This window comes from Agilicoccus flavus (genome assembly GCF_014857905.1).
Classification (GTDB): Bacteria; Actinomycetota; Actinomycetes; order Actinomycetales; family Dermatophilaceae; genus Agilicoccus; species Agilicoccus flavus.
Genome location: NZ_JACYXE010000008.1, coordinates 1 through 57,671, shown reverse-complemented (window position 1 = coordinate 57,671; position 57,671 = coordinate 1). Strand labels below are relative to the sequence as shown.

48 protein-coding genes (1 of these 48 running past the window's edge) are annotated in these 57,671 nt (G+C 74.0%); 13 read left to right on the top strand and 35 right to left on the bottom strand.

Annotated features, from left to right (window positions below; genetic code table 11):
- Positions 1-18, top strand: the end of a protein-coding gene (locus ICW24_RS12600; RefSeq protein WP_226346069.1) for a hypothetical protein. Its footprint begins 414 nt before the window's first position; 18 of the gene's 432 nt are visible here — the last part of the coding sequence; its start codon lies beyond the left edge, outside the window; its stop codon occupies positions 16-18.
- Between the two features lie 276 nt (positions 19-294).
- Here the strand turns inward: ICW24_RS12600 and ICW24_RS12595 are convergent, their stop codons facing one another.
- The gene (locus tag ICW24_RS12595; RefSeq protein WP_226346068.1) at positions 295-972 is read right to left on the bottom strand and encodes an LmeA family phospholipid-binding protein; all 678 of its coding nucleotides are present in this window, start codon (positions 970-972) and stop codon (positions 295-297) included.
- Between the two features lie 85 nt (positions 973-1,057).
- Between ICW24_RS12595 and ICW24_RS12590 the strand changes: the two genes are divergently transcribed.
- Positions 1,058-1,684: an alpha-ketoglutarate-dependent dioxygenase AlkB gene (locus tag ICW24_RS12590; protein ID WP_226346067.1), complete on the top strand. Its 627-nt coding sequence runs from the start codon at positions 1,058-1,060 to the stop codon at positions 1,682-1,684.
- 108 nt (positions 1,685-1,792) lie between these two features.
- On the opposite strand, the gene leuA is transcribed toward ICW24_RS12590, so the two are convergent.
- Entirely contained in the window at positions 1,793-3,619 is a 1,827-nt protein-coding gene (gene leuA / locus ICW24_RS12585) for a 2-isopropylmalate synthase (protein ID WP_226346066.1), read from the bottom strand.
- A 336-nt stretch (positions 3,620-3,955) separates the two neighbouring features.
- On the opposite strand from leuA, the gene ICW24_RS12580 reads away from it, so the two are divergent.
- Both ICW24_RS12580 and ICW24_RS12575 read left to right on the top strand, forming a co-directional pair.
- Complete coding sequence (locus ICW24_RS12580; RefSeq protein WP_226346065.1) at positions 3,956-4,258, top strand: hypothetical protein; 303 nt, start codon at positions 3,956-3,958, stop codon at positions 4,256-4,258.
- Between the two features lie 38 nt (positions 4,259-4,296).
- On the top strand, positions 4,297-5,577 hold the full coding sequence (locus tag ICW24_RS12575; protein ID WP_226346064.1) for a M4 family metallopeptidase: 1,281 nt from the start codon (positions 4,297-4,299) through the stop codon (positions 5,575-5,577).
- A 66-nt stretch (positions 5,578-5,643) separates the two neighbouring features.
- Here ICW24_RS12575 and era read toward each other — a convergent pair whose 3' ends face one another.
- Genes era through ICW24_RS12555 form a run of 4 tightly spaced genes read right to left on the bottom strand, consistent with a single transcriptional unit; the run spans position 5,644 to position 9,650 of the window.
- Positions 5,644-6,723, bottom strand: coding sequence for a GTPase Era (gene era, locus ICW24_RS12570; protein ID WP_226346063.1), 1,080 nt, complete (start codon positions 6,721-6,723; stop codon positions 5,644-5,646).
- Positions 6,720-8,057, bottom strand: coding sequence for a hemolysin family protein (locus ICW24_RS12565; RefSeq protein ID WP_226346062.1), 1,338 nt, complete (start codon positions 8,055-8,057; stop codon positions 6,720-6,722). The genes era and ICW24_RS12565 overlap by 4 nt, the downstream gene beginning before the upstream one ends.
- Positions 8,058-8,067: 10 nt before the next feature.
- A complete protein-coding gene (ybeY, locus tag ICW24_RS12560; protein ID WP_226346061.1) occupies positions 8,068-8,529 on the bottom strand; it encodes an rRNA maturation RNase YbeY in 462 nt (153 codons plus the stop codon).
- The gene (locus ICW24_RS12555; protein WP_226346060.1) at positions 8,526-9,650 is read right to left on the bottom strand and encodes a PhoH family protein; all 1,125 of its coding nucleotides are present in this window, start codon (positions 9,648-9,650) and stop codon (positions 8,526-8,528) included. Before ICW24_RS12555 ends, ybeY begins: the two co-directional genes overlap by 4 nt.
- Positions 9,651-9,829: 179 nt before the next feature.
- On the opposite strand from ICW24_RS12555, the gene ICW24_RS12550 reads away from it, so the two are divergent.
- Positions 9,830-11,074, top strand: a complete 1,245-nt coding sequence (locus ICW24_RS12550; RefSeq protein ID WP_307781342.1) for a protoporphyrinogen/coproporphyrinogen oxidase — start codon at positions 9,830-9,832, stop codon at positions 11,072-11,074.
- 59 nt (positions 11,075-11,133) lie between these two features.
- Here the strand turns inward: ICW24_RS12550 and ICW24_RS12545 are convergent, their stop codons facing one another.
- From ICW24_RS12545 to hrcA, 3 genes are read right to left on the bottom strand one after another with little or no spacing between them, the layout of a single operon-like run.
- Positions 11,134-11,877: a 16S rRNA (uracil(1498)-N(3))-methyltransferase gene (locus ICW24_RS12545; protein ID WP_226346058.1), complete on the bottom strand. Its 744-nt coding sequence runs from the start codon at positions 11,875-11,877 to the stop codon at positions 11,134-11,136.
- Positions 11,874-13,001, bottom strand: a complete 1,128-nt coding sequence (gene dnaJ / locus ICW24_RS12540; RefSeq protein ID WP_226346057.1) for a molecular chaperone DnaJ — start codon at positions 12,999-13,001, stop codon at positions 11,874-11,876. Before dnaJ ends, ICW24_RS12545 begins: the two co-directional genes overlap by 4 nt.
- 53 nt (positions 13,002-13,054) lie before the next feature.
- On the bottom strand, positions 13,055-14,092 hold the full coding sequence (gene hrcA, locus ICW24_RS12535) for a heat-inducible transcriptional repressor HrcA (protein WP_226346056.1): 1,038 nt from the start codon (positions 14,090-14,092) through the stop codon (positions 13,055-13,057).
- Between the two features lie 142 nt (positions 14,093-14,234).
- Between hrcA and ICW24_RS12530 the strand changes: the two genes are divergently transcribed.
- Positions 14,235-15,125 (top strand): DUF3097 family protein, encoded by an 891-nt coding sequence (locus ICW24_RS12530; protein ID WP_226346055.1) that lies wholly within the window; start codon positions 14,235-14,237, stop codon positions 15,123-15,125.
- A 17-nt stretch (positions 15,126-15,142) separates the two neighbouring features.
- Here the strand turns inward: ICW24_RS12530 and hemW are convergent, their stop codons facing one another.
- The 3 genes from hemW to lepA form a co-directional block, all read right to left on the bottom strand.
- Positions 15,143-16,438 (bottom strand): radical SAM family heme chaperone HemW, encoded by a 1,296-nt coding sequence (hemW, locus tag ICW24_RS12525; protein WP_226346054.1) that lies wholly within the window; start codon positions 16,436-16,438, stop codon positions 15,143-15,145.
- A gap of 444 nt (positions 16,439-16,882) precedes the next feature.
- Positions 16,883-17,644 (bottom strand): tRNA (guanosine(46)-N7)-methyltransferase TrmB, encoded by a 762-nt coding sequence (gene trmB, locus ICW24_RS12520; protein WP_226346053.1) that lies wholly within the window; start codon positions 17,642-17,644, stop codon positions 16,883-16,885.
- A complete protein-coding gene (gene lepA, locus ICW24_RS12515) occupies positions 17,644-19,491 on the bottom strand; it encodes a translation elongation factor 4 (RefSeq protein WP_226346228.1) in 1,848 nt (615 codons plus the stop codon). The genes trmB and lepA overlap by 1 nt, the downstream gene beginning before the upstream one ends.
- Before the next feature lie 437 nt (positions 19,492-19,928).
- Here lepA and ICW24_RS12510 point away from each other — a divergent pair, with 437 nt between their 5' ends.
- Both ICW24_RS12510 and ICW24_RS12505 read left to right on the top strand, forming a co-directional pair.
- Complete coding sequence (locus ICW24_RS12510; RefSeq protein WP_226346052.1) at positions 19,929-22,109, top strand: M14 family zinc carboxypeptidase; 2,181 nt, start codon at positions 19,929-19,931, stop codon at positions 22,107-22,109.
- Positions 22,110-22,379: 270 nt separating this feature from the next.
- Positions 22,380-22,754 (top strand): type II toxin-antitoxin system PemK/MazF family toxin, encoded by a 375-nt coding sequence (locus ICW24_RS12505; protein ID WP_307781341.1) that lies wholly within the window; start codon positions 22,380-22,382, stop codon positions 22,752-22,754.
- A 280-nt stretch (positions 22,755-23,034) separates the two neighbouring features.
- Here ICW24_RS12505 and ICW24_RS12500 read toward each other — a convergent pair whose 3' ends face one another.
- The 4 genes from ICW24_RS12500 to ICW24_RS12485 all read right to left on the bottom strand — a co-directional run bounded on the left by ICW24_RS12500 (position 23,035) and on the right by ICW24_RS12485 (position 27,747).
- Complete coding sequence (locus ICW24_RS12500; RefSeq protein WP_443588049.1) at positions 23,035-24,726, bottom strand: RNA polymerase sigma factor; 1,692 nt, start codon at positions 24,724-24,726, stop codon at positions 23,035-23,037.
- A gap of 370 nt (positions 24,727-25,096) precedes the next feature.
- Positions 25,097-25,501: a universal stress protein gene (locus ICW24_RS12495; protein ID WP_226346051.1), complete on the bottom strand. Its 405-nt coding sequence runs from the start codon at positions 25,499-25,501 to the stop codon at positions 25,097-25,099.
- Positions 25,502-25,721: 220 nt separating this feature from the next.
- Complete coding sequence (locus ICW24_RS12490) at positions 25,722-26,915, bottom strand: hypothetical protein (RefSeq protein WP_226346050.1); 1,194 nt, start codon at positions 26,913-26,915, stop codon at positions 25,722-25,724.
- 136 nt (positions 26,916-27,051) lie between these two features.
- Complete coding sequence (locus tag ICW24_RS12485; protein WP_226346049.1) at positions 27,052-27,747, bottom strand: EcsC family protein; 696 nt, start codon at positions 27,745-27,747, stop codon at positions 27,052-27,054.
- 258 nt (positions 27,748-28,005) lie between these two features.
- Between ICW24_RS12485 and ICW24_RS12480 the strand changes: the two genes are divergently transcribed.
- Positions 28,006-28,806 (top strand): DUF1206 domain-containing protein, encoded by an 801-nt coding sequence (locus tag ICW24_RS12480; RefSeq protein ID WP_226346048.1) that lies wholly within the window; start codon positions 28,006-28,008, stop codon positions 28,804-28,806.
- Between the two features lie 78 nt (positions 28,807-28,884).
- Here the strand turns inward: ICW24_RS12480 and ICW24_RS12475 are convergent, their stop codons facing one another.
- Together ICW24_RS12475 and hrpA are read right to left on the bottom strand one after the other, a co-directional pair.
- Positions 28,885-29,802 carry a PAC2 family protein gene (locus ICW24_RS12475; protein WP_264176554.1) on the bottom strand — a complete coding sequence of 306 codons (918 nt, stop codon included), beginning with the start codon at positions 29,800-29,802 and terminating at the stop codon, positions 28,885-28,887.
- Between the two features lie 209 nt (positions 29,803-30,011).
- Positions 30,012-34,070 carry an ATP-dependent RNA helicase HrpA gene (hrpA, locus tag ICW24_RS12470; RefSeq protein WP_226346047.1) on the bottom strand — a complete coding sequence of 1,353 codons (4,059 nt, stop codon included), beginning with the start codon at positions 34,068-34,070 and terminating at the stop codon, positions 30,012-30,014.
- Between the two features lie 149 nt (positions 34,071-34,219).
- Here hrpA and ICW24_RS12465 point away from each other — a divergent pair, with 149 nt between their 5' ends.
- Positions 34,220-35,431 (top strand): dicarboxylate/amino acid:cation symporter, encoded by a 1,212-nt coding sequence (locus tag ICW24_RS12465; RefSeq protein ID WP_226346046.1) that lies wholly within the window; start codon positions 34,220-34,222, stop codon positions 35,429-35,431.
- 79 nt (positions 35,432-35,510) lie between these two features.
- A complete protein-coding gene (locus tag ICW24_RS12460; RefSeq protein ID WP_226346045.1) occupies positions 35,511-35,840 on the top strand; it encodes a putative quinol monooxygenase in 330 nt (109 codons plus the stop codon).
- A gap of 52 nt (positions 35,841-35,892) precedes the next feature.
- Here ICW24_RS12460 and ICW24_RS12455 read toward each other — a convergent pair whose 3' ends face one another.
- The 16 genes from ICW24_RS12455 to ICW24_RS12380 form a co-directional block, all read right to left on the bottom strand.
- Positions 35,893-37,230 carry a bifunctional o-acetylhomoserine/o-acetylserine sulfhydrylase gene (locus ICW24_RS12455; protein ID WP_226346044.1) on the bottom strand — a complete coding sequence of 446 codons (1,338 nt, stop codon included), beginning with the start codon at positions 37,228-37,230 and terminating at the stop codon, positions 35,893-35,895.
- Entirely contained in the window at positions 37,227-37,643 is a 417-nt protein-coding gene (gene mnhG / locus ICW24_RS12450; protein WP_226346043.1) for a monovalent cation/H(+) antiporter subunit G, read from the bottom strand. Before mnhG ends, ICW24_RS12455 begins: the two co-directional genes overlap by 4 nt.
- A gap of 13 nt (positions 37,644-37,656) precedes the next feature.
- A complete protein-coding gene (locus ICW24_RS12445; protein ID WP_226346042.1) occupies positions 37,657-38,025 on the bottom strand; it encodes an MrpF/PhaF family protein in 369 nt (122 codons plus the stop codon).
- Positions 38,022-38,711, bottom strand: coding sequence for a Na+/H+ antiporter subunit E (locus ICW24_RS12440; RefSeq protein ID WP_226346041.1), 690 nt, complete (start codon positions 38,709-38,711; stop codon positions 38,022-38,024). Before ICW24_RS12440 ends, ICW24_RS12445 begins: the two co-directional genes overlap by 4 nt.
- Positions 38,708-40,390, bottom strand: coding sequence for a Na+/H+ antiporter subunit D (locus ICW24_RS12435; RefSeq protein ID WP_226346040.1), 1,683 nt, complete (start codon positions 40,388-40,390; stop codon positions 38,708-38,710). Before ICW24_RS12435 ends, ICW24_RS12440 begins: the two co-directional genes overlap by 4 nt.
- On the bottom strand, positions 40,387-40,962 hold the full coding sequence (locus ICW24_RS12430; RefSeq protein ID WP_226346039.1) for a Na(+)/H(+) antiporter subunit C: 576 nt from the start codon (positions 40,960-40,962) through the stop codon (positions 40,387-40,389). The genes ICW24_RS12435 and ICW24_RS12430 overlap by 4 nt, the downstream gene beginning before the upstream one ends.
- Positions 40,959-43,880, bottom strand: a complete 2,922-nt coding sequence (locus ICW24_RS12425) for a Na+/H+ antiporter subunit A (RefSeq protein WP_226346038.1) — start codon at positions 43,878-43,880, stop codon at positions 40,959-40,961. Before ICW24_RS12425 ends, ICW24_RS12430 begins: the two co-directional genes overlap by 4 nt.
- Before the next feature lie 101 nt (positions 43,881-43,981).
- Complete coding sequence (locus tag ICW24_RS12420) at positions 43,982-45,346, bottom strand: aspartate aminotransferase family protein (RefSeq protein WP_226346037.1); 1,365 nt, start codon at positions 45,344-45,346, stop codon at positions 43,982-43,984.
- On the bottom strand, positions 45,343-46,056 hold the full coding sequence (locus tag ICW24_RS12415) for an IMPACT family protein (protein WP_226346036.1): 714 nt from the start codon (positions 46,054-46,056) through the stop codon (positions 45,343-45,345). The genes ICW24_RS12420 and ICW24_RS12415 overlap by 4 nt, the downstream gene beginning before the upstream one ends.
- 22 nt (positions 46,057-46,078) lie before the next feature.
- Entirely contained in the window at positions 46,079-46,981 is a 903-nt protein-coding gene (locus ICW24_RS12410) for an SDR family NAD(P)-dependent oxidoreductase (RefSeq protein ID WP_226346035.1), read from the bottom strand.
- Between the two features lie 5 nt (positions 46,982-46,986).
- Positions 46,987-48,183: a P1 family peptidase gene (locus tag ICW24_RS12405; RefSeq protein WP_226346034.1), complete on the bottom strand. Its 1,197-nt coding sequence runs from the start codon at positions 48,181-48,183 to the stop codon at positions 46,987-46,989.
- Positions 48,184-48,203: 20 nt separating this feature from the next.
- Entirely contained in the window at positions 48,204-50,048 is a 1,845-nt protein-coding gene (locus ICW24_RS12400; RefSeq protein WP_226346033.1) for a dipeptide ABC transporter ATP-binding protein, read from the bottom strand.
- Positions 50,045-50,953, bottom strand: a complete 909-nt coding sequence (locus tag ICW24_RS12395) for an ABC transporter permease (RefSeq protein WP_443588048.1) — start codon at positions 50,951-50,953, stop codon at positions 50,045-50,047. Before ICW24_RS12395 ends, ICW24_RS12400 begins: the two co-directional genes overlap by 4 nt.
- Complete coding sequence (locus tag ICW24_RS12390; RefSeq protein WP_226346223.1) at positions 50,950-51,885, bottom strand: ABC transporter permease; 936 nt, start codon at positions 51,883-51,885, stop codon at positions 50,950-50,952. Before ICW24_RS12390 ends, ICW24_RS12395 begins: the two co-directional genes overlap by 4 nt.
- 62 nt (positions 51,886-51,947) lie before the next feature.
- Positions 51,948-53,489, bottom strand: a complete 1,542-nt coding sequence (locus ICW24_RS12385; RefSeq protein ID WP_226346032.1) for an ABC transporter substrate-binding protein — start codon at positions 53,487-53,489, stop codon at positions 51,948-51,950.
- 130 nt (positions 53,490-53,619) lie between these two features.
- On the bottom strand, positions 53,620-54,870 hold the full coding sequence (locus ICW24_RS12380; protein WP_226346031.1) for a DUF445 domain-containing protein: 1,251 nt from the start codon (positions 54,868-54,870) through the stop codon (positions 53,620-53,622).
- A 78-nt stretch (positions 54,871-54,948) separates the two neighbouring features.
- Between ICW24_RS12380 and ICW24_RS12375 the strand changes: the two genes are divergently transcribed.
- Positions 54,949-56,352, top strand: a complete 1,404-nt coding sequence (locus ICW24_RS12375; RefSeq protein ID WP_226346030.1) for an FUSC family protein — start codon at positions 54,949-54,951, stop codon at positions 56,350-56,352.
- 4 nt (positions 56,353-56,356) lie between these two features.
- Here the strand turns inward: ICW24_RS12375 and ICW24_RS12370 are convergent, their stop codons facing one another.
- Positions 56,357-57,064, bottom strand: coding sequence for a DUF6308 family protein (locus ICW24_RS12370; protein ID WP_226346029.1), 708 nt, complete (start codon positions 57,062-57,064; stop codon positions 56,357-56,359).
- A gap of 405 nt (positions 57,065-57,469) precedes the next feature.
- Here ICW24_RS12370 and ICW24_RS12365 point away from each other — a divergent pair.
- Positions 57,470-57,671, top strand: a 202-nt coding sequence (locus tag ICW24_RS12365) for an IS110 family transposase (RefSeq protein WP_226346028.1), incomplete at its 3' end; no start/stop codon positions are given.

The following is a 57,671-nucleotide window of genomic DNA, read 5'->3' as shown; positions in this document are numbered from 1 at the left end:
CTCACGGGCGTGGGCTGAGCGGCGAACGGAGGCGAGCGTGCGAGCCGCAGTGAGCGCGACAGAAAACTCAGAGCGGCGAACGGAGGCGAGCGTGCGAGCCGCAGTGAGCGCAACAGAAAACTCAGAGCGGCGAACGAAGGCGAGCGTGCGAGCCGCAGTGAGCGCAACAGAAAACTCAGAGCGGCGAACGAAGGCGAGCGTGCGAGCCGCAGTGAGCGCGACAGAAAACTCAGAGCGGCGAACGGAGGCGAGCGTGCGAGCCGCAGTGAGCGCGACAGATTCTGAGGCCGACCGTCAGCGGCTGAGGTCCACGTCGGCGCCGGACAGGCGGACGCGGAAGCCGTCGTCGCCCACCGCCAGGCTGGACACCGTCAGACCGGGCGGGAGCCCTGGCACCGGCTCGCGGATCGTCGCCTGCGCGAGCACGAGCCGCTCGATCGGCCCGCTGACGAGGTCCGGCAGCGGCAGTCGCACGGAGACGGGCCGGACGACGATCGCGTCGCCGGCGGCCTCGACGGTCCCGACGCCGCTGACGTCGAACGACCGCCCCAGCACGGTGTAGACCCCTTGGATGCGGACGCGCCCGGAGCCGTCGTGGCCGAGGTCGACGTCCTGCCCGACCTGCCGCTCGACGGTGTCGAAGGGCACGGTGGCGTCGACGGCCACCTGCGTCGCCGAGATCTTGCCGCCGATCTTGCGGAATCCGCGCGTGACGAGGACGACGTCGCGCAGCTCCCCGGAGGAGGTGAGGATGCGGTCGGACGCGAGCTGCGTGCCCTGCGCCCACGCGTCGTCGCCGCCGAGCGACTCGATCGCGGGGGCGGCCGGCGACCCCGGCGGGGCCGCGGAGGGGCCGGCGCCGGGGCCCTGGGAGGCCGGGCGGCTCCCGGCGAAGAGCAGGCCGGCCGTCACGACGAGCACGAGCAGCGCGACGGCGCCGACGACGGCGAGGACCCTCTCGATGTGACGCATCCCTGCCAGTGTCCCATTGCCGACGGCCGCGTCCCGGGCGCGACTCGCTTCGCACACACGTTCGATGTCGCGCTATCCTCGGGGGATGATCGCGTTCCAGGGATCTCTGCTCGACACCGACGACGAGGTGCGCCTGCACCCCCTCGGCGACACGCCCCGGCGCACGCAGCTCGACCACGGCGCCTGGGTGGACCTGCGGCCCGGCTGGGTCGGCGGCAGCGACGGGCTGTTCACGCTGCTGCGCGACCGGGTCGACTGGACGGCCGAGCGGCGGCAGATGTACGACCGCGTCGTTGACGTCCCGCGCCTGCTGCGCTTCTACGGCGCCGACGAGCCGCTCCCCCACCCGATCCTCGGCCTCGCGCGGACCGCCCTGGGTGAACGGTACGGTCCCGAGCTCGGTGAGCCCTTCGCGACCGCCGGCCTGTGCTACTACCGGGACGGCCGCGACAGCGTCGCGTGGCACGGCGACCGGATCGGCCGCTCGCGCACCCAGGACACGATGGTCGCGATCGTCTCGCTCGGCGCCCCGCGCCCTCTGCTGCTGCGACCGCGGGGCGGGGGCCGGTCCCGGCGGTTCGTCCTCGGGCACGGCGACCTGTTCGTCATGGGCGGCTCGTGCCAGCGCACGTGGGACCACGCCGTCCCCAAGCTCGACGCCGGCGTCGGGCCGCGCATCAGCGTGCAGTTCCGGCCCCGCGGCGTGCGTTAGTGCGACTCCCCCGGCCTTGCCGGCCGGTCAGAGGCGAGCCCCGCGGGCGTGGGACGGCCCCCGTCGCCCGGGGCGGGCGGCGGGGGCCGGTGTGCGGGTCGGTCTCGCTCAGGGGCCGCCGCCGGGGCGGCTGATGACCTGCCCGCCCACGACGGCCGGCTCGCCGTCGCGGACGGCGCGGTTGACCGCCGAGAGGACGGCGGACATCGACGCCCGCACGATCGAGCTGTGCACGCCGACGCCCCACAGGACGCGGTCGCCGATGGCGCACTCGACGTAGGCGGCGGCGCGGGCGTCGCCGCCGGCCGAGAGGGCGTGCTCGGCGTAGTCGAGCACCCGGACGTCCACGCCCACGTGCGAGAGGGCGTCGACGAACGCGGCGATGGGCCCGTTGCCGCGGCCCTCGACCTCGACGGGGTACCCGGGCGCGGTGTGGTCGACGAGCGTCGCCCAGATGTGGTCCTTGCCGTCGGCGTCGCTCTCGGAGCGGGTGCTCACCGGCACGAACCTCCCCCAGGCCCGGTCACCGTCCCCGGTGCCGGGCAGGTACTCGTCGCTGAACACCTCCCACAGCGCCGCCGCCGAGAGCTCGCCGCCCTCGGCGTCGGTGCGCTTCTGCACGACCCCGGACAGCTCGATCTGCAGGCGCCGGGGCAGCTCCAGCTGGTGCTCGGTCCGCATGAGGTAGGCGACGCCGCCCTTGCCCGACTGGCTGTTGACGCGGACGACCGCCTCGTACGACCGGCCGAGGTCGTGCGGGTCCACGGGCAGGTAGGGCACGCCCCAGACGAGCTCGTCGACGGACCGGCCCGTCTCCTCGCTCTGCCGGGCCATGTCGTCGAAGCCCTTCTTGATCGCGTCCTGGTGGGACCCGGAGAAGGCCGTGAAGACGAGGTCGCCGCCGTACGGGTGACGTTCGGGCACGGCGAGCTGGTTGCAGTGCTCGACGGTGCGCCGGACGTGGTCGATGTCCGAGAAGTCGATCTGCGGGTCCACGCCCTGGGAGTAGAGGTTGAGCCCCAGGGTGACGAGGCACACGTTGCCGGTGCGTTCGCCGTTGCCGAACAGGCAGCCCTCGATGCGGTCGGCCCCGGCGAGGTAACCCAGCTCGGCGGCGGCGACCCCGGTCCCGCGGTCGTTGTGCGGGTGCAGGGACACGACCATCGAGTCGCGCCGGTCGAGGTGACGGCACATCCACTCGATCGAGTCGGCGTACACGTTCGGCGTCGCCATCTCGACCGTCGCCGGCAGGTTGACGATCATCGGCCGCTCCGGCGTGGGCTCGAACACCTCGGCGACCTCGTTGACGATCCGCGCCGCGAACTCCAGCTCGGTGCCCGTGTACGACTCCGGGGAGTATTCGTAGGTGATCTGCGTCCCGGGCAGGGTCTCCTCGAGCTTGCGGCACAGCCGCGCGCCCTGGAGCGCGATGTCGACGATGCCGTCCTGGTCCTTGTCGAACACCACGCGGCGCTGCAGCACCGATGTCGAGTTGTACAGGTGGACGATGGCCTGCCGGGAGCCCGCGATCGCGTCGTACGTGCGCTCGATGAGGTGGTCGCGCGCCTGCGTGAGCACCTGGATGGTCACGTCGTCGGGGATGTGACCGTCGTCGATGAGCTCGCGGCAGAAGTCGAAGTCGGTCTGGCTGGCCGACGGGAAGCCGACCTCGATCTCCTTGTAGCCCATCTGGACGAGCAGCTGAAACATCCGCAGCTTGCGCTCGCGGTTCATCGGGTCGATGAGGGCCTGGTTGCCGTCGCGCAGGTCGACGGCGCACCAGCGCGGGGCCGCGGTGATGGTCCGGTCCGGCCACGTGCGGTCGGGCAGGTGGACCGCGATCTGCTCCGAGTAGGGGAGGTACTTGCCGGTGGGCATGCCCGAGGGCTGCTGCCGGTTCGTCGTGTAGCGGTAGGGCGTGGTGGTGTCCGTCATGTCGATGCTCTGCTCTCGCGTTCGCGGGGAGGGATCAGACCGGGCGAAGCTGACTCCGCGGCGAGGGTGGCCTGACTAGCGGGCCCCGCCGCGGCGGAGGAGCAGGAGGCGCAGGAGACCGGCGCGCGTTGCGGACACCCCTGCACCGTAGCCGTCCGGGCGAAGCCGCGTCCATCCGGCCCCCGGCGGGTCGCCCGCTCGAGGTCGAACTGAACGGTCGTCTCAGGAGTGCCCGCCGGCGGCCGATGGGCAGGGCACACGCCCACACATGCCGGCACACGGGTCGGTGTGGGCGCGTCGCCCCGGTCCACGTTCGTCCAGAAAGAGGCGGATCCCATGACGATCAGAACCCACTCGCGAGCCCACCCCACGACCGACTGCGTCGGCATCGCCGGCCTGGTGATGGGCCTCCTGGCGGTGGCCGCCTGCGTGTTCCCGGCCGTCGGGATGCGCGGCATGCCCCTGGCCCTGCTCGCCATGGGCCTGTCCATCGCCGGGGTCGTCCGGGCCTTCCGCGGCACACCGGACGGGTCCGACGATCCGCGCTCCGCTCTCGCGGGCCTCATCCTGTCGTTCGTCGCGATCGGGGCGGCGGGCGTGTGGTTCACGCTGACCACGTCGGGGGTCGTCGGCGGCTGAACGCGCACCGTGTCGGTGGTCGGTGCTTGAGTGTTCCCATGACACGTCGCGCGGCCGGCGGACCGGCCACCCCATCCGGCAACTCCCCCGATCTCCTTGCCCCGCAACGCGACCGACGGCCCGATCCGGGTCGCCACGTGTGCGGCGTCGTCCCCCCGTTCCTCCTCGCCCGCCTCGCCGACCGCGCAGACGGCCGGGTGGCGCAGAGCGCCCGGCACACGCTGGCCGTGCAGCGCACGCTGCGGGTCCAGCGCGAGACGCGGGCCGGGCTCGGCCCCGCGGGACGCCGGGCCGGCGTCCCGGCGGCGGGTCCCGGCGACCGCGCGGGCTTCGTCCCCGAGCGCCTCCGGCGCCGCCCCGACGTGCGGCCGCTGCGCCGCCCGCCGGCCGATCTCGAGCCCGGTGAGCGCGCCGAGCGCGAAGGGGCGCGGGCGGCGGCGTCCCCGCACCGATCCGTCCACGACGCGGAGCACGGCAACGCCCTACCGGGGGTGCTGCGGCGCGCCGAGGGCGACCCGGTCCACGCCGACGAGTCCGTCAACGAGGCCTACGACGGGCTCGGGGCCACGTGGTCGCTGTTCCACGAGGTGTACGGGCGCGACTCCCTCGACGACGCCGGCCTGCCCCTCGTGGCCAGCGTCCACTTCGAGCGCGAGTACGAGAACGCCTTCTGGGACGGCGAGCAGATGGTGTTCGGTGACGGCGACGGCGAGATCTTCGGTTCCTTCACCGACTGCGTCGACGTCATCGGGCACGAGCTCGCGCACGGCTTCACCCAGTACACGACCGGCTTCGTCTACGTCGGCCAGTCGGGGGCGCTCAACGAGCACGTCTCCGACGTCTTCGGCGTCCTCACCCTGCAGCGCGCCCTCGGCCACGAGGCGCGGGAGGCCGACTGGCTCGTGGGCAAGGGCCTGTTCACCGACTCCGTGCGCGGCGACGCGCTGCGCTCGATGAAGGCCCCCGGGACCGCGTACGACGACCCGCGGCTCGGCAAGGACCCGCAGCCGGCGACGATGGCCGACTACGCCGACCTCCCCCACGACGAGGAGCACGACAACGGCGGGGTGCACATCAACTCCGGCATCCCCAACCACGCGTTCTATCTCGCCGCGGTCGAGCTGGGCGGGTCGGCGTGGGAGGGCGTCGGGCGGGTCTGGTACGACGTCATGACGGCCGGTCGCCTGCCGAAGGACGCCGACTTCCCCGGCTTCGCCCGCGCCACCCTCACGGCCGCCGACGCCCGCTTCGGTGCCGGCTCGGCGCAGGTCGAGGCCGTCGCCGGGGCGTGGGAGGAGGTCGGCGTGGCACCGGCCTGAGGCTGACCCGCCGGGGGTGCCGGGGATCGGGCCGGTCGCACGCCCGGACCCTTGGAGCTCGGGCCCTCAGAAGCCCAACCGGCGGAGCTGCTTGGGGTCGCGCTGCCAGTCCTTGGCCACCTTGACGTGCAGGTCGAGGTACACCCGGGAGCCGAGGATCTTCTCGATGCCGGCCCGGGCCTGCGTACCGACCTCCCGCAGGCGGGCGCCGCGGCGGCCGATGATGATCGCCTTCTGGCTGTCGCGCTCGACGAACACGTTGACCCGCACGTCGACGAGCGGGTCGCCCTCGGGGCGGTCCTCGCGGGGCACGACCTCCTCGACGACGACGGCGAGGCTGTGGGGCAGCTCGTCGCGCACGCCCTCGAGCGCGGCCTCCCGGACGAGCTCGGCGATCATGACGAGCTCCGGTTCGTCGGTGAGCACGTCGTCGGGGTAGAGCTGCGGCGAGGGCGGGAGGAACGAGACGAGGACGCGCCGCACGTCGTCGACCTGGGAACCCGACGCGGCCGAGCACGGCACGATCGCGTCCCAGTCGCCGAGCTGGTCGACGGCGATGAGGTGCTCCGCGAGCCTCGCCTTGTCGACGAGGTCGCTCTTGGTCGCGATCGCGACCACCGGGCGCCGCCGGGCCCGGCGCAGCTCGGCCAGCTCGTTCGCGATGTACGTGTCGCCCGGCCCCACGCGCTGGTCGGCGGGCAGGCAGAACCCGATGACGTCGACGTCGAGGAGCGTCTCGCGTACGAGGTCGTTGAGCCGCTGCCCGAGCAGCGTGCGCGGCCGGTGCAGGCCGGGGGTGTCCACGAGGATGAGTTGGCTGTCGTCGGCGGTGACGATGCCGCGGATGGTGTGCCGCGTCGTCTGCGGCTTGCTGGAGGTGATGGCGACCTTGTCCCCGACGAGGGCGTTGGTCAGTGTCGACTTTCCGGCGTTGGGCCGCCCGATGAGGCAGGCGAAGCCCGCGCGGTAGGTGGCCTGCGGCGCCGAGTCGTCGTCGGCGGCCGTCGAGTCCGTGGCGGCCGTCGAGTCCGTCGGGTCGAGGGAGTCCACGGAGGCGGCGGCGGAGGCCGGGCCGCCGGGTCCGACCTCGTCGTCCCGGTCCTCGTCGGGGCGCTCGGGGCGCTCGGGGGGTGCGGGGTGCGTCATCGGCGTCGCCTCTCGTCGTCGTGCCGGTCGTCGTTCGGGTCGGGCCGCTCGTCACGGGAACCGACGTCGGCGTCCGGCGCCGGCTCGTCGCGCTCGACGACCACGCTCGCGATGCGCCGCCGGCGTCCCGCCATCCGGTCGGCCGTGAGCACGAGGTGACCGATCCGGGCGGAGGAGCCGAGGATCGGGACCCGGCCGAGCTCCTTGCCGAGCAACCCTCCCACGGTGTCGACGTCGTCCTCGCTCAGGCCCAGCCCGAAGTGCTCGGCGAAGTCGTCGACGTGCATGGACGCGGGCACCCGTGTGCGGCGCTCGTCGAGGACCTCGACCCCGGGCGACTCCCGGTCGTGCTCGTCGGCGATCTCGCCGACGATCTCCTCGATGAGGTCCTCGATCGTCACGAGGCCGGCGGTCCCGCCGTACTCGTCGACGACGACCGCCATGTGGATCTGGTCGCGCTGCATCTCCCGCAGGAGGGCGTCGACCGGCTTGGACTCGGGCACGAAGGGGACCGGCCGCATTACCTCCTGCAGCGGGGCGGGGGCCGCCGCCGGGTCGGAGTGCAGCCGCTCGGCGACGTCCTTGAAGTAGACGAGGCCCACGGGGTCGTCGGCGTCCTCGCCGACCACGGGGACCCGCGAGAAGCCGCTGCGCACGAACAGCGACATCGCCTGGCGCAGCGTCTTGTCGTGGTCGATGGCGATCATGTCGGTGCGGGGCACCATGACCTCGCGGGTGACGGTGTCGCCGAGCTCGAAGACCGAGTGGATCATCGCCCGCTCCCCCGCCTCGATGACGAGGGAGTCGCTGGCGAGGTCGACGAGTTCGCGCAGGTCGGCCTCGGTCTCGAAGGGCCCGTCGCGGTACCCGCGCCCGGGCGTCACCGCGTTGCCCACGGCGACGAGCAGCCGGGCGAACGGCCCGAGCAGCCGCCGCAGCCACACGACGGGCCCGGCGCTCGCGAGGGCGATGTCCACGCTGTGCTGCCTCCCGAGGGTGCGGGGGCTGACCCCCACGATGACGAACGAGACGACGGCCATGACGCCGATCGCGACGAGGAGGACCTCCCACGTCCGGTCCACCAGCTCGGCGACGGTGATCGTCACGAGGACGGCGGCGCTCGTCTCGAGGACGATGCGCACGAACGTCGTCACCGACAGGTAGCCGGCGCTGTCGGAGAGGACGAGCTCGAGCGTGGTCGCGCCGCGCCGTCCCTGGGCGGCCAGCTCGGCGGCCGTGGAGCGACTCACCCGGGACAGGGCGGCCTCGGCCGCGGCGAGACCGAACGCGAGGACGAGGCAGGCGAGGACGCCGACGACGAAGCCGGGGGTCATCGGGGTGGGGTCACCCGCGGGGGCGTCCGGCGAGGAAGGTGAGGAGCAGCGTGCGTTGCAGCTCGAACATCTCCTTCTCCTCGTCGGGCTCGGCGTGGTCGTAGCCGAGCAGGTGCAGGATGCCGTGGGTCGTCAGGAGCAGGAGCTCCTCGGCGAGCGTGTGCCCGGCCTCCCGCGCCTGGCGCTGGGCGACGCTCGGGCACAGGACGACGTCGCCGAGCACGCCCTCGGTGGGGGTCTGCCCGTCGCGGCCCGGCCGCAGCTCGTCCATGGGGAAGCTCATGACGTCGGTCGGCCCGGGCAGGTCCATCCACTGCACGTGGAGGACCTCCATGGCCCCCTCGTCGACGAGCTTGAGGCACAGCTCCGCCCGCGGATGCACCTTCATCTCGTCCATGACGTAGCGGGCGCAGTCGACGAGCTCACGCTCGTCGACGGACGTCTCGGACTCGTTGAGGACCTCGATGCTCACGAGCCGCTCCCCGATCGCTTCCGCTCGTCCCAGCGGCCGTAGGCGTCGACGATCGCGCCGACGAGGCGGTGCCGCACGACGTCGTCGCTGCTCAGGTGCGCGAAGTGGACGTCGTCGAGGCCGTCGAGGATGCGGGAGACGACCCGCAGACCCGACTCGGTGCCGCCGGGCAGATCGACCTGGGTGACGTCGCCGGTGACGACGATCTTGCTGCCGAAGCCGAGGCGGGTGAGGAACATCTTCATCTGCTCGGGCGAGGTGTTCTGCGCCTCGTCGAGGATGATGAACGCGTCGTTGAGGGTGCGCCCGCGCATGTACGCGAGGGGGGCGACCTCGATGGTCCCGGCCGCCATGAGCCGCGGGATCGAGTCGGGGTCGATCATGTCGTGGAGCGCGTCGTAGAGCGGGCGCAGGTACGGGTCGATCTTGTCGTTGAGGGTGCCCGGCAGGAACCCGAGCCGTTCCCCGGCCTCGACCGCGGGCCGGGTGAGGATGATTCGGTTGACCTCCTTGGCCTGCAGCGCGGCGACCGCCTTGGCCATGGCGAGGTACGTCTTGCCGGTGCCGGCGGGGCCGATGCCGAAGACGATGGTGTTCTCGTCGATCGCGTCGACGTAGCGCTTCTGCCCCAGCGTCTTGGCCCGGATGGTGCGCCCGCGGTTGCTGATGATGTTCGTCGTCAGGACGTCGGCGGGGCGCTCGCGCGTCCGGTCGCGCAGCATCGCGACGCTGCGTTCGACGGCGTCCCGGTTGAGGGGCTGACCGGCCCCGATGATGGCGATGAGCTCGTCGAGGAGCCGCTCGGCGAGGCCGAGGTCGGCCGCCGACCCCGTCATCGTCACCTCGTTGCCGCGCACGTGGATGTCGAGGGCCGGCAGGGCCCGTTCGATCGTGCGCAGGACCTCGTCGTGGGCGCCGAGCAACGCCACCATCGACACCTCGGGCGGGACGACGAGCGTGTGCTGCTCCGCCGGGCCGGAGGAGTCGGCCGCGGCCGCCGGGGCGCCGCCCGACACGCCGTCCAGGGCCGCCTCGACGGCGGCCGGCGTCGACGGGCCGGATCGGGAGGAACTGCGGCTGGTGGTGCCGCCCTGACGGCGACGCGAGGAAGGCTGAGTCATATCGCTGCCAGTCTACGGGTGGCCGCCCCGGCACACCGGGCGCCCGGGCGGGCCGCGCCGTCGAGATCCCTCCCCCGGCGCCGCTCGGCCGGGCGTGGCGGGCGACGCGTGCGGCTCGCGCCGCGATGAGGCAGGCTGTCCGCCACCGAACGGAGGAGACCGAACGGAAGGGGAGGCTCGTGGACGCCGACGTCGTCGTGGTGGGGGCCGGACCGGCCGGGCTCTCCTGCGCGCTGCGACTGCAGCGGCGGGGGCGGGACGTCGTCGTCCTCGAGGCGGACGATCGGGTGGGCGGCAGCTCCCGCACCGACGTCGTGGACGGGTTCCGCGTCGACCGTGGGTTCGGGGTCGTCGCGACCGGTGACCCGCGGGTCCGGGAGGTGCTCGACCTGCGCGCCCTGCACCTGCGCCCGTTCGGCCGCGGGCTCGCGGTGCGCCGCGGCGACGGGCTGACCGTCGTCGCCGACCCCCTGCGCCATCCGCGGCACGCCTGGTCGACGGCCACCGGTCCGTACCGGGACCGGGGCGTGTTCGCGGCGCTCGTCTCGTGGCTGGCCCCGTCCCCGCGCCGACACCGCTCCCCCGACCCGGAGAGCCTGGCCCGCTCGCTCGACGCGGCCGGCGTCCGCGGCCTCCTGCGGACCGAGGTGCTCGAGCCCCTCGCGGCCGCGCTGCTGGTGCAGGGCCCCGACGAGACGTCCGCCGCCGCCGCACGCCTCCTGGCGCGGTCGCTCGCCCTCGGCACGCCCGGGCTGCCCACCCAGGGCCGGGCCGCGGTGCCGGAGCAACTCGCGGCCGCTCTCACCGCCCCTCCGGGGACCTCGACGCGCGTGCGGGCCGTGCGGCGGGCCGGATCGACGTGGCTCGTCGAGCACGAGGCCGGCTCGATCCGCGCCGACCGCGTCGTCGTCGCGACCGATCCCGCCGAGGCCGCCCGCCTCCTCGGCCGTGCGGCGCCGCCGACGCGCGGCCTGGTCACGTGGTGGTTCGCGGCCGACGAGCGCCCGAGCGACCTGCCGTTCCTCGTCCTCGACCCGCGGCAGGGGTCCGGCCCGGTCGTCCACACTGCGGTCGTGAGCAACGTCGCGCCCTCCTACGCCCCCGCCGGCCGGCACCTGCTCCAGGCGACCGCGATCGTGCCCGCCGGCGCCGACCCGGCCCCGGAGGGCGAGGTACGGGCCGAGCTCGCCGAGATCTTCCGGGTCCCGACGTCGCGGTGGGACCTCGTGGCGCGGCACCTGCGCCCCCACGCCGTGCCCGACGCCCCGCCGCATCGGCGCCCCCACCCCGACGCCCGGGTCGACGAGGGCCTCTACGTCTGTTCCGACGACCGCGACACCGCGACCGTCAACGGCGCGCTCGACTCCGGCCGGCGCGCCGCCCGCACGCTGCTGCACCGCGACGCCCACCCCGAGCTCCCCTGACCCGGGGCCGCGGTCGGCGAACATCGCGACAGCGCCCGCACGCTCGAGGGCGGGACCGCTCAGCGCCAGCGCGTGGCCGCGCACAGCACGGCGAGGGCGGTGGGGCCGGCGCTCGAGCTGCGCAGGACGGTGGCCCCGAGCCGGACCGGGACGGCGCCCGCCGCCTCGAACGCGGCGAGCTCGGCCGGGTCGATGCCGCCCTCCGGGCCGACGACGATCACCACGTCGCCCAGCTCCGGCAGGTCGAGCCCGGCGAGTGGGGTGGTGGCGTCCTCGTGCAGGACGAGCGCGAGGTCGGCGCGGGCCATCTCGGCGGCGAGGCCGGCCGTGCTCACGGGGCCACGGACCTCGGGCACGGTGGCACGCCGCGACTGCTTGCTCGCCGCCTCGGCGAGCGTGACCCACTTGCGCAGGGACTTCTCGGCGCGCTCGGGCCGCCACACGACCACGCTGCGGCCGGCCTGCCAGGCGAGGACGGCGTCGACGCCGAGCTCGGTCGCGGCCTCGACCGCCTGCTCGTCGCGCCCGCCCTTGGCGAGGGCCTGGGCCAACACGAAGCGGGGTCCGTCGGGCGCGCCCGGCCGGAGCAGCGCGAGCTCGACGCGGACGAGGCCGTCGGCGACCTCGACGACGCTCCCCTGCCCGAGCAGGCCGGAGCCGTCCGCGACGAGCAGTTCCTCCCCCACCCGCGCGCGCTTGACGGTGGCCGCGTGGTGCCCCTCGGCGCCGTCGAGGGTGACGACGTCGCCGGGCCCGCGGCCGGCGAGGGCGCCGGGCGCGAGCCGGAAGAGGGCTGCGGTCACTTGCCGCGGAACGCGTCGCGCAGCTTGCCGAACAGGCCCGAGCCCTCGACGGACGTGAGGTTGCCGGACGGGCTCTCCTCGCCGCGCAGCGCGGCGAGGCGGCGCACGAGCTCCTCCTGCTCGCCCGAGAGCCGCGTGGGGGTGACGACCTTGAGCTGGGCGACGAGGTCCCCGCGCCCGCTGCCGCGCAGGTGCGTGACCCCCTTGCCCCGCAGCGTGTGGACCTCGCCCGTCTGCGAGCCGGCGCGGACCGTGATCTCCTCGATCCCGTCGAGCGTCTCCATCGGCAGGATCGTGCCCAGCGCGGCGGCCGTCATGGGCAGTTCGAGGACGCAGTGCAGGTCGTCGCCGCGGCGGTGGAAGACCTCGTGCGGCCGGACGACGATCTCGACGTAGAGGTCGCCGGCGGGCCCGGCCCCGGGGCCGACCTCGCCCTCGCCGCCGAGCTGGATCCGCGTGCCGGTGTCGACGCCGGCGGGCACCTTGAGGGTGAGCGTGCGGCGGGTGCGGACGCGGCCGTGCCCGGAGCACTCGAAGCAGGGGTCCGTGATGACCGACCCGAACCCCTGGCACGCGGTGCACGGGCGCGACGTCATGACCTGCCCGAGGAAGCTGCGCTGCACCTGCTGGACCTCGCCGCGGCCCGCACACACGTCGCACGTGCGGGTGCCCGTCCCGGGCTGCGCGCCCTCCCCGTGGCACGTCGTGCACGCCACGGCCGTGTCGACGCTCACCTCCTCCTCGGCGCCGAACACGGCGCCGCGCAGGTCGATGTCGAGGCGGATGAGGGCGTCCTGGCCGCGCTGGCGGCGCGAGCGCGGGCCGCGCTGGGCGCCCCCGGCCGCGCCGCCGAAGAAGGCGTCCATGATGTCGCTGAACGAGAAGCCCTGGCCGAAGCCGTCCGCGGCGCCGCCGTAGGGGTCCGCCCCCGCGTCGTAGGACCGCTTCTTGGCGGGGTCGGAGAGCACGTCGTAGGCCTGCGAGATCTTCTTGAACTCGGCCTCGGCCTCGGGCCCCGGGTTGACGTCGGGGTGGAGCTTGCGGGCCTGGCGGCGGTAGGCGCGCTTGATCTCCTCGACGGAGGCGTCACGCGACACGCCGAGGTCGGCGTAGTAGTCGTTCACAGGGAGGTCTTCTTCCGCGGGTCGGGTCGGGTCTGAGGTCGGGGGGGCGGCGCTCACGTGTCGAGCAGCCGGGAGACGTAGCGGGCGACGGCCCGCACGGACGTCATGGTGCTCGGGTAGTCCATGCGCGTCGGGCCGAGGACGGCGATCCCGGCCAGGACGTCGTCGCCGGCGCCGTACCCGGTGCTGACGACGGAGGTCGCGGCGAGGCCGTCGTGGGCGTTCTCGTGGCCGATGCTGACGGCCACCCCGTTCGCCGATCCCTCCTGGCCCAGGGACGTGAACAACCGGAGGAGGACGACGTGTTCCTCGAGGGCGTCGAGGACCGGTTCGATGGTGAGGGGGAAGTCGGGGCCGAGCCTGGCCAGGTGCGAGGTGCCCGCGAGGACGACCCGCTCCTCCCGCTGCTCGACGAGCGCCCCCTCGAGCACGGCGACGATGCAGCGGGCGAGGTCGCGATCGGCGGGGTCGAGCGCGTCGGGGGCCGACGCGAGCTCCGCGGACGCGTCCGCGAGCAGCCGCCCCACCGCGAGCTCGTTGACGAGGTCGCGCACGCGGACGAGCCGCTCCTGGCCGGCCGGCGTCGACGGATCGGGCTCGACCTCGACGATGCGCTGCTCGACCCGCCCGGTGTCGAGGATGAGGACGACCATGATCCGCCCGGGGCCGACGGCGAGCACCTCGACGTGCCGCACCCGGGAGCGGCTCAGGGACGGGTACTGCATGACGGCGACCTTGCGGGTCAGGCTCGCGAGGAGCCGCACGGTGCGGTCGACGACGTCGTCGAGGTCGACCGCACCCTCGAGGAAGCGCGCGACGGCGGTGCGCTGCGCGCTGCTCAGGGGTCGCAGCATCTCGATCTGGTCGACGAAGGCGCGGTAGCCGGCGTCGGTCGGCACCCGGCCGGCGCTCGTGTGCGGGGCGGTGATGAGGCCCTCGTCCTCGAGGATCGCCATGTCGTTGCGGACGGTGGCCGCCGACACTCCGAGCGCGTGCCGCTCCAGCAGGGACTTGGACCCCACCGGCTCGGACGTGTCGACGTAGTCCTGCACGATCGCCCGCAGGATCGCCCGTCGTCGTTCGTCGCTCATCGTCGCCTCCTGCCGTTCGGATCTGTCCTGCTGCTCGGATCGGTCGTGCCGCTCGGATCTGCGGTGCTCGTCGACACTGCCGTGCCGCGCGCCCGGCGAGCCTGGCACTCAGCGCCCGCGAGTGCCAGTTTACGATCCCCGGATGGACTTCTCATCCGACCGGTACGGCAGCGACCCCCTCGCGGGCGGGTCGCGCACCCATCGCCGCCGGGCCGCGGAGCCCGTCGCCGCCGAGCGGGGCCTCGTCGTCGAGGACGTCCAGACCGGGTGGTGCGGGGCGGTCGTCGCCGTCGAGAAGGCGGGCGGCCTGCACGTCGTGCACCTGCAGGACCGGCGGGGCCGGACGAAGGCGTTCTCGCTCGGGCCGGGTTTCCTGCTCGACGGCGCCCCGGTCGTCCTCACCCCGCCGACCGCCCGGACGGACGCCGCCCGGGCCGCGGCCGGAGCAGCCTCGGGCCGCACGGCCAGCGGGTCTCGGGCCGTGGCGGGCAGCCGGGCCCGGGTCGCGGCCGGCTCGCGCATCTTCGTCGAGGGTCGCCACGACGCCGAGCTCGTCGAGAAGGTGTGGGGTGACGACCTAAGGGTCGAGGGCGTCGTCGTCGAGATGCTCGACGGGGTGGACGACCTGCGCGCCGTCATCGAGGACTTCGCTCCGACCGCGCAGGCCCGGATGGGGGTGCTCGTCGACCATCTCGTGCCGGGGTCGAAGGAGACCCGGGTCGTCGACGCCGTGCACGGCCTGCGACCGTGGGCCGAGCACGTCCACATCGTGGGACACCCGTACGTCGACGTGTGGCAGTCGGTCCGCCCGGAGCGGTTGGGGTGGGAGTCGTGGCCGACGATCCCCCGGGGCACCTCGTGGAAGCACGGCATCCTCGCGCACCTCGGCCGCCCGCACGACACCCAGGCCGACGTGGCCCGCGGCTGGAAGTACATCCTCGGCACCGTGCGCACGTACGCCGACCTCGAACCCGCGTTCCTCGGCCGGGTGGAGGAGCTCATCGACTTCGTCACGGTGGGCACCCGGGGCTGAGCTCCCCGAGGAACGGATCAGAACCCGAGGAGCGCGCGGACGACGGTGTCGGCGAGCAGGCGCCCCCGCAGGGTGAGGACGGCGCGCCGCTGCGCCTCCCCGCCCTCGCGTGCGGGCCGACCGCCGAGGGCGGCTCCCGGGTCGAGCAGGCCGTCGGCGACGAGCCCGGCGACGGCGGCCCGGCCCCGCGCGTCGAGGTCGGACAGCGGGAGCCCGTCGGCGAGGCGCACCCCGAGCAGGACCCGTTCGTCGTGGCGCTGCTCCGGGGTGAGGGCCTCCCGTCCCGCGGCCGGCGAGTCCCCCGCCGCGAGCATCGAGGCGTACCGGGCCGGGTGCTTGACGTTCCACCACCGGACGCCGCCGACGTGGCCGTGGGCGCCGGGGCCGATGCCCCACCAGTTCCCGCCGGCCCAGTAGCCCTCGTTGTGGCGACAGCGACCCCGCGACGTACGGGTGAAGTTGCTCACCTCGTACCAGTCGTAGCCGGCGGCGCCGAGCAGCTCGTCGGCGAGTTCGTACTTGTCGGCCTCGTCGTCGTCGCTCGGCGCGGGGACGGCGCCGCGGCGGACCCGGGCGGCCAGGGCGGTGCCCTCCTCGACGACGAGGGCGTAGGCCGAGACGTGGTCCGGCTCGAGCGCGAGCACCGCCTCGAGCGAGGCGCGCCAGTCCTGCAGGGACTCCCCCGGCGTGCCGTAGATGAGGTCGAGGCTGACCGCGAGGCCGGCCGCGCGGGCGCCCCGCACTGCGCGGGCGACGTTCGCGGGGTCGTGCGTGCGGTCGAGCACCCCGAGCACGTGCGGGACCGCCGATTGCATGCCGAGGCTGACGCGGGTGATACCGCCCTCGGCGAGGGCCGCGAGGCTCGCCTCGTCGACCGAGTCGGGGTTGGCCTCCGTCGTCACCTCCGCATCGGGCCGGAGGCCGAACGTGTCCCGGACGGCGCCCACGAGGCCGGTCAGCTCCGCGGTCGGCAGGAGGGTCGGGGTGCCGCCGCCGACGAAGATCGTGTCGACGACGGGCGCGTCGGCGCCCAGGACCCGCGCCGCCAGGTCGATCTCGGCGCGGGCCGCGTCGGTGTAGGAAGCCACGAGCGAGGGCAGTCCAGCGCGGGGGTCGGTGGCCCCGGGGGTCGCCCGGGTCGGAGCGAGGAGCTCGCGCGGGGTGTAGGTGTTGAAGTCGCAGTACCCGCAGCGCGTGGCGCAGAACGGGACGTGCAGGTACATCCCGAACGGCACGCCGGCGAGGCCCGCGAGGGCCTGCGCGTCGAGCGCTCCGTCGGCCGGGGCGGGGTCACCGTCGGGCAGCCGCGGCACGGGCGCACCTCCCGTGCTGCGTCGGCGTCACGCCGGTCGGCATCGTCGGCGCTGCTTGCGTCGGACAGGACGACCGTCCGATACTGGGAGTGGACACGTGTCGCGTCCACGCAGGCGCCGCAACGACATCGACCCGATCCACCCGATCGGGGCCGCGCGGTGGGCGGCGGGGACGGCGGCCGGGGGGACCGTCCAGGTGGTGGCCCTCCCGACGCGGCGACGCGGCCACCGGGGAGAAGGGGTGGACGTACGCAGGGCCGGACGGGCGGGGGCACTCCCCCGCCGACGCGCCGGCACCGCACCCCGATCCCGAGAACACCCGCGGCGGGCGGCTCGCCCGGCGTTGAGCGTCGCCCTCCCGGCGCTCAACGTCGGGCAGGTCGCCCGCCCGCGTCCGGCGGCAGGTCGTGCGGACGGTCCGGCGGCAGGTCTTGCGGCAGGGGGTCATCGGCGCACCACGTCGAGGTCGACGACGGTCCGCCCGGCCTCGAGGGCCTTGCGCTCGTAGCGCGTCAGGGGCCGGTCGGAGAACCGCGGCGCGTCGGCGTCGCCCCGCCCGCCCGAGGCCGGCCCGAGCAGGGGGCACGAGGCGATCGCGGCGCGCATGTGCTCGGCGTAGTCGGCCCAGTCGGTGGCCAGGCGCAGGTGGCCGCCCCGGCGCAGGGCCCGCGCGCAGTCGGCCACCGTGTCGGCCTGCACGAGACGCCGTTTGTGGTGCCGGGCCTTGGGCCACGGGTCGGGGAAGAAGATGCGGATCTCGTCGACCGAGCCGGAGGGCAGGGCGGCGGCGAGCAACGCCCGCGCGTCCGCCTCGAGCACGCGCACGTTGCCCACACCGAGCCGGTGTGCCCCGAGCACGGTGCGGGCTGCACCGGGCCGGTAGACCTCGACGGCCAGGTGGTCGACGTCGGGGTGCGCCGCGGCGCACGCGAGCACCGACTCGCCGGTGCCCGACCCGATCTCGATCACCAGGGGCGCGGACCGGCCGAACTCCGCGGCGGCGTCGAGGCGCCAGTCGGGGTGCAGGCTCGTGGAGCGCTCCGCGCGCGCCGGCGCGACGACGAGCCGTGCGTAGGGGGGCTCGAAGGCGCGGGTGACCTGGCGCGAGGCCCGGCCGTCGCGCCGGGCGAACGAGACGACCTCGCGGCGCAGGAGCCCGCCGGCGGGGGCGTCCTGCGTCGGGGCGGAGCAGGACCGGGCCGGCACTACTTCCCGGCCTTCTCCGGCACGACCGCGTCGTTGGACAGCGCCGCGATGAAGGCCTCCTGCGGCACCTCGACGCGGCCGACCATCTTCATGCGCTTCTTGCCCTCCTTCTGCTTCTCGAGCAGCTTGCGCTTCCGGGAGATGTCGCCGCCGTAGCACTTCGCGAGCACGTCCTTGCGGATGGCGCGGATCGTCTCGCGGGCGATGATCCGGCTGCCGATGGCGGCCTGGATCGGGACCTCGAACTGCTGCCGGGGGATGAGCTTGCGCAGCTTCTCGGCCATGAGGACGCCGTACGCGTACGCCTTGTCGCGGTGCACGATCGAGCTGAACGCGTCGACCTGGTCGCCCTGGAGCAGGATGTCGACCTTGACGAGGTCGGCCACCTGGTCGCCGTCGGGCTCGTAGTCGAGGGAGGCGTAGCCGCGCGTCTTGCTCTTGAGCTGGTCGAAGAAGTCGAAGACGATCTCGGCGAGCGGGAGCGTGTAGCGCATCTCGACCCGCTCCGGCGAGAGGTAGTCCATGCCGCGCAGGGTGCCGCGGCGCTGCTGGCACAGCTCCATGATCGCGCCGATGAAATCGCTCGGCGCGAGGACGGTGGCGCGGACGACGGGTTCGCGCACCTCGCGGATCTTGCCCTCGGGGAACTCGCTGGGGTTGGTCACCTCGACGTGGCTGCCGTCCTCCAACGTGACGTCGTACTCGACGTTCGGCAGGGTCGAGATGAGGTCGAGGTTGAACTCCCGCTCGAGGCGCTCCCGGACGATCTCGAGGTGGAGCATCCCGAGGAAGCCGACACGGAAACCGAAGCCGAGCGCGGCCGAGGTCTCGGGCTCGTAGACGAGCGCCGCGTCGTTGAGCTTCAGCTTGTCGAGGGCGTCGCGCAGGATCGGGTAGTCCGAGCCGTCGATCGGGTACAGGCCGGAGAACACCATGGGGCGCGGGTCGCGGTACCCGCCGAGCGCCTGAGTCGCCGGCTTGGCCTGGTTGGTCACCGTGTCGCCGACGCGTGACTGCCGCACGTCCTTCACGCCCGTGATGAGGTAGCCGACCTCGCCGACGCCGAGGCCGTCGCACTTGACGGGCTCGGGTGAGATGACCCCGATCTCGAGCAGCTCGTGGGTGGCCTTCGTGCTCATCATCGCGATGCGCTCGCGCGGGTTGAGGTTGCCGTCGACGACCCGGACGTAGGTGACGACGCCGCGGTAACTGTCGTAGACCGAGTCGAAGATCATGGCGCGGGACGGCGCGTCGGGATCGCCCACCGGGGGTGGGATCTGGCGCACGATCTCCTCGAGCAGGTCCTCCACGCCCTCGCCGGTCTTGCCCGACACCCGCAGGCAGTCCTCCGGCTCGCAGCCGATGAGCCCGGCGAGTTCCTCGGCGAACTTGTCGGGCTGCGCCGCCGGCAGGTCGATCTTGTTGAGCACCGGGATGATCGTCAGGTCGTTCTCCATGGCCAGGTACAGGTTGGCCAGCGTCTGCGCCTCGATCCCCTGCGCGGCGTCGACGAGCAGCACGGCCCCCTCGCACGCGGCCAGGCTGCGCGAGACCTCGTACGTGAAGTCGACGTGCCCGGGGGTGTCGATCATGTTGAGCACGTACGGCTCGCCGCCGCTCTCGAACGGCATGCGCACGGCCTGGCTCTTGATGGTGATGCCGCGCTCGCGCTCGATGTCCATGCGGTCGAGGTACTGGGCGCGCATCGCGCGCTCCTCGACGACGCCCGTCTTCTGCAGCATCCGGTCGGCGAGCGTGGACTTGCCGTGATCGATGTGCGCGATGATGCAGAAGTTGCGGATGCGCTGCGGCGGGGTCGCGTGCGGAGCCAGCGGCGTGCGGGCCAGGGTGGACAAGGGCGGGTACCTCGCAGGTCGACGTCGGCGGGCGCCTGCCGCTCGGTCCGTGCGGTGAGGCACGTTCCGACGCACCGCGCCGGGCGCGACGCCGGCCGAGCGGAGGCCGACGACCATCATCCCACGCTCCGGCGGCGCCGGGGCGACCGCACGTGGCTCGTGGGGCGCGACCCGGGACGCGACGGGGTCGACTCGGACCGCGCCCGGCGGGTATCGGGGCGCCCGTCCCTACCTCCTGCGCCCTGCCGCGCGCGCCTGATATCCCGGTATCCCGATATCCCGGCATCCCGTATTGCGACATCCACGACGCCCGGTATCTCCCGGTATCGCCCGCCGTGACCGGATCGTGACCCCATCCTCGCTCGCGGGGCACCCGCGTGGGGATAGATAGAGCGGCATCCCGCACGGATCCCCCTCCAGGAGTTCAAATGCCCTCTCGGACAATGAAGTTCGGACATGCACGGGCCGCCAGGGCGGCCGCCCTCGTCGCGGCGGCAGCCACCGCCCTCGCCGCCGGAGCCCTCGCCGACCCTGCGGCCGCGTCGCCCGCCGACGCGGCCGACCGAGCCGCGGCGGACGCGCGCCCCGCCACCGCGGCGGCCGCGCCCGGGGAGGACGCCGCCAGCCTCGTCACCGTGACCGCCCCCACGAAGGCGGCCCGCGACCGACTGGCGCGCCTCGGCTTCGACGTCACCGAGCACGCGACGACGCGCACCCGCGACGTCGTCCTGCACGGGCGGGCCGACGCCACCCGCCTGCGCGCCGCCGGCTTCCGCTGGCAGGTCAAGGTCGCCGATCTCGCGGCGCAGCAGCGCCGGTTCGCCGCCGCGGACCGGGCCTACGCGAAGGCCACGTCCCGCTCCCCGCTGCCCAGCGGCCGCACCGCCTACCGCACCTACGACGACTACGTCGCCGACATGAAGAAGCTCGCGACGACGTACCCGACACTCGTGCGCCTGATCACGCTGCCCAACCGGACGACCCTGGGGCGCCCGGTCCACGGCCTCGAGATCACCACCGACGTCCACCGGCTCGACGACGGCAAGCCCGTCTACCTCGTCATGGGCGCCCACCACGCGCGAGAGTGGCCGTCGTCGGAGGCGAGCATGGAGTACGCCTTCGACCTCCTCGCCAACCGCGCGAACCGGGCCGGCGACGCCCGCGCGAGGCGCATCGTGGCGCAGTCGCGGACGATCATCGTGCCCGTCGTCAACGTCGACGGCTTCATCGTCTCGCGCAGCGCCGCACCCAAGGGCGACTTCTCGCCCACCGACCACGAGAACCGCCGCAAGACGTGCTCGATCAGCGCGCACACGCCGGCCGACCAGCGCGGCGGCACCTGCGCCGACAACCCCGCCGGCCGCCTGCGGGGCACCGACGCCAACCGCAACTACCCGGGATTCTGGGGCGGCCCCGGCGCGTCCGCGGACTGGCGCAGCGACACCTACCGCGGGGACGCCCCGGGATCCGAGCCCGAGGTCGACAACATCCGCCGACTGGTCTCGCAGCGGCAGGTCGTCACCCTCGTCTCCAACCACACCTACAGCAACCTCGTCCTGCGCCCCCCGAGCATCCTCGATTCCGGCCTCACCCCCGACGAGCCGCTCTACCGCACCCTCGGCGGGGCCATGGCCGAGGCCATGGGCTACGTCAACCAGCGCTCGTTCGAGCTCTACGACACCTCCGGCAGCGTCGAGGACTGGAGCTACTGGAACACCGGCGGCCTCGGTTTCACCTTCGAGATCGGCAAGGAGGGCTTCCACCCGCCGTTCGCCTCGGGCGTCGTCGCCGAGTACGTCGGGGCCGCGCCCGCGCCGGGCGCCGACAAGGGGGGCATCCGGGAGGCGTTGTACCGCGGCTCGATGTCGACCCTCGACGCCCGCCGGCACGCGCGGATCGTCGGCACCGCCCCGCGCGGACACACGCTGTCAATCCGCAAGCAGTTCATCAGCGCGACGTCGCCGGTCATCGGGACCGACGGCGGCGTGGGCGCGCCGCGCTACTACTCCGACACCTTGACGAGCTCGCTGCGGTCGTCCGGCGGACGGTTCGACTGGGCCGTCAACCCCTCGACGCGGCCCCTCGTGGCCGGCCGCTACGGACGCGACCCGGTGGCCCCTCCCTCGGCGCCGATCACCCTCGTCAACCCGGCGGGCGTGCCGGCGCTCGGCAAGAGCGAACAGGCCACGTTCACCGTGGCCGGCCCGCCGGCCGCCGACAACGGCAAGGTGGTCGTCGAGGTGGGGTGGACCGGCGATACCGGCAACCCGGCCGTCGACTGGGACGTCGAGATCCTCGGTCCCGACGGCAAGCCCGTCGCCTCGGCCGGCACGCTCGCCCAGCCGGAGAAGGCGACGCTGCTCGACCCGGTGCCCGGCACGTACACCGTCCGCGTGACGAACTTCGCCGGCGGCGCCAGCGCCGACTGGCGCGGCAAGGTCACGTTCGCCTCCCCCGCGCCCGCGACGTACTCGGGCCTGAAGGAGGCGTGGACGCTGACGTGCACCCGCGACGCGCGGCGCAAGGTCGTCAACACGATGGAGGTCGTCGTCGACCGCGGCGGGGTCGCGGACGTCGGCCGCCGGGCCTGCCGCCCCGGCGGCCGCTGACCCGACGATCGCGCCGGGGTCGCCACCCCACGGACGGCGACCCCGGCGCGCTACCGTCCCGGTATGAGTTCCGGACGTTGGATGCGCCTCGCCCGCTCGCTGACCACCGACCTCGCCCGCGCCGTGCTCGACGGGGCGCTCGGGCGATCGACGCGGACGGGGCGGCCGGGGCAGACAGGGCGGCGCGATCCAACGAGGCCCCGACCCGCCGCTCCCCCGCCGGGGCGGCGGACCGCCGCGGGCGGGTACCCCGGCGACTACACCGGGCCCGTGCCCACCTCATACGCGCCGCGCGCCGACGGGAACGCCGACCCCGGCGAGATCGTGTGGGCGTGGGTCCCCTACGAGGAGGACCACTCCCGGGGCAAGGACCGGCCCGCCCTCGTCATCGGACGCGACGACGCCTGGCTGCTCGCCCTGCCCGTGACGAGCCAGGACCACGACCGCGACGCCGCCCAGGAGGCCCGCGCCGGGCGCCGCTGGATGGACATCGGTACCGGCCCCTGGGACCCCCGGGGCCGCGCCAGCGAGGTGCGCGTCAACCGGATCGTCCGGCTCGACGCCGGCTCCGTGCGCCGGGAGGGCGCCGCCCTCCCCCGCGACCTCTTCGACGAGGTGGTGGCCGAGGTCCGCCGACACGCCTGACCGGCGCAGGCCGACCCTGGCCGGGCCCGGGACGGACGACGGCCCGGTGCCCACGGGCACCGGGCCGTCCTCACGTCACGCTCGCGCGCACCCTCCGCTGCGTGTTCGTCAGTCCATACCTCAGCTCGGACTTCCTCCACTCCGCTACGGGCGCACACTCGCTACGCTCGCGCGCACCCTCCGCTGCGTGTTCGTCAGTCCATACCTCAGCTCGGACTTCCTCCACTCCGCTACGGGCGCACACTCGCTACGCTCGGGCGCACCCTCCGCTGCGTGTTCGTCAGTCCAAGTAGTCGCGCAGCACCTGGCTCCGCGACGGGTGGCGCAGCTTGCTCATCGTCTTGCTCTCGATCTGGCGGATGCGCTCGCGCGTCACGCCGTAGACCTTGCCGATCTCGTCGAGCGTCTTCGGCTGACCGTCCGTGAGACCGAACCGCATGGAGACGACGCCCGCCTCGCGCTCGGAGAGCGTGTCGAGCACCGAGTGCAACTGCTCCTGCAGGAGCGTGAAGCTCACCGCGTCGGCCGGGACGACCGCCTCGGAGTCCTCGATGAGGTCGCCGAACTCGGAGTCGCCGTCCTCACCCAGCGGCGTGTGCAACGAGATCGGCTCGCGGCCGTACTTCTGAACCTCGACGACCTTCTCGGGTGTCATGTCGAGCTCCTTGGCGAGCTCCTCCGGGGTCGGCTCCCGACCGAGATCCTGGAGCATCTGCCGCTGCACGCGGGCGAGCTTGTTGATGACCTCGACCATGTGCACCGGGATACGAATTGTGCGGGCCTGGTCGGCCATGGCGCGGGTGATGGCCTGACGGATCCACCACGTCGCGTACGTGGAGAACTTGAAGCCCTTGGTGTAGTCGAACTTCTCGACGGCCCGGATGAGGCCGAGGTTGCCCTCCTGGATGAGGTCGAGGAAGAGCATCCCGCGCCCCGTGTACCGCTTGGCGAGGGAGACGACGAGCCGCAGGTTGGCCTCGAGGAGGTGGTTCTTCGCGTTCTTGCCGTCCTGCGAGATCCACCACAGCTCGCGCTTGAGCTTGGTGTCCATCCCGTCGGCGGCCTTGAGCTTCTCCTCCGCGAACAGCCCGGCCTCGATGCGCTTCGCGAGCTCGACCTCCTGCTCGGCGTTGAGGAGCGCGACCTTGCCGATCTGCTTGAGGTAGTCCTTGACCGGGTCGGCCGTCGCGCCCGCGGTGATCACCTGCTGAGCGGGCGCGTCCTCCTCGTCGTCCTCGCGCAGGACGAACCCGGACTCGCCGGCGCCCTCCTCGGGCGCCTTATCGCCGGGCTTGCCCTTCGCGGCGACCGCCTTCGCGTCGTCGCCCTTGGGGTCGACCTCCTCGGCGACGGCCTCGAGCTCCACCTCGAGGTCCTCGACCACGACGTCGACGGGCTCCTCGGGCGCTCCCGGCTCGTCGGCACCCCCCGCCTTGGCCGCGGCCTTGACCGCGCTCTGGGCGGACGACGTCGCCGCCTTCTTGGCGGCCGCCTTCGTCGCGGTCTTCGCGGCCGGCTTCGCGGCGGTCTTGGCGGCCGTCTTCCGGGCCGGGGCCGCGGGGGTCTCGTCCGCCGGCTCGGCACTCGCCGGCGCCCCCGCCGGGGTTCCGCTCGCCGCCGCCGTCTTCGCGGACGCGGACTTCGTGGCGGGCTTGGCCGGGGCGGGCTTCGCCGTCTTCTTCGCGGCGGCACGCTTGCGGCCGGTCGTCACGGCCTGGGCGGCGTGCTCGGTGTCGAGGGTGATGTGCACGCCCTGACCCTCGAGGGCGCGGAGCACGGCCTTCTGACGCGCGGGCGTCAACGCGGCGGATTCGAGGGCGTTCTTCACCTCGGTGCTGTCGACGCTCCCGCGACCGGTCCCGACCTTCAGCAGCTCCTGGAGGGCGGGGTGCGAGAACTCGGCGGGCAGCGGCTTGGTCGCCGCTCCGGAGTTCGCGGGGGCAGATGTGGGGCTGGTCGCCACGAGCAGCACGTCACCTTTCGTGTATGGACGTCGACAAGGTGCGAACAGGCGTCTGACGACGGGCGATCGCGTGCCTTTCGGGGATGGTGGTACGGCGTGGGCAACGTCGGCGCGCCGCACGATGTTCCGGCCGACCGGGACGGTTCGACGCTCGTCGGGAGTACGTCTCGGTGGTGTCGTCACGGCGGATCGCGTCGCGCTGTCGGCGTGGTCCGCTTTCCATTATAAAACGCTCGTCCGTGTTCGCGCCGCCGGGCCCGTCCGGCGGGACGGGGCGGGGGGCGCGGGATCGACCGTCGTGCCAGGTCAGCGGGCCCGACTCGGATTCTTCCGGAAGCGGGGACGCCCGGTGCGTGTCGCCGCGCCGAGGGGCGGACGCTCAGTCGTCCTCGGCCTTGACGGCGAGGACCGCGCAGGACGCCTCGAGGAGGATGCGCTGCGCGTTCGAGCCGAGCAGCAGCTTGCCCACCGGGGTGCGCTTGCGCAGCCCGATGACGATCATGTCGGCGCCGACCTCGTCGGCGACCGCGATGAGGTCCTCCGCCGGCTCGTTGCCCCGCACGAACTGGCGCTCCTCGTGCTCCACCGACGACTCGGCCAGCATGCCGCGCACCTCGTCGAGCAGTGAGTCGAACTGGGCGACGTCCTTGGAGTCGAGGTTCCTCCCGCCGCGGGCAGAACTGACGACGACGAGCTTCGTCGACCGCAGGCGGCACTCCTCCGCGGCCCGGCGCAGCGCGGCGCGCCCTTCCTTCGTCGGCACATAACCCACCACGACCGCCACGTTCGTCCTCCTGCGCCAGTGCCCCCGCCGACCGGGAACGCTCCCCAGAACCGTACCGAACCCCGGCGCCGTCGGCAGCGACTCGCGCTGAGGCGCGGTCGAAGGCCCGAGCACGGTCGACGGCCCCGAGCACGGTCGAAGGCCCCGAGCGCGGTCGACGGCCTGGAGCGCGGTCGACCGCCTGAGGCGTGGTCGAAGGCCCCGGGCAGGGCCGACGACCTCAGGCGGGTCGGAGCCGCATCCCGCGCCCCGCCGCCGAGGGGCCGGGACCGCGGGGATGCACCCCCGCGGCGATCAGGCCGCTCACGAGCGTCGCGAGCCGATGCCGTCGATCGAGCTCCAGGGCGCGCGCGGCGGCCCGGCCCGCCGGACCGGTGTCGCCGTCCCACCACAGGACGGCGGCCCGGGTGGCGTGCACCGACGCGGCGCGCTGCGTCGGGCAGAGCCGCGCGAGCACCTCGAGCCGGCGCCGGGCCGGTCCGACGTCCACGCATCCGGAGGCGCCCGCCCCGGTTCCCGCGGCCACGAGGGCGCCCGGGGTGTCGCCCGGCGCGGCCGAGGCGGCCGGAGAGGAGGAGGGCCGGCGCTGCGGGCCGGGCGACGGCGGCGGCAGCGCCGCGCGGGCCGCGGGATCGAGCTCGTCCTCGCGGATGACGCCCGGCGCGAGCCGCGCCACGACGACGTCGCGCAGCGGCACGTCCTCAAGGGCCGCCACCGCGTCGACGACGAGTGCGACCAGGGTGTCGCCCACGCGTGCGACACCCTCGGGGCGAGGCGGTCCCGGGCGGGCGACGGAGACGGACCACGGGTCGACGTACGCGTCGAGGGCGCACGGCCCCGGGTCGAGGAGGGCCCGCCAGGCCCGTGCCCCGCGCCTGCGTCGCGCGGCCGGGTCCGCCGGGGACCGCACGACGAAGGCGGCGGGGTCGACCCGCTCGATCCCGGGCAGGAGGTGCCCGTCGGAGAGGGGATCGGTCGGCCACGCGGCCGACCACCACCGGTCGTCGCGGACGGTGACGACGTCGAGGACGTCCGCGCCGGCGCGGAGCAGCCGCTCGACCAACCGGGTCAGCGCCGGGTCGACGGGACCGAGCTCGAGCCCGAGGACGAGCACCCCGGCCCCCGGCGGGACCCCGGTCCACAGGCGGACGGCCTCGTCGAGGACGTCGTCGCCGGGGTGGGTGTTCGCGTCGACGCGGGCGAGGGCCGCGGGGCCGCTCGCACCGGCCCCGACGGTGGCCCAGACCAGCGCCCGGGAACCGGGAACGCTCTCGGGCCGACCCGCCGGGCCGCGCAGCGTGTGGTTCGCGGGGCCACGCAGGGCGGCGAGCACCTGCGCCAGGAACCGGCCCGTGCTCGGGGAGGTGGTCTGCGGGGGACGCGGGCGTGCCCCCGGGGAGGGTGAGGTCGTCATGGCCTCACGGTGACCGTGGCACCCGGGCAGCCGGGCGCCCCCGCACCGGACCTGGGGAGTCCGGACGGGGGCGACCGGGTGGCGATGTGCTGTGGAGGGCCGGGTCCGCCGTCACCTCAGCGGTGGTGGGGTCCGGTCACCTCGCGTCGAGGGCGAGGGTGTCGCGGCGCGGGAACTCGGAGCGCACGTGGTCGGCGATCTTGCGCATCGCCCACGTGTCGAGACCGGCCCCGAGGGCGCCGCCGAGGAACGGCACTCCCCGGCCGAAACGGCTGAAGACGCGCTTGCCGGTCTGCGTGACGAGCCGGAACCCGACGCCCTTGTTGACGGCCATGAGGACCGGCCCCGGCAGGCGCTCGGCGGCGAGGTTGGCGAGGCGGCCGGTGGACGCCTTGCCGGCCTTGCGCAGCAGGTCCTCCGCGTCGGCCCCCACGAGGGACAACAGGATCGCCGACCGGGTGGCGGGGTCCGTGACGTCGTAGCCGCGTACGGCGGCGATGGCCGCCGCCATGCGGGTCGCGACGATGTAGAAGCCCGCGACGTTGGCGGGCAGCGCCACGGGGAGCGTCACGAAGCCGCCCAGTCCGGTGACGAAACCGCCCGCGGCGGCGAGCTTGAGGTGCTCGGCGACGATGTCGTCGATGGCCCGCTCGGGGTCGCTCCGGCGGCGCATCGCCTGCGCGGCGACGTCGGCCGCGGAGTCGAACCGGCCGCGTCCGTCGATGCCGACGTCGAGCAGACGCTCCACGAGTCGGGTGCCGGCGGCCCCGAAGGCCGAGTCGTCGGAGGCCGTGGCCTCGTCGTGCGCGGATCGGCGGTCGAAGATTCCCACGTTGACTCCTTCTTGGCGCCCGGTCTCCCGGACGACGATCGGATGACGGTCGTCGGCGAGCTCACACACGTCCTCTGCCGGTCCCCACAGGCCCGTCAAGGTTCCGCGTGGTTCCGCGTGGCCCCTGCGAGGCCCGGTGGGGCGTTTGACGTGCGCGGTCGCCGCAGCTTCACTGAAGATCTCTGCCCAGGTGATGGGCGGTTCACACCGACTGCGCGCCGCGATCTCGGGCGCCGTCGGGTCAGGAGTGGGGGCACGGTGGACGGACACGACGTCGTCGAGGCGGCGCGCGACACCAACGATCATCCGGCGATCCGGGCCGCGGCCCGGACGGGCTACGTCGCCAGCGGCATCATCCACCTGCTCATCGCCTACCTCGCCGCGCGGGTCGCCTTCACCCCCGCGCGGGCGGACGCCGACCAGTCGACGGCCATGTCGACCCTCGCCGACCTGCCCGCCGGGCCCGTCCTCCTCGTCGTCGTCGCGATCGGGTTCGCCGGCCTCGCGCTGTGGCAGCTCACGGAGGCCATCGGCGGCCTGCACGCGCGCGGCGTCGACGGTGTCGGCTCGCGCGTCAAGGCCGTGGCCAAGGCGGTCGTGTACGTGGTCCTCGCCTGGGGGTCCGCCTCGTTCGCGCGGGGCCTCGGCGAGCGCGGCAGCACGCAGTCCACCGAGATGACCGCGCAGGTCATGCGGTGGCCGGGCGGGTGGATCCTCATCGTCCTCGCCGGGATCGTCGTCGTCGGTGTGGGCGTATACCACGTGTACAAGGGGGCGACGACCCGGTTCATGGCGGACCTCGTCCGGGACCCCGGCCCGCTCGCCGTGGTCGCGGGGCGCATCGGGTACGTGGCCAAGGGCATCGCCCTCGTCATCGTCGGGGTGCTCATGGCGCTGGCCGGGATCGACGGCCGGGCGGCGTCGTCGCGCGGACTCTCGGGCGCCCTGGCCTGGCTCGAGGCGCAGCCCTTCGGCCCCTACCTGCTCACGGCCGTCGCGCTCGGCATCGGCGCCTACGGCGTCTACTCGTTCTTCCGCGCCCGCTTCACCCGGGTCTGAGTCCGGCGTCGTCCGGCCAACGACCACCGCCCGGCCACCGACCACCGCCCGGCGGCGGTCCGCCGCCGGGCGCGCGTTTCACGACTGGTCGGAGCCGAACTGACCGCGCAGGAAGGCCTCGAACTCGGCGCCCAGCTCGTCGGCGGTCGGCATCTGCCCGTCCTGTTCGTCGAGGAGACCCGACGACCGGCGCTGCACGAACGCGTCGTACTGGGTCTCGAGCGCGGTGACCACCTGCTCGGCCTCGGGCGAGTTGGCGAGCTCCCCCGCGACGGCGTCGAGGGTCTGCGCCGCGCCGAGCGCGAGGGCGGAGTCCGGCAGGTGCAGACCCGTTCCCCCCGCGATCATCTGCAGCGCCGCCAGCGCCGCGGGCGTGAAGTCCGACTGGGCCAGGTAGTGCGGCACGTGGACGGACAGGCCGCCGGCATCGATCCCGTGCTCACCGAGGCGGTACTCGAGGAGCGTGGCCAGGCTTCCGGGCACCTGGATCGTCCCGAACGGGGAAGGGTGCGCGGACCGCCGCTCCTCGCTGCTCCCGTGGTAGGTCGCCCCGATCGGACGCGTGTGCGGCACCGCCATGGGCACCCCGTGCATCGACAGCACCGTGCGGACCCCGAGGAGGCCGACGAGGCCACGAACGGCCTCGACGACCCGCTCCCACTGGAAGTCCGGCTCGAGCCCGCTGAGCAGAAGGAACGGGGCACCCTTGTCGTCGACGAACCGGTACAGCGCGAGGGTCGGGTCCTCGTAATGGGTCCAGTGGTCGCTCTCGAGCGTCATCGCCGGGCGACGACCGCGGTAGTCGAGGAGCTGGTCGGCGTCGAACGTCGCGACGACCCGGTGGTCGAGCGTCGCGAGCAGGTGGTCGACGAGCAGGCGTTGGGTGTGCCCGGCGTCCATGAAGCCGGACAGCGCGACGAGCAGCGTCGGCGCCTGCGCCGAGCGCACGTCGACGTCCGTCTCGAACCGGTAGAGCTGGGCCGGATCCTGCACCATTCCTCCATCGTGCCGTAGGGGCGAGCCGCTCGCCGAGATCCGGTCCGACGGGCGCGGCGGCTGCGAACAGCTGCGCGGGGCGGCGGACGGCCCGATGGGCTCAGAGGCGGCAACGCCGACCGGGCCGCGTCGATTCCCGCTCCCGGGTCGATCTTGCGTCACGTGGACTCAACTCCGCCGCGATCCCCGCCGGCGGGTCGCCGACGCGGTCAGCGGGTCCGAGCGTGCGCTGCCCGGGCCGCCGCGAGCTCGGCGCGGATGCGCTTCTCGGACACCGGCGCCGCGGTGCCGAGGCGCTGCGCGAAGAGGGAGACGCGCAACTCCTCGAGCCGCCAGCGCAGGGCGACGACGTCGGGCGCGGTGCGATCGGCCGCGGGCAGCGACGCGACGAGCTCGGTCCGGGCGGCGTCGAGGTCGGCGACGAGCCGGGTGTGGGCCGCGTCGCGCGCGATGTCCGCCGGGCCCTTCTCGAGACGCTCGAGCATGCCGGCGAGGTAGCGCGGCAGGTGGCGGAGCCGCTCGAGGCCGGTGTCGGCGACGAAGCCCGGGTACACGAGGCCGGCCAGCTGCGACTCGAGGTCGCGCCGCAGGGCGGCCGTGGACGACGTCCCCGCCCGATCGAGCTCGAGGCGGACCGCGAGCGCCCGGTCGAGGACGGGGTGGACGAGTTCGACGATCTCGATGACGGTCGGGACGACCTCGCGCCGCACCGCGGCCAGCCGGTCCTCGAACGCCTCGCGGTCGTGCACTCCCCCGGGCGCCCGGGCAGCGATGGCGTCGACCGCGGCCGCGAGGCAGTCGTCGAGGAGTTCCTGCATCCCGCCGTGCGGGTTGTTGCCGAGGGCGAGGCGCTGGGCGTTCGTCAGCAGGCCGAGGATCCGCTTCCAGGGGACAGTCGTGTTGAGCAGGAGCAGCCGGCGCACGCCGAGGCGGGTCGCGTCCCGCTGCTCCTGGGCGCTGGGCAGGACGCGGACGTCCACGGCGTCGCCGGTGTCGACGAGGGCGGGGAACCCGCGGACGCTGCGCTCGCCGCGGCGCTGCTCGAACGTGTCCGGCAGGGCCTCGAAGTCCCAGGCCCGCAGCCCGCTGCGCTCCAGCCCCGCCCGGGCTGCCGCCTGCGACACCGTCGTGGCCACCTGCGGGGCCAGGCGCTCCTGCAGGTCGGCCAGGTCCTTGCCCTCCCCGAGGACGCGGCGCGCCGGCCCCTCGACGCGGAAGGTGATGCGCAGGTGGTCGGGCAGCCGGGACGGGTCCCAGGCGTCGGGCGGCACCCGGTGTCCGGTCGCGATGTACAGGCCGCGCGCGAGCTCGTCGACGAGGGACCCGTTCGCCGGATCGGCCTGGACCAGCGCGGCGCCCGCTCGGTCGGGGGCCGGGACGAAGTTCTTGCGGACCGTCTTCGGCAGCGATCGCACGAGCGCCGTCGCGAGCTCGGCGCGCAGGCCGGGGACCAGCCAGTCGAACCCGACGTCCCGCACCTGGTTGAGGTGTTCGATCGGGATGTGGACCGTGACGCCGTCGGCGTCCGCGCCCGGCTCGAACTGGTAGGTCAGGCGCAGCCGCAGCTCGTCCTGGGTCCACACGTGGGGGTAGTCGCCCTCGAGACCGGACACGGCCTCGTCGCCGGCCTCGGAGAGGACGAGGTCCTCGGTGAACGTGAGCAGGTCCGGGTGCTCGCGCCGCGCCGCCTTCCACCACGTGTCGAAGTGCGCCCCGGAGACGACCTCGGCGGGCAGTCGTTCGTCGTAGAACTCCACGAGCGTCTCGTCGTCAACGAGGATGTCGCGGCGGCGGGCCCGGGACTCGAGGTCGGCGAGCCGGTCGATCAACGCCCGGTTGTCGTGGAAGAAGCGGTGGGTCGTGTCCCAGTCCCCGTCGACGAGGGCGTGCCGGATGAACAGGTCCCGGCTCGCGGCGGGGTCGATCGAGCCGAAGGCGACGGGGCGGTCGGCCGCCAGGGGCACGCCGTACAGCGTGACCCGTTCCTTGGCCACCGCGCCGGCGCGCTTCCGGCTCCACGTGGGCTCGCTGTACTGGCGCTTGACCAGGTGCCCGGCCGCGGCCTCGACCCAGGCGGGGTCGGTGACGGCGTTGACGCGTGCCCACAACCGGCTCGTCTCGACGAGCTCGGCGCTCATGACCCAGTCCGGCGGCTTGCGGAACAGCGCCGACCCGGGCTGGATCGCGAACCGGGCGCCCCGGGCCCCGAGATAGTCGCGGCGTTCGTGGTCGCGCAGGCCGACCTGGGAGAGCAGGCCCGTGAGGAGCGCGCGGTGCACGGCGTCGGGGCTCGCGGGGCCGCTGTTGCGTCGGAGACCCAGCTCGCCGGCCACCGACCGGAACTGGGAGACGAGGTCCTGCCACTCGCGCACGCGCAGGTAGTGCAGGTACTCGGCCTTGCACCGGCGCCGGAACGCGCTGCCCGACACCTCGCGCTGCAGATCGCGCAGGTACTGCCACAGGTTGAGCACGCCGACGAAGTCGGAGCGGTCGTCGCGGAAGCGGGCGTGGGCCTGGTCGGCCTGCGTCTGCGCGTCGGCGGGGCGTTCCCGCACGTCCTGCAGCGACAGTGCCGCGGCGATGACGATCACCTCGTCGAGGGCCCCCTCGCCGTCGGCCGCGAGCAGCATCCGGGCCAGCCGGGGGTCGGCGGGGATGCGCGCGATCTTGCGCCCGAGGCCGGTGAGGCGGCGCCGGGGATCGGTCTCCTGCGGGTCGATGGCGCCCAGCTCGTGCAGGAGCCGCACACCGTCGGTGACCATCCGGGGGTCGGGCTTCTCGACGAAGGGGAACGAGGCCACCTCGCCGAGGCCGAGGCTGCTCATCTGCAGGATGACCGATGCCAGGTTGGTCCGCAGGATCTCGGGGTCGGTGAACCGCGGGCGCGCCTCGAGGTCCTCCTGCGAGTAGAGGCGGACCGCGATGCCGTCGGCGACGCGGCCGCAGCGCCCGGAGCGCTGGTCGGCGCTGGCCCGGCTGATGGGCTCGATCGGCAACCGTTGCACCTTGGTCCGCTGGCTGTAGCGCGAGATGCGGGCCGTGCCGGTGTCGACGACGTAGCGGATGCCCGGCACGGTCAGCGACGTCTCGGCGACGTTCGTCGAGACGACGATGCGGCGCGTCCCGGCGGCCCGGCGCTCGAAGACGCGATGCTGCTCGGCGGCGGACAACCGCCCGAACAGGGGCAGGATCTCGGTCGCCGGGAGATTCAGGCCGGTCAGCGCCTCGGCGGCGTCACGGATCTCGCGCTCACCGGAGCAGAAGACGAGGATGTCGGTCCCGGCGCCGTCGCGGTCGTGGCCCGGGGCCGCCTCGGTCCACAGCTCCTCGACGGCCTCGCAGATGCCGGTGACCTGGTCGATCTCGACGTCCTCCGGCGCGCCCCCCGGCTTCCGGCTCGGGCGGGAGCGGACGAGCGGCCGGTACCGGATCTCGACGGGGTAGGTGCGCCCCGACACCTCGACGACCGGGGCCGGTGACCCACCGACGTCGAAGTGCCGGGCGAACCGGTGGGGATCGATCGTCGCCGAGGTGATGACGACCTTGAGGTCGGGGCGCCGCGGCAGCAGGCGGCGCAGGTAGCCGAGGAGGAAGTCGATGTTGAGGCTGCGCTCGTGGGCCTCGTCGATGATGATCGTGTCGTATCGGCGCAGGTCGCGGTCCCGCTGGAGCTCGTTGAGCAGGACGCCGTCGGTCATCACCTTGACGAGGGTGCCGGCGCTGCTGACGTCGGTGAACCGGACCTGGTACCCGACCGCGCCGCCCAGCTCGACGTCGAGCTCCTCCGCGACGCGCTCCGCCACGGCCCGGGCGGCGATGCGCCGAGGCTGCGTGTGACCGATGAGCCCGTCGACCCCCCGGCCGAGCTCGAGACAGATCTTCGGGAGCTGGGTCGTCTTGCCCGACCCGGTCTCCCCCGCGACGACGACGACCTGGTGATCGCGGATCGCGGCCGCGATCTCCTCGCGCCGGGCGCTGACCGGCAGGTCCTCCGGGAACGTCAGGGTGAGGGCGTCGAGCCCGGCCCGCCTGGCCTGCTGCGCCTGTTCCCGTCGCCGGGCGCGGGCCTCCCGCTGCGCGGGCGTGTCACGCTCCGGCGATCGGGGACCGCGCCGTCCGGCGCGCTCCGGCCCCCCGGAGCGTTCCGGCCCGCCGGCGCGCTCGGCCCGGCCCGTCCCCCCGCCGCGGCGCCGACCACGCCCGCGCGCGCCCGACCGGCCCTGCGCGGCGGGGCGAGGGGCGTCGGGAGTCGGGGGGTTCTCGGGCACGCCCTCCAGGATAGGGAGCGCCCGCGAGTCGACCGCGCAGCGACCGCCCGCCGCAGCGCCGTCGGCGGGCGGCGGATGACCGGACCCCGGTGCGACCGAAGGGGTTCGGGCGGACGGGTTCGGCGAACCCCTGCCGTTAGGCTGCGCGGATGAGCGCGCCCCGCCGTCGGATCGGCCTCCTGCCCCGCATCGTCGTCGCCATCGTCCTCGGGGTGATCTGCGGGCTCTTCTTCCCCGAGTGGCTCACGCGGGTCTTCGTGACGTTCAACGGGATCTTCGGCAACTTCCTCGCCTTCGTCATCCCGCTGATCATCGTGGGCCTCATCACGCCCGCGATCGCCGAGCTCGGGCGCGGCGCCGGGACATGGCTGGCGGCGACGGCGGCGATCGCCTACGGCTCCACGGTCTTCGCGGGCCTGCTCGGCTTCGGCGTGAGCAGCCTCGTGCTGCCGGGACTGCTCGCGGGACGCTCGGCCCAGTCGGTCACCAACCCCGAGGACGCGCTGCTCGCGCCGTTCTTCGAGATCGAGATGCCGCCGGTCATGGGCGTCATGACGGCCCTCGTCCTCGCGTTCGTCGTCGGGGTCACCCTGACGGTCGTGCGGGGGGACGTCGTGGCGCGCGCGTTCTCCGAGCTCCGCGACATCGTCAACACGGTCATCGCCGCGGTCATCATCCCCCTGCTGCCGGTCTACGTCTTCGGCATCTTCCTCAACATGACCACGGCCGGCCAGGTCTGGGCGGTCGTCACGACGTTCCTCGGCGTCGTCCTCATGGTCTTCGCCCTCACGGTCGTCCTGCTCCTGATCCAGTTCTCGGTGGCCGGCGCGCTGACGCGGCGCAACCCGCTGCGCATGCTGCGGACGATGCTCCCCGCGTACGCCACGGCACTGGGCACCTCGTCCTCGGCGGCGACGATCCCCGTCACGCTGCGGCAGACGGTCTCGCTCGGCGTGCGCGAGTCGGTCGCCTCGTTCGTCGTCCCGCTGTGCGCGACCATCCACCTCGCCGGCTCGACGTTGAAGATCACGTGCTTCTCCCTGGCCGTCATGTACCTCTACGGGCTGCCGGTCCAGACGGGGGTGTTCATCGGCTTCATCCTCATGCTCGGCGTCACGATGATCGCCGCGCCGGGGGTCCCCGGCGGCGCCATCATGACGGCGGCCGGCCTGCTCAGCTCGATGCTCGGGTTCACCGAGCCGCAGGTGGGCCTCATGATCGCGACCTACATCGCCATCGACTCCTTCGGGACCGCGACGAACGTCACCGGGGACGCCGCGATCGCCGCGACCGTCGACCGGTTCATGAAGCGCGACCGGGCGGACGACCCCGAACCCACCCGATCCCCCGCCACCACCTGAGGGGGCGGGCCCGCTTCCGCACCGGCCGGGCCCGGTGAGAGGCTGGCAGCCCGAACCCCGACGCGCCCAGGAGAGCACCGTGATCATCATCAACGTGAAGTTCCCCGTGAAGCCCGAGCACGCCGACGCGTGGCCGCAGATCAGCCGCCCGTTCACCGAGGCGACGCGGGCCGAGCCCGGCAACCTGTGGTTCGACTGGTCCCGCAGCGTCGACGACCCGAACCTGTACGTCCTCATCGAGGCGTTCACCGACGACGGCGCCGAGCCGCACGTGACCTCCGCCCACTTCCGGGCGATGCAGGACGAGTTCCCGGCCTACCTGTCGGCCACGCCGCAGATCATCAACGCGCAGATCGACTCCCCCGGATGGGGCCCGATGGGCGAGCTGTCGGTGGACCGACCCGGCTGACCGACCCGACCGTCGGAGGCCACGGTGGCGGCGGCCGGCGTTCGGGACGCCGTCAGTCGGTGCCCGTCGTCGACGCGGCGGCCGCGAAGCCCCGGTCGAGGTCGGCGAGGATGTCGTCCACGTGCTCGATGCCGACGGCGAGCCGCACGAGGCCGGGGGTGACGCCGGCGCCGCGGCGGTCCTCGTCGGAGCCCTGGCTGTGCGTCGTCGACGCCGGGTGGATGACGAGCGAACGGACGTCACCGATGTTGGCGACGTGGCTGTGCAGCTCGCACCCGTCGACGAACGCCCGCCCGGCGTCGAGACCGCCGGCGATCTCGAACGACAGCACCGCTCCGGCGCCCCGGGGCAGGTAGCGCTGCGCGAGCGCGTGGTAGGGGCTGTCGGGCAGGGACGCGTAGAAGACGCGCTCGACCTGCGGGTGTGCGACGAGGTACTTCGCCACCGCCGCGGTGTTCTCGACGTGGCGGTCCATGCGCAGCGCCAGGGTCTCGATGCCCTGGGCGATGAGGAACGCGTTGAACGGCGAAATCGCCGAACCGAGGTCGCGCAGCAGCTCGACCCGGGCCTTGAGCACGAACGCGAGATTCGCCCCGAGCGGCGACCCCACGCCGAGGTCGCGGGCGAACACGAGCCCGTGATAGCTCGCCGACGGCTCGTTGAACCCGGGGAAGCGGGCCGGGTCCGCCGCGAAGTCGAAGCTGCCGCCGTCGACGATGACGCCGCCGATCGACGTGCCGTGGCCACCCAGGTACTTCGTCGCCGAGTGCAGCACGACGTCGGCGCCGTGCTCCAGCGGCCGCAGGAGATACGAGGTCGCGACGGTGTTGTCGACGAACAGGGGCACGCCCGCCTCGTGGGCGACGTCCGCGACCCCGGCCACGTCGAGGATCTTGCTGTCGGGATTGCTCACGGTCTCGCCGAAGAGGACCTTCGTCTCGGGGCGCACGGCGGCGCGCCACTGCCCGAGATCGGTGATGTCGTCGACGAACGTCGTACTCACCCCGAGCCGCGCCAGCGTGTACTTGAGCAGGTTGTACGTCCCGCCGTAGAGCGCCGAGCTCGCGACGACATGGTCGCCGGCCGAGGCCACGTTGAGGATCGCGAGGGTCGTCGCGGCCTGCCCGGACGCGAGCAGCAGGGCCCCGACCCCGCCCTCGAGGGAGGCGATGCGCTCCTCGACCGCCTGCTGGGTGGGGTTGCCGAGCCTCGTGTAGATCGGGCCCAGGTCGGCCAGGGCGAACCGGTCCGCGGCCGTCTGCGCGTCGGGGAAGACGAACGACGTCGTCTGGTAGATCGGCAGGGCGCGCGCCCCGGTCTGGGCGTCGGGGGTCTGACCCGCGTGCAGGGCCCTCGTCTCGAACGCCCACTCGCCGTGCTGCGCACTCATCTGCGGTCCTCTCCGTCGGGGGTTCCGGTGGCCGTCGCACCGGGGGCCTGCCATCCGGTGCCCTGCTCCTGGGCACCGATCACCTCCCGGTACTTGGCCCGGGCCAGCAGGTGCGCCGACACCGGGATGGTGAGGAGCTGGAAGACGGCGATGAGCGCCATCATGCCGACGTCGAGCTCCTGGCGCATCGTCAGACCGAGTCCGACGAGCATGACGAGCATGCCCAGCGCCTGCGGCTTGCTCGCCGCGTGCATGCGCGAGTAGAGGTCCGGCAGGCGCAGCAGCCCCACCGCCGACGTCAGGCACAGGGCCGCGGCGAGCAGGAGGAAGACCCCGCCGAGCGCGTCGGCGACGCCGATCCACGAGATCGACGGGGTCGCGCTCGCCAGGGTGGTCGAGGTGGTGGGGGTCACGGCCGTCCTCTCATCAGGGCACCTGGGGCGACGCGTCGTCGCCGCCGGAGCCGGAGGGGTCGCCGCGGTCGACGGTGACGAGCCCCGTCTGCGGGTCGACCCGTGTCGTCCCGGCCCGTGGGTCGGCGTCCCGCGCGGCGAACCGCGCCACGGCGACCGACCCGACGAAACCGACGAGCGAGAGCGAGACGAGGATCGGCAGCGTCGTCGAGTGCCGGTTCACCGCCGCCTCCACGCCGAGCGAGATGACGAGGATCGACACGAGGACGTCGGCCCCCACCGCGCGGTCGAGGACGCTGGGTCCGCGGACGATGCGGATGGTGGCGAGGACGGCGGCGGTCCCGAGGACGGCGGTGACGACCGCGACGAAGAGGGGGTTCATCGGGCTCGTCCCGTCGTGTCGGGGTCGGCGCCCGGGGCCGCGTCCGCATCCGCGTCCGACCGTCGGTCCGGGTCGGGGTCCGTCGCCGTGTTCGCCGGCGGGTCGGCGCCCGCGTCCGTGGGCCGGGCGGCGGACTCGGCGTCGGGTGTGACGAAGGCCCGCAGGACCCGGTCCTCCTGCCCCTGCACGGTCGCCATCACCCGGTCGAACGCCTCCTGGTCGGGCACGTCGAAGGCGTGGATGAGCATCTCCCGGCGGTCGACGTCCAGGTCGACGATGATCGACCCGGGGATGAGGCCGGTCATCTCGGCTGTGAGCGTGGCGAGGACCTCGTCGTGGGTGCGCAGGGGCACGGTCATCAGCCGGCCCTGCGGACGCACCCACGGCGCCGCGGCCTGGTAGGCCATGACGAGGCTGGCGGTCACGAGGTCGAACAGGAACCGTCCGAGGAGCACGAGCAGGGCGATTGGCCGGACGCGGGTCCGGAACTCGGCGTACGGGAGCGGGAAGAGGACAAGGACGACGAGGCCCACGAGCAGCCCGGCCACGACGTTCCCGACGGACAGGTTGCCCCACAGCAGGACCCACACGGCGGTGAGCAGCAGGAGCGGAAGCGGACGGACGCGGCCGCTCGCTGGGCGGGCGCGGCGTCGCGGCGTGCCGCGCGAGGTGTCGGCCGAGCTCACGGGGCCACCACCCCCGCACGTTCGAGCTGCAGCACGGTGTCGACGTAGGGCGTCCGTTCCCACAGCGACGCGGCCGCGGCGTCGGTCACCTCGTACAGGGGTCCGGCGACGAGGGTGAGAGCGACGCTGACGACGACGAGCAGCGCCGCGGGCGCGATCATGCCGCGCGGCACGGTGCGCAGGCTCAGGTCGTCCACGCCGGTGTCGATGGCGCCGGTCGGTTGGTCGTCCTCCCCGGTCACCCGGGGCGTCGGGGCGGCACCGATGCCGGGCGCGTCGCCCACGCCGCCGCCGGCCGACGCGCCGGAGCCCAGCACCCGTTCCAGGGCCCCCGGGGCCGAGACGGGACGGCGCCAGAACGCCCGCCCCCACACGCGGGAGATCGCGTACAGCGTGAGCAGGCTCGTCAGGGCCGAGACACCGACGAGCGTGTACGCCACGGGCGAGCCCACCTCGACGCCGGCCTGCATGAGCCCGACCTTGCCGAGGAAGCCCGAGAACGGCGGGATGCCCGCGAGGTTCATCGCGGGGACGAAGAAGAGGACGGCGATGACCGGGGCCGTCCGCGCGAGCCCGCCCAGCTCGGACAGGCTCGTGCTGCCGCCGCGCCACTCCACCAGCCCCGTGACGAGGAAGAGGGTGGTCTGCACGACGATATGATGGATCGTGTAGAACAGCGCCGCCGAGAGCCCGATCTGCGTGTGCGTCGCCACGCCGAAGAGCATGTACCCGATGTGGCTGACGAGCGTGAACGACAGCATCCGCTTGATGTCGTCCTGGGCGATGGCGCCGAGGATGCCGACGACCATGGTCGCCGCCGCGGCGATCATGAGCAGCGTGTCGAGGCGGTCCCCCGGGAAGAGCAGCGTCTGCGTGCGGATGATCGCGTACACGCCGACCTTGGTGAGCAGGCCGGCGAAGACGGCGGTGACCGGTGCCGGTGCGGTCGGGTACGAGTCGGGCAGCCACCCCGACATCGGGAAGACGGCGGCCTTGATGGCGAACCCGAGCAGCAGGAGCAGGTGGAGCGTCGTGCGGGTTCCCTCGGGCAGTGCGTCGAGGCGGCCGGCCAGGTGCGCGAGCGTCACCGTGCCCGTCGCCGCGTAGACGAGCGCGATGGCGAGGAGGAAGACGAGCGAGGACAGCAGGCTGACGAAGACGTAGTTGACGCCGGCCCGCACCCGGTCGACGGACCCGCCGAGCGTGAGCAGGACGAAGCTCGCGACGAGCAGCATCTCGAAGCCGACGTAGACGTGGAACAGGTCGCCCGAGACGAACGTCGTCGACACACCCGCGATGAGGACCATGAGCGTGGGGTGGAAGATCGGGAGCGGGGACCCGGCGTCGGTCTCGTCGTCGCTCGAGCGGCCCTGGCCGATCGCGTAGAGGACGACGCCGGCGGTGACGAGCGTCGACGTGACGAGCATGAGCGCGCTGAGGCGGTCGACGACGAGCGCGATACCCATGGGGGGCGGCCACCCCCCGACGGCCACGGCGAGGGTGCCCCGCGTGTGCGACAGGACGAGCATCGCCGCCGACGCCGCGAGGACGAGCCCGAGGACGGTGAGGCTGACGACGCGCTGGAAACGGTCGTCGCGGCTCCCGATGAGGGTCAGGCCCGCCCCGATGAGCGGCAGCACCACGGGCAGGGGCACGAGCCAGGCGAACGAGTCGATCACGAGCGCCTCCCGGTCAGGTCGGCGGTCGGGGTGGACGTTTCGGGGTCGGAGCCGTCCGACGCGGCGTCGCCGACCCCGTCACCGGTCTCGTCGTCGTCCCAGAAGACGTCGCCGGGGGCGCACGTGTGGTGACCGCCGGGGTCGGGGTCCTCGCCCGGGGCGAGCGGCTCGGTGTCGATGCCGCCGTGGAAGTCGCTGTCGGACAGGTCGTTCTCCACGGCCTTGAGGTGGATGCGAGCGTCCTCGTCGTCGTCCTCGACGCGGTCGCTGTTCGAGAGCTGCCACGACCGGTGCGCGAGCGCGAGGACGAAGCCGGTGAGCGCGAGGGTGATGACGATGGCGGTGAGCACCATGGCCTGCGGCAACGGGTCGCTCATCTCCTCCACGGCGCTCTGCCCGACGATCGGCGCCCGCCCGGGGCGGCCCGACGCGACGAGGAAGAGCAGGTTGATGCCGTTGCCGACGAGCAGGACACCGCACAGGGCGCGGACGATCCCGCGCGCCATGATGAGCGTGACGCCGCAGCCGATGAGCACCCCGACGAGCAGGGCGAGGGTGAGGTTGACGGTCACGGTCGGCCTCCCACCGGCTGCGGTGCGGAGGGGGCCCGACGGTGCTCCTCGTCCTCGATCTGGCGATCGAGGGAGGACCCGAGGCTGCGCAGGACGTCGAGCATGAGCCCGATGACGACGAGGTACACGCCGACGTCGAAGGCGAGGGAGGTGACGACGTGCACCTTGCCGATCAGGGGCACGGGGACGTCGAAGATCCAGGTCTGCAGCGGGTCGCCGGAGGCGATCATCGAGGCCAGCGCGTTGCCCGCCGAGAGGAACAGGCCCAGGCCGAGCAGGGTACGGGGGGCGACGGGCATCGCGCTGCGCAGCTCCACGCGACCCCCCGCGAGGTAGCGCACGACGAGCGCGAGACCGGCGACCAGCCCGGCGGCGAACCCGCCGCCGGGGTTGTTGTGCCCGGCGAAGAGCAGGAACAGCGACCAGGTCATGACCACGTGGAAGATCATGCGGGTGACGACCTCGAACATCGTCGAGTGCCGCCCGCTCCCGTGGACCTCGTGTCCGACGAGCCACGTGCGGCCGCCGGTGCCGTCGGTGCCGTCGGCGGGGCGATGCCCCCGCCCGAGGGCCCGCCGACGCCGGGCCCGCATCTCGCGCACGCGACGGTCGGCGCGGGCGACGTTGTCGCGGTGAAGGAACACGAGGCTGGCCACGCCGGTCGCGGCGGCGAGCACGACGGACAGCTCGCCCATCGTGTCCCAGGCCCGGATGTCGACGAGGATGACGTTGACGATGTTCTCGCCGCCCCCGTAGTCGACGGCCAGCTCGGCCATCCCGTCCGACGCCGGGGCGGCCGTGCGGGCCTGCGGCACGACGACGGCGAGGGCCGCGGCGACCGCGCCGACGGCGACGCCGAACCCGACGCGCATGGCCCGGGCGCCCCGCGATCCCTCGTCGTCGAACCGGCCCGGCAGCCGGCGCAGGACGAGGATGAACAGGACGACCGACACCGTCTCGACGAGCACCTGCGTGAGGGCGAGGTCGGGCGCCCCGAAGAGGAGGAAGATCATCGCGGACGCGTAGCCGGTCACGCCGACGAGGTAGATGGCGCGGAACCGCCGGCGCGCGCGGACGGCGGCGACGGCGGCGATGACGGTGACGATCGCCACCCCGACCTGGGCGGCGGAGTCGGCCCAGCGCAGGGACAACTCACCCCAGGGAGCGGTGGCGACGAGGACCCCGCCGGGGAGGGCGACGAAGACGACGAGGATCGCCCCGAGGGTGAGCGGCAGCGAGCCCCGCTGCGAGGCTCCGGTCACCTCGAGGGAGACGCGGTCGAGCCCGCGCATGATCCGCCGGTAGACGTCCTCCGCGGCCGGGACCTCGGGCACGCGGTCCTGGGCCCGCTCCAGCCCGGCGCGCCCCGCGAACAGCGCCGAACCGACGAGCCACGTGAGCACCGACAGCCCGAGCGCGGGGGTGAGCCCGTGCCAGAGGGCGAGATGCTCGTGCGGCTCGCCGAACACGCCGGCGTAGCCGAGCAGGGCGGTGTCGATGGGGCCGGCCGCCAGCGGCGCGAGGAGCGAGGCGGCGGCGAGTACGGCGGGCACGCCGACGAGTACCGCTCCGGGGGCGTGCACGTGGGTGGGTTCGGCGTTGCGCGCCGGGCCGTCCCAGAACGCGCCCCAGACGAACCGGGCGCTGTAGGCGAACGTGAGCATCGACCCGACGACGAGGACCGCGAGGGTGGCCAGGTCGGCGGCGTCGGCGCGGGCGTACGCCGCGAGGGCCGCCTCCTTGGCGACGAACCCGAGCGTGGGCGGCAGACCGGCCATCGAGGCGGCCGCCACCGCGGCGGTCACCGCGAGCACCGGCATCGAGGCCCGCAGGCCGTTCAGCTCGCGCAGGTCCCGCGTGCTGGTGGCGTGGTCCATGACCCCGACGACGAGGAACAGGCAGGCCTTGAACATCGCGTGCGCGAGGAGCAGCGCCACCCCCGCGAGCGCGGCGTCGGGCGTGCCGGTCCCGGTGAGGACGACGAGGAACCCGAGCTGGCTCACCGTGCCGTAGGCCAGCAGGAGCTTGAGGTCGTGCTGGCGCAGCGACCGGTACGCGCCGAGGAGCATCGTCGCGCCGCCGAGGACGAGCACGCACCAGCGCCAGGCGGGGACGTCGGCGAAGGCCGGGGCGAGCCGGGCGACGAGGTAGATGCCCGCCTTGACCATCGCGGCCGCGTGCAGGTAGGCCGAGACGGGGGTCGGGGCCGCCATGGCCGCGGGCAGCCAGAAGTGGAACGGCACGAGCGCCGACTTCGACACCGCGCCGAGCAGCACGAGCACGACGGCCGTGACGAGCAGCGTGTCGCCCGGCGCGATCGGCGCGGCGGCGAAGGTGGCGACGACCTCCGAGAGGCGGTAGGTGCCGACCCGCTGCCCGACGACGATGAGCCCGCCGAGCATCGCGAGCCCGCCGAACGTCGTCACGACGAGGGCCTGGGTGGCGGCCGACCGGCTCGACCGGCTCTGCGGGCGGTGCCCGATGAGCAGGTACGACAGGACCGTCGTCGCCTCCCAGAAGAGGTACAGGACGAGGAGGTCGTCGCTGGTGACGAGGCCGAGCATGGCCCCGGCGAAGCCGACGAGGCAGGCCGCGAACCGCCCGAGACCCGGCTCGTCCTCCTCGAAGTAGGCCGCGCAGTAGACGAGCACGAGAGCGCCGATCGCGCCCGCGACGAGCGTGAGCAGCCACGAGAGGACGTCGAGGCGGAACGCCAGCTCGAGACCGATCGACGGCACCCACGTGAGGAGTTCGGTGGGCGCGGCCCCCGCGAGGACCTCGGGCGTGCGGATCGCGGCCCAGCCCGCCGCCGCCGCGGGCGCGAGCGCGAGCCAGGCGAAGGCGACCCGGCCCAGCCGGGCGACGAGGACGGGCGCGATCAGCGCGGCCACGAGGTGGGCGACGAGCAGGACGATCACGCCGGCACAGCCTCTCTCCTTCGCGGACGAACCCTCAGCCTAACGGGCGCGACCGCCTCGGCCCGCGCCCGGCCCGGGTGCGGTACGCAGCGGGGGCGCGCTCACGAGGCGTAGCGGTCGACGCTGCCCAGCGCGGCGTCGAGACGCTCCAGGCCCTCGCGGGCGTCCTCGTCGGTGATGGTGGCCGGCGGCACGACGTGCGTGCGGTTCCCGCCGATGAACGGCCACAGGCCCGCCTTCTTGCAGGCGGCCGTGAACTCGGCCATCGGCGCGTTGTCGGCGCCCGTGGCGCCCGGCGGCACGAGCGGTTCGCGCGTCGCGCGGTCCTTCACGAGCTCGAGCGCCCAGAACACCCCGAGACCGCGCACGTCCCCGACGACGGGGTGGGCCGCGGCGAGCTCGCGCAGGCCCGGACCGAACACGTCCTGTCCGAGGTGGCGGGCGTGCTCGACGATCCCCTCCTCGTGCATGATCCGGATGCTCGCCACGGCCGAGGCGCACGCCAGCGGGTGCCCGGAGTAGGTGAGGCCGCCCGGGTAGGGGCGCTCGCGGAAGGAGTCGACGACCGGCCCCGACATGAGCACGCCGCCGATCGGCACGTACCCCGAGTTGACGCCCTTGGCGAAGGTGATGAGGTCCGGCACGACGCCCCAGTGGTCGACGGCGAACCACTCACCGCAGCGCGCGAACCCGGCCATGACCTCGTCGGCGATGTAGAGGATGCCGTGCTCGTCGCAGAGCCGGCGGACGCCCTCGAGGTAGCCGGGCGGCGGCACGAGGATGCCGTTGGTGCCCACGACGGTCTCGAGGACGATCGCGGCGATCGTGTGCGGCCCCTCGGCCGCGATCGTGGCCGCGAGGTGCGCCAGCGCACGCTCGGTCTCCTCCTGCGGCGACGTGGAGTGGAACGCCGAGCGGTAGGGGTAGGGGCCCCAGAAGTGGACCACGCCGGGGTAACCCGGCTCGGAGGCCCAGCGGCGGGGCTCACCGGTCACGGTGATCGCGCCGGCCGTCGCGCCGTGATAGCTGCGGTAGGCGGCGAGGACCTTCTGTCGACCGGTGTGCAGGCGGGCCATGCGGGTCGCGTTCTCGATCGCCTCGGCCCCGCCGTTGGTGAAGAAGACGTGGTCCATGCCGTCGGGCCCCACCTCCGCCACGAGCCGGGCCGCCTCACTGCGGGCGGCGTGCGCCATCGCCGGCGAGACCGTCATGACGTCGTCGCAGGCGGCCTTGATCGCCTCGACGAGGCGCGGGTGCTGGTAGCCGATGTTGACGTTGACGAGCTGGCTCGAGAAGTCGAGGTACTCGGTCCCGTCCGCCGTGAACCGGGACCCGCTCGCGTCGGTGACGAGGGCCGGCGAGATCTGGTCCTGGGCCGACCACGAATGGAAGACGTGGTCGTGATCGTCGGCGAGAGCGTCTCGGGTGGGGTCGACGATGTTCGCGGTCGCAGTCGTGGTGGTCATCTGGGGCTCCTGCTCGCTCGGTCTCGGGCTCGATCCTGACCCCACCGTACGTCCGCCCACCGCCGCGTCCCCACGGCGAGGCGCGCCGTGCCGGACGTCGCGGCCGCGACGTGGGCCTCGGCGGCCGACAGGTCCCTCGACGTCACGTGCAGGTGCAGGGTGGCGATCGCGGCGTAGTCGGTGCCGACGACGTCGAGACCGGCGGTGCGCAGCTCGTGCTCGACCCGGCCCACGTCCGCGATCGGCACCTCGACCTCGACCTCGGCCACGAGGCGACGGGTGCGTCGCCGCGCCCCCGCGGCCGCCGCGGCGACGGCGTCGCCGTAGGCGCGCGCGAGGCCGCCGGTGCCCAGCAGGGTGCCCCCGAACCACCGCGTGACGACGGCGACGACGTCGCACAGCCCCGCCGCGTCGAGCGCGTCCAGCATGGGCGCCCCCGCCGTGCCCGACGGCTCGCCGTCGTCGTGGGCACGTCGGACGCCGGGCAGCAGCACCCCGTCCCCCACCTCGCCCGCGAGGACGAGGGCCGAGCAGTGGTGGCGCGCGTCGTGGTGGGTCCGTCGCGCCCGCTCGACGACGTCTCGCGCCTCCGCCTCGCTCCCGACGCGCTCGAGGTGGGCCAGGAAGCGCGACCGCTTGACCTCGATCTCGGCGTGCGCGACCGACGCGAGCGTGACGTACTCCGAGGACGGCCGGCCCGGGCCGCTCACGGCGCCCGTCGGGTCGGCGAGCTCATCGCGGCGGCTCGAAGCGCCCGTCGACCGCGGTCCACCCACCGTCGACCATGAGCTGGCTGCCCGTGACGAAGCTCGAGGCGTCGGAGGCGAGGAACACCGCGGCCCCGGCGAGCTCGCTGGGGTGCGCCCACCGGCCCAGCGCGGAGGCCTGCGCGTAGGCGTCCGCCCACGCCGGGTCCGCCTTGATCTGGGTCGTCAGCGGCGTGTCCGTCACGCCGGGGGCGATGGCGTTGAAGCGCACACCCTGCGGGCCCAGCTCGGCGGCCGCCGTCCGCAGGAGCTGCACGAGCCCGGCCTTGGTCGCCGCGTAGACGCCCTGGCCCGGCTCGACGACGACCGCGCGCATCGAGCTGAACGCGATGACGCTGCCGCGGCCCCGCTGTGCCATCGGACCGGCGAACGCGCGGATGAGGTCGAAGTGGGCCCGCAGGTTGAGGCCGACGACCCGGTCGAACTCCTCGCCGGAGTAGTCGAGGATCCGCTTCCGGACGTTGACCCCAGCGGTGACGACGAGGACGTCGACGTCGCCGAGCTCCCCGGGTGCGGCGGCCACGGCGTCGGCGTCGAGGATGTCGAGCTCGAACGGGGTCAACCCCTCGCCCAGCTTGCACGTCCCGCGCGCGGCGGCGAGGTCCCGGTCGGCCACCACGACGCGGGCTCCCTGGGCGGCGAGGGCGAGGGCGCTCTCCCGGCCGATGCCGCTGCCGCCGCCGACGACGAGCGCCGTGCGGCCGTCGAGGCGGAAGAGTCGTGCGTAGTCCGGCCGCTCGGTCGGGGCGCCGGGGGCCGGAGAGGGGCGCGAGTTCCGCGGATCCTGCGGGGTCTGCGGGGGCTCGGGGGTCTCAGGGGACTGCGGGGTCTGCGGGGGCTCGGCGGTGTCGGTCATCTCGGTCCTCACGGTCGTCACGGTCGTCTCTGCGGGGGCGGGTCGTCCGTCGGCCGGCGGCGCGGGTGGAGCCCCGAGACGGCGCTCGGGAACGCGTCGGCGTAGCTGCGGCGCGCGAACCTCGCCGCGCCCGGGTCGTCGCCTCTCGGGCCCGGCCCGGTGGGCCCGACGCCGGTCGCCGCGACCACGGCGTGCGCCACGGCCCGGGTGGCCGTGTCGCCGGCCGCCGTGAGGATCGCGTGGAAACCGGCGAGGTCGGGAGGCGGGCGCCGGGTCGTCGACAGACCGAAGAACGTGTCGCCGTCGAACATCGTGTGCACGGGGTTGACGCCGCGGGCCAGCCCGTCGTGGGCGAGGCCCGCCAGCTTGGCGCACTGCGCTTTCGTCAGCGTCGCGTCCGTGGCGACGACCCCGATCGTCGTGGCGGTGCCGGGCCGGCCGAGCACGAGCGGCGGGGCGGCCGCGGCGCGTCGTGCCGCCTCCGCGAGGTCGGCGGCGTCGGGGCGGACCAGGTCGAGCTCGCCGGGCAGCAGGTGGCGGGCGGCCCAGAGCGTGCCGTCCCGCGCGTCGACCGCCTCCCCGAGGGCGTTGAGCACGAGGAGCACCGCGACACGCGTCCCGTCGGGCAGCACCGTGCTCGCCGTGCCGATCCCGCCCTTGAGCCCGCCGACGGTCGCCCCCGTCCCGGCCCCGACGCAGCCCTGAGCGACGCCGGTGGGCCCGCCGGACGCCGCCGTCCGGGCGGCGCTCGCCGCCGCGGCGTAGGCCGCGGCCCCGCTCGACGCGTCCGGGGCGGCCGCGAAGTCTCCCCCGCGCCCCAGGTCGAAGACCACGGCGCCGGGCACGATCGGCACGACCTCGCCGGGCCCACCCATCGGCAGTCCGATCCCGTCGGCGAAGAGCGCCCGCGCGACCCCGTCGGCGGCCGCGAGCCCGAACGCGCTGCCACCCGAGAGGCAGATCGCGTGGACACGCTCGACGACGTTGCGGGGGTCGAGCAGGTCGGTCTCCCGGGTCCCGGGGCCGCCGCCGCGCACGTCGACGCCGCCGATCGCCCCGCGGGAACCCGGGTCGGCCGCGCGGGTGGGGTCGTCGAGCCCCTCCCCCGCCGCGAGGACGACCGTAGTGCCGGACAGGCGCCCCGGTCCGCGCAGCGTCTCGTGTCCGACGGCGAGCCCCGGGACGTCGGCCAACGAGTTCGTGGGTCCCGGCACGAGGGGGCCGATCCCGGTCCTCACGGGCGCGCCGGGGAGGGGTCGGTGGTGACGTCGGAGTCGGCGTCGGAACCTGCACCGGCCGCGAGGTCGGCCGGGCGGTCGCCGCGCAGGGCGCCGGCGATGGTCGGGATGCTGCCGACGAGGCGGCGCGTGTACGGGTGGTCGGGGGCCTCGAACAGCGCCGCCGTCGGCCCCTCCTCGACGATCCGGCCGGCCTCCATGACGAGGACGCGCTCGCACAGGTGACGGACGACCGCGAGGTCGTGCGAGACGAACACCAGCGTGAGGCCGAGGTCGTCGACGAGGTCGGCGAGCAGGTCGAGCACCTGCGCGCGCACCGACACGTCGAGGGCGCTCACGGCCTCGTCGGCGACGAGGATCGACGGCGACGGCGCGAGGGCCCGCGCGATGGAGATCCGTTGCCGCTGCCCCCCGGAGAACTGGTGCGAGTAGCGCCGGGCCGCGTCGGGGTCGAGCCCGACCGCCGTCAGGAGTTCGCGGACGCGCTCGCGACCGCCGGGCAGTCCCTGCGCGACGAGGGGCTCGGCGACGATGTCGGCCACCCGCATCCGGGGGTCGAGGGAGCCCATCGGGTCTTGGAACACGAGCTGCAGGCGCCGGCGCACGAGGGGCACCAGTTCCCGCTCCGAGCGGCCGGACACCTGCGCCCCCTCGATGCGGACCGTGCCCGAGGTCGGGGTGTCGAGGCCCGCCAGGAGGCGCAGGAGGGTCGACTTGCCGCAGCCGGACTCCCCGACGATGCCGAGGCGTTCACCGCGGGCGACCGTGAAGCTCACGTCGCGCAGGGCGTGCACGGGCTCGGGCCGCGCGCGCCACGACGTGCGCCGCCCCGCGTACGTCCGGGACAGCCCGCTGACCTCGATGATCGGGGCCCCGAGCCAGTCGGCGGATCCGTCGCCGGGCCGATCGTGCTCGGGCGGAGCGGCCGCGGATCCGCCCGAGGACGCGCGGGCCGGCGGCGCGGACGGCCGGCGCGTTCCGGCCCCGCCGGTGAGGCGGCCGCGGTCGTCCACGACGGACAGGTCGGCGGCCGCGACGAGGCGCCGGGTGTAGGGGTGGTCCGGCGCGGTGAGCACCTGCGCGACGTCGCCGGTCTCGACGATCCGGCCGTCGGTCATGACGGCCACCCGGTCGCAGACGGTGGCGACGACGGCGAGGTCGTGGCTGATGAACAGCAGCCCGGCGTCGCGGGCCGCGACGCCGGCGACGATGAGGTCGAGCACCCCCGCCTGCACGGTGACGTCGAGGGCGGTCGTCGGTTCGTCGGCCACGAGGAGCCCGGGGTCGTTGGCGAGCGCCATCGCGAGGACGACGCGCTGGCGCTGCCCTCCCGAGAGCTGGTGAGGGTAGGCGCGGGCCGCGGCCGCGGGGTCGGGCAGGCGCACGTCGGCGAGGAGCTCGACCGCGCGCGCCCCGGCGGCCCGCGCGTCCACGCCGTGGAGTCGCATCGCCTCGGCGACCTGCCGGCCGACCCGCATCGTCGGGTTGAGGGCGGTCATCGGCTCCTGGAAGACCATGGCGACGTCGCGGCCGCGCACGGCCGACATCGCGCGCTCGGAGGAACCGACGACGTCGTGGGGCCCCTGCGCCGTCGCGACCCGCACCCGCCCGCTCGCCCGCAGACCGGTCGGCAGCAGGCCGAGGACCGACAGGGCGGTCAGGGACTTGCCCGATCCCGACTCGCCGATGAGCCCCACCCGCTCGCCCCGTCGGACGGACAGGGCCACGTCCTGCACGAGCGGCAGGTCCCCCGCGTGCACGCTCAGGCCGGCGACGTCGAGGACGAGGTCGTCCCGATCGCGGTCGTCCCGGCCCGGCACCGTGCGGACGGCCGGGCTCATCGGATCTCCCGCGTGCGCGGGTCGAGCACGTCGCGCAGCCCGTCGCCGAGCAGGTTGAACCCGAGGACCGCCAGCGCGACCGCCACCCCGGGCACGACGGCGATCCGGGGAGCCAGGAAGAGCAGCGGCTGCGCCTCCTGGAGCATCCGGCCCCAGCTCGGGGTGGGCGGCGGCGTCCCGAACCCGAGGAAGCTCAGCGCGGCCTCCGCGAGGACGGCGATGGCGAACGAGACCGACGCCTGCACGATGACGACCCCGGAGACGTTCGGCAGGACGTGCCGCCAGGCGATCGCGGGGCGCATCCGCCCGGCGGCCCGGGCGGCGAGCACGTACTCCGTACTCATCACCTGCAGCGTCCCGGCGCGCACGACCCGGACGAACGACGGGATCGTCGCGATGCCGATGGCGACCATGGCCGTGAGGGTGCTGCCGCCGAACACGGCGCCGAACATGATGGCGAGCAGCAGCGCGGGGAACGCCAGCAGCAGGTCGCACGCGCGCATGATGAGCGTCGGCAGGATCCCGCGGGTCATCCCCGCGAGGATCCCGAGCGGGACCCCGACGGCGGCGGCGAGGCCCACCGAGACGACGCCGACCAACAGCGTGGTCCGCGCGCCGACGAGGACGCGGGAGAACACGTCCCGCCCGAACCGGTCCGTGCCGAACCAGTGCTCGGCCGAGAACGGCAGCAGGCGCGCGGTCGCGTCGACCCGGACGGGATCGTACGGGGTCCAGACGTAGGAGACCGCGGCCCCGACCACGACGAGGCCGACGAGGACCGCGCCGACGAGCAGCGTCGGCGAGAGGCGGCGGTCGCGGATCGCCCCGGGCGGGCGCGACGCAGGGTCCACGCCCTCCGGGCCCGGCCCGCCGAGGTCGACGCCGGCTCCCGGCCCCGCGCTCACCGCACCCCTCGCGTCCGGGGGTCGAGCAGGCCGTAGGCGAGGTCCGCGAGGGTGTTGACGACGAGCACGCAGACGACGAGGACCATGACGATGTCGGCGACGACGACCAGGTCGCGTTGGGCCACCGCGTCGAGCAGGAAGCTGCCGAGGCCGGGGACGACGAAGACCCGTTCGACGACGACGGCGCCGATGAGCAGGGTCGCGAGCTGGAGCGCCAGCACGGTGACGACCGGGATGGCGGCGTTGCGCAGCCCGTGCCGCCACAACGCCCTCAAGGGGGTGAGCCCCTTGGACCGGGCGGTGCGCACGTAGTCCTCGGACATGACGTCGAGGATCGCGGTGCGCACGTACCGGGCGAGCACCGCGCCCTGGACGAGACCGAGCGAGAGCGCCGGGAGCGCGAGGCGCGCGAGGAACGCCGCCGGGTCGACGGCGGGCGGGGTCCAGCCGCCCGCCGGCAGCCAGCGCAGCCCCACCGCGAACACGGCGATGAGCAGGATGCCCGCGAGGAACGACGGGATCGCCACCCCGATCTGCGAGACGGCCGAGGTGACCAGGCCCACCGCGTCGCGGTGGCGCACCGCCATGAGCACGCCCAGAGGCAGGGCGATGAGCAGCGCGATGACCATGCCCGCGAGGACGAGCCAGGCGGTCACGGCGAAGCGGTCGGCGAGCTGCGGCCCGATCTGGGCGCGCGAGATGTAGCTCTCCCCCGGGTTCCCGCTCACCAGCCCGCCCACCCAGTCGAGGTAACGCACGAGCAGCGGCCGGTCGAGCCCGAAGTGGCTGCGCATCGCCGCGACCGCCTCCTCGGAGGCGTTGAGCCCGAGCGCGACCCGCGCCGGATCGCCCGGCAGCACCTGCATGAACGCGAAGACGACGACCGAGCTCACCGCGAGCGAGCCGAGCAGGGTCGCGAGGCGCGCGAGCATCCGCCGGGCGGGCGGCGCGAAAGAGGGGACCGAGGTCACGGGAGGGGACGGGTCGTCGCGGCTCAGCCGCGCGCGAGTCCCGTGACGTCGAAGGACTCCGTGATCGCGTTCTTCGGCAACCCCGTGATCCCCTTCTTCGCGACCATGAGGTTCGGCAGCAGGAACAGCCAGTCGGAGGCCGAGTCCTCCGCCAGCAGGCGCGCGGCCTTCTTCATCTGCGCCGCCTGCGTCGCTTCGTCGCCGGCGTCGGCCGCGGCGAGAGCGGCCGTGAGCTGCGGGTTCTTGTAGTGGATGTAGTAGTCGGGGTTGCCGAAGACCGTCGGCAGGTCACGCGGCTCCACGTGGGCGATGATCGACGCGTCGTAGTCGCCGCCCTTGAAGACGGTCGTCAGCCACGCGGCCGGGAACTCCAGCTGGTCGAGGGTGACGCGGAACCCGGCCTGTTCGAGCTGGCTCTTGACGACCTGCCCGCACTCGGCGGCGTAGGGCAGCGTGGGCAGCCGCAGCCGGATCGCCGGGTTCGGGGTGCCCGCCTTCGCGAGGAGCGCCTTGGACGCGGCGAGGTCGAAGGGGACGACCCCGGTGAGGTCCTCGTACCACGGGTCGGTCGGGGGGACCATGCTGCCGATGAGCGTCCCCCGGCCCGCCCAGCACAGGTCGAGCAGGGCCCGGTGGTCGATGGCCTGGCGCGCGGCGCGGCGCACCCGGGCGTCGGCGAACGGGCCCTTCGCGTTGTTCATCGACAGGACGACCTCGCCGTTCGTCGTCCCCTCGACGACCTCGAAGCGGTCGTCGGAGGTGAACTGCTCGACGGTGTCGGGCGCCTGGACGGTGGAGATGACGTCGATGGTGCCCGTGAGCAGCGCGTTGTTCAGCGCCGTCGGCTCCTTGAAATACGCGAGCCGGACCGAGTCGAAGAACGGCTTCTGCCCGCCGTAGGACGGGTTGCGGTTCAGGGTGATCGAATCGCCCCGCTTCCACTCCCCCAGCGTGTACGGGCCGGTGCCCACCGGCTTCGTCGCGAGGGCGTCGACGCCGGTCCGGCTGAACATCGCCCCGACGCGGGTCGTCATCCGGAACAGCCAGTCGTTGCTCGGCTCGGTCAACGTGACGACGAGGCGGTGGTCGCCCTGCGCCTTCGCCGAGGCGACGACGTCCATCGCCGACTTCAGCGAGACGGTCCAGTCCTTCTTCACCCGCTCGATCGAGAAGACGGCGTCGGCGGCCGTGAACGGCGCCCCCGAGCTGAACCGCGCCTTCGGGTCGAGCTCGAAGGTGTAGGTCTTGCGGTCGGGCGAGACCTGCCAGCTCGTGGCCAGGGCGGGGACGATCTTGCCCTCGCCGTCGAGCTCGACGAGGCCCTCGTAGACGTTGGTCAGGAGGGCCTGCGGGATCGCGGCACCGTCGGTGGTCGTGAAGTCGAGGCTGGCCGGCTCGGCGACCATGCCCACGGCGAGCGCGTTCGCACCGGACCCGCCGCCCGCGCCACCCGTCCCGGCCGTCCCCCCGCCCCCGGGCGTGGAGGTCGACCCGGCCGAGCACGCGCCCAGCGCGAGCGTTCCCGCAAGGACCGCGGCGAGGGCGGTGACTGCTCGTGTGCGCATGCGAACTCCGTCGTCGAGGGGGTACGGGCCGATCCGACCCACCGGGCGCGGGCTGCGGTCATCCCACCCGTCGCCCGAGGTGGTGTCAAGGATAGGTGGGCGGGCGCGCGGGCGCCGGGGTCCCGCGCCCTCAGGCGGCGAGCTGCGCGAGGGTGTGGATGAGCAGGCCGGCGAGGCCGCCGACGATCGTTCCGTTGATGCGGATGAACTGCAGGTCGCGACCGACGTGCAGCTCGATGCGCTCGGCGGCCTCCTTGCCGTCCCAGCGGGCGATGACCTGGCTGATGATCGGCGCGAGTTCGGGCCCGTAGGACTCGACGACCGACGCGACGATCGCCCCGGCCCGCTCGTCGACGCGGGCGCGCAACGCCTCGTCGGCCTCGAGGCGGGCCCCGAGGGCCACGCACTCGTCCACGAGGCGCTCGCGCAGCGGGCCCTGCTCGTCGGCGAGGGAGACGGACAGGGTGCGGCGCACGACCTCCCACAGGCCCATCGCGGTCTCGAGGGTCTGCGGGTGGGTGAGGAACCGCTCCTTGAGCGCCTCGGCCCGCGCCATCGTCGACGGGTCCTCGCCGAGGTTGGTCGCGAGGTCGCGCAGGAGGTCGTCGAGCGCGAGCCGGACGTGGTGGGCCGGGTCGTCGCGCACGTCCCGCAGCCACTTCACGGCCTCGGTGTGCAGGCGGTCGCCCACGAGGTCGTTGACCCAGGTCGGGGCCCAGCTCGGGGCGCGCTCGGTGACGAGGGTCATGAACGTGCGCGGGTTGTCGAGCAGCCAGTTGTGGGCCTCGACGACGCACAGGTCGACGAGCCCGACGTGGACGCGGTCGGCCACGACCTGGTGCAGCAGGGAGCCGGCCAGCGGGCTCACCGGCTCCGCCGCGAGCCGAGGGAGCAGCGACTTCTCCAGCACCGAGCGGACCTCGTCGTCGTCGAGGTGCTCCAGGCCCCGCTCGAGGGTCGAGGACACCTCGGCGACGAGCCGGGTGCTGTGCGCGCGGTCGCGCAGCCAGCCGCCCACCCGGCGGGTCACCCCGGCCGCGACGAACCGCTCGCGGGCGGCGTCGCCGGTGAGGAAGTTGCCGACGACGAAGTCCTCGAGCCCCTTGGCGAACACGTCCTTCTTCTTCGGGACGAGCGCCGTGTGCGGGACCGGGATGCCGAGCGGGTGGCGGAACAGCGCGGTGACGGCGAACCAGTCGGCGAGCGCGCCGACCATCGCGGCCTCGGCGGTCGCGTTGACGTAGCCCCACACCCCGCCACGGTGGAGCGTGGCGACGAACACGAGCGCGGCCAGCACGAGCAGCGAGGTCGCGACCGTCCGCATGCGCCGCAGGCCGAGGGCGCGCGCCTCGTCGGCGGCCGCCAGGGTGGGTGAACTCATGCGGCGATTGTCCCCCGCGACTCCACGGGCGCGTCGCCGGGCCGCGATCGCGGCGGGCGCGTGCGCGAGAATGGGCGCATGGGCACGGGCCGGGGGACGCGGGGGACGTCGGCCGCGCGCACCTCGTGGGCCGCTCGGCTCCGCCGGCGCCGCTCGTCCGCGCTCGACGCGACGACGGGGGCGTTCCGCGCCCTCCCGCCGCGCCGCGAGGCCAGGCTCGCCGTGCGCGAGAACGGTTCCCGCATCCTGCGACTCACGACGGCGGCGGTCCTCGCCTACCTCGCGGCGAAGGCGGTGACCCCGAACCTCACCGACCTCACCGGGCCGCTGACGGCCCTGCTCGTCGTCCAGGCGAGCCTGTTCGGCTCGTTGCGCAGCGGGGTCGGGCGGGTCGCGTCCGTCCTCACCGGGGTCGTCGTCGCGCTGGGCCTGTCGATCTGGTTCGGCCTCACCTGGTGGAGCCTGGGGCTCGCGATCGGGCTGGCGCTCACCCTCGCCCACGCGTTCCGCCTCGGCGACCACATCCTCGAGACGCCGATCAGCGCGATGCTCGTGCTCGGGGTCGCCCAGCACGACCTCGCCGCCACGACCCGCATCACCAACACCCTCATCGGCGCGGGTGTGGGCATGGCCTTCAACCTGCTCGTCCCGCCCGACGCGGCGGGGCGCGGCGTCGTGGCCGCGGTCGAGGACGTCGCGCGCCACCTGTCCGCGGCGCTCGAACGCGCCGGCCGTGAGCTCGAGGAGGGGTTCGCCCGCTCCCGCGTGCAACGGTGGCTCGACGACGTCCACCGCGTCCTGCCCCTCGTGACGGGCGCCGAGGAGGCGCTCGTCGTCCACGAGGAGGCGCGTCGGTTCAACCCCCGCTCCGCGGCCGTGGGTGACACCGGCCCGGTCCTGCGGCCCGGGCTCCGCGCGCTGGACGCGGCGACCCTCGCCGTCCGGCACACGCTCATGTCCATCATGGAAGAAGCCCCCGCGACGGTCGGGACGGGCACCCTGCCGCGCATCGACCCCGCGGCTCCACCCCCGGACGCACCGACCTCGTCGGAGGCCTCACCGGAGGCCGAGGCGGTGCGGTCGGCGTTCGCCGGCGTGCTCACCCTCATGGGCGAGGCGGTGGAGGCGTACGGGCTGTTCGTCGCGGCGAGGGCCCGCGACGAGACGGCACCCGCCGCCGCCGCCCTGCGCGACGCCCTCGAGGCGCTGCGGGAGACCCGCGCCATGCTCACGGAGCTCCTGCTAGTCGACCCGGCCGACGACGCGGCCGCCTGGCTGCTGCGCGGATCGATCCTCGGCGGGGTGGACCGGTTCCTCGTGGCCCTCGACCTCGAGACGCAGGCCGCGCCGCCGCCGCCCGCGCCGACGCCGCTGACCCGCCTGCTCCTGGCGCGGTCCGCGCGACCGCGCCGGGACGAGATCGCCGCGGACGTCGGTCGCCGACCTCCGCAGGGCGGGCCGGCCCGCTATCCGATCGTGTGAGGCCTCAGCGCCGGGGCGCGTGCATCCAGAGGACGACGTCGAGGTGGCGCAGGCGGGCGTCCTGACGGCCGACGTCGACCGTGTCGGACTCGTCGGCGCGGGACACGAGACGGTCGAGTTCGTCGCGTACCCGGGGGTCGGCCATGACGGTGTGGAAGACCTGCCAGTCGACCTGGTAGCGGGAGGGCCACAGCCCGAGGTAGCGGCAGACCACCTCGTCGCGGACGGGGAACAGGTCGGGTCGCTTGCGGGCACAGATCTTCGCGGCGGTGGTCCATCCGGTCTGGTACCGGTCGGTGGGGGGCGGCACGACCGCCCGCAGCGTCGTGTACAGCTCGTCCATCGCCGCGAGCACCGGCGGGGTCACGTCCTCGAGGCGCGCGTCGAGCGGCAGCCGCTCGGGCGACAGCAGTTCGTGGACCCGGTCGCGGGTGGGCCCGTCCTTGAGGAGCGCCCGCGCCATGAGTGCCGAGACCGGCGCCTCGAGCAGCGTCGCCGCGAGCAGGTCGGCCTCGCCGATCCGCGCGGGGTCGTTCTCGCCGAGGCCGAGGAAGGAGGCGCCGGCGAAGTCGCCGCCCCGGTTGTAGTACCGGGTCAGACGCTCGGGGGTCCGGGGATCGGCGAGCGCCGTGCGCACGCGCTCCGCCGCGGACCGGTAGAACGGTTCCGCGTTGCGCCAGTCCTGCGGGACGGTCAGCCGGGCGAGCGTCATCGGTGCCTCCGTTCCTGAGCCCTCCCGTGGCCCGCCGGTGGGTGCGCCGACGACCGAGGAGGACCTGCGTCTCTCGCACCGTCACGGTATCCGGCGCGGGGCACGCGTGGGTCTGCGGGCCTCCGCGGGCCTGCCCCTCCACGGGTCGCGTGGTCACGACCCGTTACCTTCTTCGCACCCCGATGATGTGGGGTGCTGGTCACCAGGTCCGGCATGACTGAGTGCCCCTGTTGTTCGGATGATCCGGGGGGTGTTGTCACCGGGCCTGGTGGCGTCGGCGTGACCGCTGATAGGGACACGGCCGACGAGCGTGCTCGTCAGGTCTCTTCGTAACGTGGGTGCCGGCTGCTGACGCCCGACCGTGGCCAGTGTTGGGACCGACTCACGTGCTGGCAGGAGGCAGAAGTGAACGGACTTCCCGACCGCGCCTACGCGGTCTACCTGGGCCTTGACGTTGGCAAGGGCGAACACCACGCCTGCGCGGTGAACGCCACCGGCGCACGCGTGCACGACAAGCCGCTGCCGCAGGACGAAGCCCGCCTGCAGGCCCTGTACGAACAGCTCGCCACGCACGGGCCGGTGCTCGTCGTGGTCGATCAGCCGGCCT

Coding starts and splice junctions, on each gene's coding strand:
- era (WP_226346063.1), bottom strand. CDS start 6,723: ATGACGCACCCCGCACCCCCCGAGCGCCCCGAGCGCCCCGACGAGGAC.
- ICW24_RS12370 (WP_226346029.1), bottom strand. CDS start 57,064: ATGACGCTCGCCCGGCTGACCGTCCCGCAGGACTGGCGCAACGCGGAA.
- ICW24_RS12385 (WP_226346032.1), bottom strand. CDS start 53,489: ATGCGCACACGAGCAGTCACCGCCCTCGCCGCGGTCCTTGCGGGAACG.
- hrcA (WP_226346056.1), bottom strand. CDS start 14,092: ATGAGCGACGAACGACGACGGGCGATCCTGCGGGCGATCGTGCAGGAC.
- ICW24_RS12455 (WP_226346044.1), bottom strand. CDS start 37,230: ATGAGTGCGCAGCACGGCGAGTGGGCGTTCGAGACGAGGGCCCTGCAC.
- ICW24_RS12375 (WP_226346030.1), top strand. CDS start 54,949: ATGGGCACGGGCCGGGGGACGCGGGGGACGTCGGCCGCGCGCACCTCG.
- ICW24_RS12580 (WP_226346065.1), top strand. CDS start 3,956: ATGACGATCAGAACCCACTCGCGAGCCCACCCCACGACCGACTGCGTC.
- leuA (WP_226346066.1), bottom strand. CDS start 3,619: ATGACGGACACCACCACGCCCTACCGCTACACGACGAACCGGCAGCAG.
- ICW24_RS12490 (WP_226346050.1), bottom strand. CDS start 26,915: ATGACGACCTCACCCTCCCCGGGGGCACGCCCGCGTCCCCCGCAGACC.
- ICW24_RS12575 (WP_226346064.1), top strand. CDS start 4,297: ATGACACGTCGCGCGGCCGGCGGACCGGCCACCCCATCCGGCAACTCC.
- ICW24_RS12465 (WP_226346046.1), top strand. CDS start 34,220: ATGAGCGCGCCCCGCCGTCGGATCGGCCTCCTGCCCCGCATCGTCGTC.
- ICW24_RS12475 (WP_264176554.1), bottom strand. CDS start 29,802: ATGGTGCAGGATCCGGCCCAGCTCTACCGGTTCGAGACGGACGTCGAC.
- ICW24_RS12420 (WP_226346037.1), bottom strand. CDS start 45,346: ATGACCACCACGACTGCGACCGCGAACATCGTCGACCCCACCCGAGAC.
- ICW24_RS12390 (WP_226346223.1), bottom strand. CDS start 51,885: ATGCTCGCGCGCCTCGCGACCCTGCTCGGCTCGCTCGCGGTGAGCTCG.
- ICW24_RS12565 (WP_226346062.1), bottom strand. CDS start 8,057: ATGACCCCCGGCTTCGTCGTCGGCGTCCTCGCCTGCCTCGTCCTCGCG.
- ICW24_RS12510 (WP_226346052.1), top strand. CDS start 19,929: ATGCCCTCTCGGACAATGAAGTTCGGACATGCACGGGCCGCCAGGGCG.
- ICW24_RS12590 (WP_226346067.1), top strand. CDS start 1,058: ATGATCGCGTTCCAGGGATCTCTGCTCGACACCGACGACGAGGTGCGC.
- ICW24_RS12555 (WP_226346060.1), bottom strand. CDS start 9,650: ATGACTCAGCCTTCCTCGCGTCGCCGTCAGGGCGGCACCACCAGCCGC.
- ICW24_RS12595 (WP_226346068.1), bottom strand. CDS start 972: ATGCGTCACATCGAGAGGGTCCTCGCCGTCGTCGGCGCCGTCGCGCTG.
- ICW24_RS12530 (WP_226346055.1), top strand. CDS start 14,235: ATGGACTTCTCATCCGACCGGTACGGCAGCGACCCCCTCGCGGGCGGG.
- ICW24_RS12380 (WP_226346031.1), bottom strand. CDS start 54,870: ATGAGTTCACCCACCCTGGCGGCCGCCGACGAGGCGCGCGCCCTCGGC.
- ICW24_RS12400 (WP_226346033.1), bottom strand. CDS start 50,048: ATGAGCCCGGCCGTCCGCACGGTGCCGGGCCGGGACGACCGCGATCGG.
- ICW24_RS12445 (WP_226346042.1), bottom strand. CDS start 38,025: ATGAACCCCCTCTTCGTCGCGGTCGTCACCGCCGTCCTCGGGACCGCC.